At 55.2% G+C, this 47426-nt stretch carries 34 protein-coding genes and 1 pseudogene; 24 read left to right on the forward strand and 11 right to left on the reverse strand.

Annotation, left to right across the window (positions count from 1 at the left end):
- Nucleotides 1–3: 3 nt before the first annotated feature.
- Entirely contained in the window at nt 4–1350 is a 1347-nt protein-coding gene (locus F1381_RS09545; RefSeq protein WP_187355268.1) for a glycosyltransferase family protein, read from the reverse strand.
- Between the two features lie 189 nt (nt 1351–1539).
- Here F1381_RS09545 and map point away from each other — a divergent pair, with 189 nt between their 5' ends.
- The 5 genes from map (at nt 1540) to F1381_RS09570 (ending at nt 6627) form a co-directional block, all read left to right on the forward strand.
- Nucleotides 1540–2286 carry a type I methionyl aminopeptidase gene (gene map / locus F1381_RS09550; RefSeq protein WP_151734592.1) on the forward strand — a complete coding sequence of 249 codons (747 nt, stop codon included), beginning with the start codon at nt 1540–1542 and terminating at the stop codon, nt 2284–2286.
- Nucleotides 2287–2451: 165 nt separating this feature from the next.
- Complete coding sequence (locus F1381_RS09555; RefSeq protein WP_151734593.1) at nt 2452–3879, forward strand: SpoIIE family protein phosphatase; 1428 nt, start codon at nt 2452–2454, stop codon at nt 3877–3879.
- Nucleotides 3880–3897: 18 nt separating this feature from the next.
- A complete protein-coding gene (locus tag F1381_RS09560) occupies nt 3898–4299 on the forward strand; it encodes an ATP-binding protein (RefSeq protein WP_151734594.1) in 402 nt (133 codons plus the stop codon).
- A gap of 37 nt (nt 4300–4336) precedes the next feature.
- On the forward strand, nt 4337–6352 hold the full coding sequence (locus F1381_RS09565) for a methyl-accepting chemotaxis protein (protein WP_151734595.1): 2016 nt from the start codon (nt 4337–4339) through the stop codon (nt 6350–6352).
- Nucleotides 6349–6627, forward strand: coding sequence for an STAS domain-containing protein (locus F1381_RS09570; RefSeq protein ID WP_151734596.1), 279 nt, complete (start codon nt 6349–6351; stop codon nt 6625–6627). The genes F1381_RS09565 and F1381_RS09570 overlap by 4 nt, the downstream gene beginning before the upstream one ends.
- 101 nt (nt 6628–6728) lie before the next feature.
- Here F1381_RS09570 and F1381_RS09575 read toward each other — a convergent pair whose 3' ends face one another.
- From F1381_RS09575 to F1381_RS09585, 3 genes are all read right to left on the reverse strand, one after another.
- Nucleotides 6729–7133, reverse strand: coding sequence for a CBS domain-containing protein (locus F1381_RS09575; RefSeq protein ID WP_151734597.1), 405 nt, complete (start codon nt 7131–7133; stop codon nt 6729–6731).
- Between the two features lie 76 nt (nt 7134–7209).
- Entirely contained in the window at nt 7210–8463 is a 1254-nt protein-coding gene (locus tag F1381_RS09580; protein WP_151734598.1) for a serine hydrolase domain-containing protein, read from the reverse strand.
- Between the two features lie 72 nt (nt 8464–8535).
- Nucleotides 8536–9462 (reverse strand): TIM barrel protein, encoded by a 927-nt coding sequence (locus F1381_RS09585; protein ID WP_246187965.1) that lies wholly within the window; start codon nt 9460–9462, stop codon nt 8536–8538.
- A 289-nt stretch (nt 9463–9751) separates the two neighbouring features.
- On the opposite strand from F1381_RS09585, the gene F1381_RS09590 reads away from it, so the two are divergent.
- The 3 genes from F1381_RS09590 (at nt 9752) to F1381_RS09600 (ending at nt 18171) form a co-directional block, all read left to right on the forward strand.
- On the forward strand, nt 9752–10891 hold the full coding sequence (locus tag F1381_RS09590) for a small-conductance mechanosensitive channel (RefSeq protein WP_246187966.1): 1140 nt from the start codon (nt 9752–9754) through the stop codon (nt 10889–10891).
- A 13-nt stretch (nt 10892–10904) separates the two neighbouring features.
- On the forward strand, nt 10905–16325 hold the full coding sequence (locus tag F1381_RS09595) for a diguanylate cyclase (RefSeq protein ID WP_151734600.1): 5421 nt from the start codon (nt 10905–10907) through the stop codon (nt 16323–16325).
- Nucleotides 16326–16689: 364 nt separating this feature from the next.
- Nucleotides 16690–18171: an amino acid permease gene (locus F1381_RS09600; RefSeq protein WP_151734601.1), complete on the forward strand. Its 1482-nt coding sequence runs from the start codon at nt 16690–16692 to the stop codon at nt 18169–18171.
- 80 nt (nt 18172–18251) lie between these two features.
- Here F1381_RS09600 and F1381_RS09605 read toward each other — a convergent pair whose 3' ends face one another.
- Both F1381_RS09605 and F1381_RS09610 read right to left on the reverse strand, forming a co-directional pair.
- Nucleotides 18252–18869: a hypothetical protein gene (locus F1381_RS09605; RefSeq protein ID WP_151734602.1), complete on the reverse strand. Its 618-nt coding sequence runs from the start codon at nt 18867–18869 to the stop codon at nt 18252–18254.
- A 227-nt stretch (nt 18870–19096) separates the two neighbouring features.
- Entirely contained in the window at nt 19097–20134 is a 1038-nt protein-coding gene (locus F1381_RS09610) for an asparaginase (RefSeq protein WP_151734603.1), read from the reverse strand.
- Nucleotides 20135–20391: 257 nt separating this feature from the next.
- Here F1381_RS09610 and F1381_RS09615 point away from each other — a divergent pair, with 257 nt between their 5' ends.
- The 8 genes from F1381_RS09615 (at nt 20392) to F1381_RS09650 (ending at nt 30153) form a co-directional block, all read left to right on the forward strand.
- Nucleotides 20392–21498, forward strand: coding sequence for a sugar ABC transporter substrate-binding protein (locus F1381_RS09615; protein WP_151734604.1), 1107 nt, complete (start codon nt 20392–20394; stop codon nt 21496–21498).
- An 88-nt stretch (nt 21499–21586) separates the two neighbouring features.
- On the forward strand, nt 21587–23110 hold the full coding sequence (locus F1381_RS09620) for a sugar ABC transporter ATP-binding protein (protein WP_151734605.1): 1524 nt from the start codon (nt 21587–21589) through the stop codon (nt 23108–23110).
- Nucleotides 23111–23121: 11 nt separating this feature from the next.
- On the forward strand, nt 23122–24297 hold the full coding sequence (locus F1381_RS09625) for a sugar ABC transporter permease (protein ID WP_151734606.1): 1176 nt from the start codon (nt 23122–23124) through the stop codon (nt 24295–24297).
- Between the two features lie 157 nt (nt 24298–24454).
- Complete coding sequence (locus F1381_RS09630; RefSeq protein ID WP_151734607.1) at nt 24455–25987, forward strand: HAD hydrolase-like protein; 1533 nt, start codon at nt 24455–24457, stop codon at nt 25985–25987.
- 81 nt (nt 25988–26068) lie between these two features.
- Entirely contained in the window at nt 26069–26911 is an 843-nt protein-coding gene (locus F1381_RS09635; protein WP_151734608.1) for a GNAT family N-acetyltransferase, read from the forward strand.
- A gap of 136 nt (nt 26912–27047) precedes the next feature.
- Entirely contained in the window at nt 27048–28232 is a 1185-nt protein-coding gene (locus F1381_RS09640; protein WP_151734609.1) for a helix-turn-helix domain-containing protein, read from the forward strand.
- A gap of 65 nt (nt 28233–28297) precedes the next feature.
- On the forward strand, nt 28298–29338 hold the full coding sequence (locus F1381_RS09645; RefSeq protein WP_151734610.1) for an ABC transporter substrate-binding protein: 1041 nt from the start codon (nt 28298–28300) through the stop codon (nt 29336–29338).
- Nucleotides 29335–30153, forward strand: coding sequence for an alpha/beta hydrolase (locus tag F1381_RS09650; protein WP_151734611.1), 819 nt, complete (start codon nt 29335–29337; stop codon nt 30151–30153). The genes F1381_RS09645 and F1381_RS09650 overlap by 4 nt, the downstream gene beginning before the upstream one ends.
- 93 nt (nt 30154–30246) lie before the next feature.
- Here F1381_RS09650 and F1381_RS09655 read toward each other — a convergent pair whose 3' ends face one another.
- Both F1381_RS09655 and F1381_RS28185 read right to left on the reverse strand, forming a co-directional pair.
- Entirely contained in the window at nt 30247–30675 is a 429-nt protein-coding gene (locus F1381_RS09655) for a PH domain-containing protein (RefSeq protein ID WP_151734612.1), read from the reverse strand.
- A gap of 55 nt (nt 30676–30730) precedes the next feature.
- Nucleotides 30731–30874 (reverse strand): hypothetical protein, encoded by a 144-nt coding sequence (locus tag F1381_RS28185; protein ID WP_187355269.1) that lies wholly within the window; start codon nt 30872–30874, stop codon nt 30731–30733.
- A gap of 122 nt (nt 30875–30996) precedes the next feature.
- Between F1381_RS28185 and F1381_RS09660 the strand changes: the two genes are divergently transcribed.
- From F1381_RS09660 to F1381_RS28190, 4 genes are all read left to right on the forward strand, one after another.
- Nucleotides 30997–32586, forward strand: coding sequence for a methyl-accepting chemotaxis protein (locus F1381_RS09660; RefSeq protein WP_151734613.1), 1590 nt, complete (start codon nt 30997–30999; stop codon nt 32584–32586).
- Between the two features lie 24 nt (nt 32587–32610).
- The gene (locus tag F1381_RS09665) at nt 32611–33036 is read left to right on the forward strand and encodes a chemotaxis protein CheW (RefSeq protein WP_151734614.1); all 426 of its coding nucleotides are present in this window, start codon (nt 32611–32613) and stop codon (nt 33034–33036) included.
- A gap of 8 nt (nt 33037–33044) precedes the next feature.
- Complete coding sequence (locus tag F1381_RS09670; RefSeq protein ID WP_246187967.1) at nt 33045–35027, forward strand: chemotaxis protein CheA; 1983 nt, start codon at nt 33045–33047, stop codon at nt 35025–35027.
- A gap of 121 nt (nt 35028–35148) precedes the next feature.
- Nucleotides 35149–35319 (forward strand): hypothetical protein, encoded by a 171-nt coding sequence (locus F1381_RS28190; protein ID WP_187355270.1) that lies wholly within the window; start codon nt 35149–35151, stop codon nt 35317–35319.
- Between the two features lie 77 nt (nt 35320–35396).
- Here F1381_RS28190 and F1381_RS09675 read toward each other — a convergent pair whose 3' ends face one another.
- Entirely contained in the window at nt 35397–35762 is a 366-nt protein-coding gene (locus tag F1381_RS09675) for a hypothetical protein (protein ID WP_151734615.1), read from the reverse strand.
- Between the two features lie 249 nt (nt 35763–36011).
- Here F1381_RS09675 and F1381_RS09680 point away from each other — a divergent pair, with 249 nt between their 5' ends.
- Nucleotides 36012–36548 (forward strand): hypothetical protein, encoded by a 537-nt coding sequence (locus F1381_RS09680; RefSeq protein ID WP_222850428.1) that lies wholly within the window; start codon nt 36012–36014, stop codon nt 36546–36548.
- A gap of 180 nt (nt 36549–36728) precedes the next feature.
- Here F1381_RS09680 and F1381_RS28785 read toward each other — a convergent pair whose 3' ends face one another.
- Together F1381_RS28785 and F1381_RS09690 are read right to left on the reverse strand one after the other, a co-directional pair.
- Nucleotides 36729–36857 carry a hypothetical protein gene (locus tag F1381_RS28785; RefSeq protein WP_246187968.1) on the reverse strand — a complete coding sequence of 43 codons (129 nt, stop codon included), beginning with the start codon at nt 36855–36857 and terminating at the stop codon, nt 36729–36731.
- 29 nt (nt 36858–36886) lie between these two features.
- Nucleotides 36887–37282, reverse strand: coding sequence for a sigma-70 RNA polymerase sigma factor region 4 domain-containing protein (locus F1381_RS09690; protein WP_246187969.1), 396 nt, complete (start codon nt 37280–37282; stop codon nt 36887–36889).
- A gap of 320 nt (nt 37283–37602) precedes the next feature.
- Between F1381_RS09690 and F1381_RS09695 the strand changes: the two genes are divergently transcribed.
- The 3 genes and pseudogenes from F1381_RS09695 to F1381_RS09705 form a co-directional block, all read left to right on the forward strand.
- Entirely contained in the window at nt 37603–44943 is a 7341-nt protein-coding gene (locus F1381_RS09695; protein ID WP_151734618.1) for an HYR domain-containing protein, read from the forward strand.
- A 95-nt stretch (nt 44944–45038) separates the two neighbouring features.
- Nucleotides 45039–45305, forward strand: a complete 267-nt coding sequence (locus F1381_RS28195; protein WP_187355271.1) for a hemolysin XhlA — start codon at nt 45039–45041, stop codon at nt 45303–45305.
- 279 nt (nt 45306–45584) lie between these two features.
- A pseudogene (locus F1381_RS09705) lies at nt 45585–47426 on the forward strand (HNH endonuclease); the annotation flags it as partial.

Below are 47426 nucleotides of genomic sequence, written 5' to 3' on the forward strand. Positions count from 1 at the left end.
CCTTCAGGTGTTAAACACACTGCACAGGAGCTTCAGCGCCATTTGCAGATGGGAATAATCGTAAGTGCTTCTCCATAAGGCGCGGCTGGCGACTGCTCGTTTATATTCGGCGTTGGTGGAGTAGTAATGCAGCTTCTCCAGAAGTTCGCTTGCCGTATGGAAAGCGATCATATCATCACCGGGATGCATATATTCATATACGTTGGGATGTGCCTCGGCAAGCTGAAAGGTTCCGCAGGCGGCAATATCATATAAGACGGACGCAGGCTGGCCCCAATGAATGATGATCTCTGCTCCGTTGTAATATCCCTGCAGTTCGGCAGCAGCCGGCAAAGCAGTCAGCTCCGGTAAGGACTCCCAGCCGGCACCGCAGACATATCCTTTCTTGAAGCCGAAGATATGACGGATCGTTTCGTAGTATTCCTTACCGCGGGGATGGAAATCCCCAAGCAGCAAAATATCGCAGCGGAATTCTTCCTCTACAGCCATGGGACAGAAGCGGCTGCGGTCGGCGGCAAAAGGCAGACAGGTCACCTGCCGGCAGCCCAAATGACGGTAGAAGGGGATGTACTGCACATTCTGTGTAAATACATACGGAAACAGAGCTGCCAGGTGAAGGGCCGATTCGTCGATGGAGAGACCGTCGTCCATCCAGATCGCTTTGACGGCGCTGCTGCTGCGGATGATGTCCAGATCGCTGTCTGTGAAATCCCCCGCACTCCCGATAAGCAGCAGCAGGTCGGGTTGAAGCTGCTTCAGCATAGAGGAGAAGCCGCAGTAGGCCTTTATAGACGTTACTTCGTAGAGCAGCCGCCGGAACTCTTCGGCGATGCTCTGCTCCACCGTCCATAGATCATCCCTGTGCATCGGCGACACAAGCAGCAGGCGCTTCGTTTTATAGTCAACCGTTACTCTTGTCAGCGGCCGTTGATCAGCTTGCGGCGCTGCAGGCACAGGCTCAGGAGGCACGGATTCCCGGTCTGCAGGGGGCTGGGCCGGGACCTCGGGCTGCGGCAGTATCAGCGGCACCGTCTCCGGACTGCCGGCAGGCGGCGCAGCAGGCGCCAAAGACGCTGCATGCGGCCCGGTATGGATCAGAAGCGGCATGCCGGACAAATGTTCCTGCGGCAAAGCCGCAAGCGGCAGGGTCTCCGCCGACTCTAACGGCGGCAGCGGCTGCTGCGGTCTATGGGCAAGCCTGGCAGGCACAGCGGCGTTACGGAATTCGGGCGGCAGAGCATTTAATGACTTCAATGCATGAATTACCGTTTCGGCAATGAGCTTCTCGGATTTCGGATGCAGCCGGACGGTTTGAACGGCGGCACCTTTGCGCTTCTTCTTTTTTAGCATGTTAAAGTTGCCATCCCTCCTTGCCACCATCCACGGATTTATTTTATGAAACTGCGCCAAATTTGCTACTTCCGCGGATAAAGATTTGGATTTCCGGCGGTTTTCTTACATAATATATAAGAGCACTAACCACATCACCAGGAGCCATTATCTTAAAATAATGTGTTCTGTACAAAAGAGGCGAAGATCATGATTATTTTGAAGTCCACGGAAGAAATCGCAATGATGCGCGAAGCGGGTAAAATTCTCGCCGCCTGCCATCAGGAGATTGCCGGAATGCTGAAGCCGGGCATTACCACCTGGGAGATTGACCAGTTTGCCGAGAAATTCATGCTAGCCCACGGCGCTACGCCGGAGCAAAAGGGCTATCATGGTTATCCCTACGCTACCTGCGCGTCGGTAAACGATGTAATCTGCCACGGCTTTCCGAAACAAGAACCGCTGAAAGACGGCGATATTGTCACCATTGATATGGTAGTCAACCTGAACGGCTGGCTGGCCGATTCGGCCTGGTCGTACGGAATCGGCAATATCAGCGAACAGGCGTCCAATCTGCTGGAGACGACGAAGGAGTCGCTGTTTAAGGGCATTGAAATGGCGGTGGCCGGCAACCGGATCGGCGATGTCGCCCATGCGGTCCAAACCTTAGCCGAAAGCCGGGGCTTCTCGATCGTGCGTGATTTCATCGGCCACGGCATCGGCAGCGAAATGCATGAGAAGCCGGATGTTCCGCATTACGGGCCTGCGGGGAAGGGGCCGCGCATCAAAGAGGGCATGGTGTTCACCATTGAGCCGATGCTCAATACCGGAAGCTACCGGACAAAGGTCGACGCCGACGGCTGGACCGCCCGGACGATTGACGGTGGGCTGTCCGCGCAGTATGAGCATACCATCGCCATTACTTCGAACGGTCCCGTCATTTTGACAGAGCTGTAGCATCTGATTTCACATTAATGAACCCGGGCATTGCTGTTTGACGCAGCATGGCCCGGGTTTATTTTGTCTTCGCGGCGAATGTGTCGGAATTCACGGAAACTTGCAGACAAAAACAATATAATGGTATGACTTTAGGCTCAAATGAAATGAATTGAGGATTGTCCAATGGCTACTGATATCTCATGCAAGAACCTGCATCATCAGCCGACGCCTGCGCAGTGCAGGGACCATTACGGCTGCATTTATGACAACAACCACTTGATTACGCTGATGATTGACCCGCAAGACGGAGGGATCGTTGATGCTAACAAAGCGGCTTGTGAATTTTACGGTTATAATCTGCGGATGTTCCGTAAGCTCGATCTTTCGGACTTAAGCTTAGACGGACCGGAAGGGCTGCAGCATTTTCTGTCGGATGTCTTTCCCGGCGGGCAGTATACTGCGGGCAGGGTAATTACCGGCCGGCATAAGCTCTCCGGCGGGCAAATCATCGATGTGGAGATGCATACCGGAATGATTACAATGCTGGGGAAGAACTGCGTCTATACGGTCGTTCATGATGTCAGCGAGCGCGTCCGCTCGCAGCAGCGGCTTAAGGAAAGCGAGGAGCGTTACCGCGATCTGGTGGAGCTGTGCCCGGAAGCCATTCTGGTGTACAGCGCCGGAACCATCCTCTTTGCCAACCGGCAGGCGGGAAGAATGTTCGGCCGGCCGAAGGAGGAGCTGATCGGCAGGAGCATCGATGATTTTTTCACCGAAGTGCCGCTCTGCCGATCTGAATATATCAAGCTGAAGAGCAAAAACAGTATGAAGGGCGACTTCCGCCTGGAACAGCGGTATATCCGGCATGACCGCACCGCCTTCGACCTGGAAATCTCCGGCGCTCCGATTACCTTTGAGGGAAATGCCGCGCTGCAGCTGGTGTTTCGGGACATTACCGAGAGCAGGAAGGAGATGGAGCGGGCGATCATTATGCAGGAGCACCGTCATGCCGCTCCTTTCCCGATGGAGCACCGGGCGGAGCTGTCCAGGCTGTATATTCCCGCCAAATCGCTGAGCGGAGACTTCTATCTGTTCCATAAGCTGGATGAGCAGCGTGTCGTCGGCATCATCGGCGATGTCGCCGGCAAGGGGATCAGTGCCGCGCTGAGCATTTCGGCCCTGCGGGTACTCTTCCTGGACAGCCTGCAGAATACCGCCGATCCCGTACATATTCTGCAGGATTTGAATCTGAAGGCGGTGCAGCATCTGGGTGAGGATTACATTGCCGCCTGCTGTTTTGTCTTGGATTTCGGAAGCGGCCTTCTCACCGCTGCAGGCGCCGGAATCAATGAGTTTATTTATGCTCCCGCCGGAGCAGACAGCCGTACTGTGACCGTCAAGGGGGCGCCGCTGGGGATGTTCGCAGGCAGCGAATTCGAACAGACGGTGGTATCTTTCTCCCCGGGCGACCGGTTCTGCTTCTACAGTGACGGCATGGAGCTGCTATTCGGCGGACATGAGCTGGCCGGGAGCCTCAGCTGCCTGCAGGAGAGAATGGCCGGTGCAACGCTGCAGGATGATTGCACTTGGCTGAGTCTGACTATTAAATGAAGAAGCAGGGAGAGGATTATGAGGATCTTACAAAGTGAAGTGAAGTTGTACGGGGCTGAACATACTCAAAGAATAATCGACGGGATGATCGCCGAGCTTGATTTGCATGAGCATGCTTTTGACATCCGGCTGATCCTGGCGGAAGCCATAACCAATGCCCACATGCATGGCAACGGCGGCGACTCCGCGAAGCCGATTCTGGTCCGCTATGTCCTGGATGCCGGATGGCTGGAGCTTCAGGTGGAGGATTGCGGGCCGGGAATTACAGGGCTGCCCATTCCCAATGAGATCAGCGATGACGCCTTGCTGAACGACCGGGGCCGGGGGCTGTTTCTGATCCGCTGCTTCGCAGACAGGGTGGAGATGAGGGGCAATATTATGTGCATAAGCAAGAACATCAGTATCAGCCACACCGCTTAGCCGGGCTGGGCGTGTGAATGATGAAGGAGAGAATGTGTTGAAATTAAGTTTAAAGGTGAAAATGAGCGCGTTGTTGTTTCTGATTATTACAGTGCCGCTGGCAGGCTCCGGATTCGTCTCCTACAGGCTGGCTGCGGACAGTCTGCAGACTACGATTGAGGAGGAATTGCGGACGACAACAGGGCGGGCGGCAGATGCCATTACAGCCAAGCTCGAAGCTGTGGATCATTACCTGCAGATTGCCGGCAGTAATGCTGCGCTCGCTGAATACGCAGCAAATCCGGCGCTTGAGGCGGCCGAGTCGACTGCGTATCATTACCTTTCGGGCATGCAAAAGGACAATGCAGATTCCCTGGAATCGCTTATCATTGCCGGGACGGACGGCAAGGCGCTGCTCACCGGCAGTTCACGGAGCCCGGAGCTGGATTTGCAGGACCGGGAATATTTTCAGCAGGCATTGAAGGGTGAAGATGCGGTCAGCGAGGTCATCGACTCCAGGGACACAGGCTCTCAGGTTATCGCCATCGCCCATCCGCTGCGCATCGGAGAACGGGTTACCGGCGTACTTGTCGGAACGATTCCGTTCAATGTAATCTCGTTGCCGGCTGCCGGGGTGAAGGTTGCAGACAGCGGGTACGGGTATATCATTGACCGCACAGGACTCATTGTTTATCATCCGGACAGCAGCAAGATTCTCAAGGAGAACCTGGGTGAGAGCGGTAATGAGGAACTGAACGCGCTGGTGCAGCAGATGAAAGCGGGCGAGACAGCCCACGGCTTCTATACATATGAAGGCATTTATAAATTTGTTTCCTTTGAGCCCGCAGGGAACTGGGTAGTGGCGACGACGGCGAATTACAGCGATTATATGAAGCCCGCGCTGGAGATCCGCAATACTACGCTGATAACCGTAGCTGTATTTATCGCTGTGGCGATGGCTGCCGGATACTTCTTTACTACGCGGAATATCATTGGCCCGGTGCGCAAGCTGCAGAAGGCGATGGCGCTGGCCGGAGACGGCGATCTCACTGTTCATACCGATATCCGCTCAGGGGATGAGCTGCAGGTGCTGAGCGATTCTTTTAATGCGATGATCGACAAACAGGAAGCAATAATTGAGAAGGTAAGAAGCGGCTCCGGTCAACTGGCCTCCATGTCGCAGGAAATTCTGGCCGCCTCGGAGGAGATTAACGCCTCAATTGAGGAGATCAGCTCCAGTACCCAGGAAATTGCTGCAGGTGCGGACAACAACAATCATTCTGTCGTCAATGCCTCCCAAGTGCTAGTGCAGCTCTCCAGTCTGGTGCAGCTGGCCCAGAGCAAGGCAGCGGCTACCTCGCATAATGCCGGGATTACTAATTCGGCCGCCCAGGAAGGCAGAGCCAAGGTCATGAACACGGTTGAAGCGATGGATATGATCAGCAGCAGCACCCGGGCGACCGAAGAGCAGCTTGCGGCGGTCAGCGAGCTGTCCGGAAAGGTCTCGAATATTATTGGCACCATCAATGCCATTGCCGGACAGACCCATCTGCTGGCCTTGAACGCCGCCATTGAGGCCGCCCGTGCAGGCGAGCATGGCCAAGGCTTCAGCGTGGTGGCGGGCGAGGTGCGGAAGCTCTCGGATGAGACGAACCGGCAGGCCAATGAAATCGCAGAGCTGGTGCAGGATATGATCGGGCGCATCACTCAGGCCGTCAAGTCGATGTCCGGGGCTTCCGAAGCGGTCGGCGGCGGCGTGCAGATCGTCGCCGAGACCGACCGCGCCTTCCTGCATATTATCGACGCCGTGGAATCCATCCGGGGCAATGTCCGGGAGATTCTGGACATTACCCGCGATGAGGTGGCCACCAGCGACCAGATTATCAAGCTGATTGATTCCATGGGTACCATTTCCGAAATGGCAGCGGCCAATACCGAGAATGTATCCAGTGCCACCGAGGAGCAGGCTGCGACAATCAGCAACTTCGTCTCGTCCGCCGAGGAAGTTAGCACAATGGCGGCCGAACTTGAGCTGCTGGTAGAGCAATTTAAAATCAGGGGGGATCAAGAATGACTGAGCTGCGTATTGCCATACCAGAGATGTTCTCCGTAGATGAGGCGGGTATGTTCAGAGACCAGACCCGCACAACTATAGAGCAGGGGACGGTCAACCTGCTGCTTGATTTTGCCGGTTGCAGGTTTATCGACAGCACCGGACTGGGCGTCATCGTCAGCACATACAAGAAATGCGCCGAGAACGGCGGGACCATCCGGCTGACCGCGCTGCATCCGAATGTGCTTAAAGTATTCGAGCTCACGCGTCTGACGAACGTATTCGATATCATATAACATAAGCAAGGCTTCCTTTCCGCAGCCAGCTGCGGATGGAAGCCTTGTTTTTTACTTAGAGATCATAAGTCTTTGAGAGATTATTTTACCAACTGTAATCGTTAATCCGTTATATTACGCGTATAATATTCGATAATGTCTTTGCGGCGGATGATGCCGAGGAAAACTCCTGCGCGGTCGGTGACTGGGACGAAGTTCTGGTCGGCAGCGAGCGTCAGCATATCCTCCATCTGGGCGTGAATCTCCACACTCTCATTATGCACATGCCGCTGGATATCACTGACCTTAATGTCGCGCATGTTCTCAAAATGCAGCCCGGCCGTATTCTTCAGCTTCCACAGCAGATCGCCTTCGGATAAAGTGCCGACATACTTCCCTTCCTCATCAATAATCGGGATGGCCGAGTAATAATGCCGTTCCAGTTCGTCCATCGCCTCCAGCATAGAGATGGAGGAGGTAATGTAGGCAACCTGATCCTTCGGCAGAAGGAAGTAGGAAATTTCCATAGCAACGTCTCCTTTTCGGCGGGATGATGTTCATTTCACGGGTACTTCCATTAAACCACAGAATGTAATGTAAGCGCTATTCTTTGGTTTTGTCCATACCGAGAAACGTTATTTGTCCCTGACCGCTCCGCTCGAAGGAGCATTCCCAATCATACCAGGTGCTGTGGAACCGGGTTTCAGAGAGCGGATATAACGGCACAGCCTGCTCCTCATTCCAAATAAAATAGAACTGATTTCCGTCAAGCTTTACCTCTGCCCGGCAGCCGTAGCCTTCATAGGTGCCTGTCAGGTCCTTGTATATCTGTCCATCCGCCGGAACGGCCTCAGGACGGACGGGTAGCGGGACCTCCTGTCCAAGAGCCATACCCGCCAGCCTTTCCGTAAGCGGATAGACCGGTACGATGTCGTAATTGGTGAGCATGATTACAGTAAGCTGCTCACCGGGATAACGGTGCAGCTCACTGCGGCAGCCCCGGTAGGCTCCACCGTGATGGATCCGGCTGCGGCCCAAATGCTCATCGATGAACCAGCCGTAACCGTAATTCCCGAGTACCGGCGTAAATACCGTCTCCAGTGTCTCCGGGGACACCAGCTTGTCGGTGTACAGCGCCTGATCCCACTTGTACAGATCGTCTACCGTGGAGTACATGGAGCCTGCTGTGGCAATGGAGCTCATGTCCATATACTCACAAGGGATAAGCTGGTCCCAGTTAGACTGGTAGGAGGACGCCATTCCGGGAATCAGAGTGCGGTTATCGTCAAAGCCGGTATCCGCCATGTTCAGGGGCTGCAGGATATGACGGTGAATGAATTCCCGGTAGCTCATTCCGCTGAGCCTCTCGATCAGCAGGCCGAGCAGAAAATAGCCGGAGTTGTTGTAGGCAAAGGACGTGCCGGGCTGAGACGCCAGGGGCTCGCGGATGAAGAGCTCTAGCACCTCCTCCGGTGCCATTCTCTGGCGCAGCAGCCGGTTGTTGTACCGGGGCATGCTGCTGTAATTGGCCAGACCGGAGGTGTGGTTCAGCAGTTGGGCGACGGTAATCTCCTTGAGCTCCAGCTCAGGCAGGTATGAGCTGATTTCATTGGCGGTATGCAGCAGCCCTTGTTCAAACAGAAGCATGACGCCCATAGCGGTAAACGATTTGGTCACTGACCAGATGCGGAAGCGGGTACCGGCGTTATTGGGGACTTGCAGCTCTACATTGGCGCAGCCGTAAGCCCCCCGGTGCAGAATCTCTCCCTCCTTGGCAACGAGAACGTTGCCGCTGAACGGCCAGACCTTCCCGTATTCCGACAAATAGCTGTTGATTTGCTCTGAAACAGAGATCATAAATGAACAATTCCTCCACTAATAGAATAGAATGCTGCCGCGGTATCATTTGCCTTTTGCCATACCAATATACTAATAGAGAATTCCGTTTACCCATTCATAGCAGCGCAGCAGATCCTCCTCTGTCAGCAGGTCGGAACGATGCTCGAACATGATTTTTACAGTGGGGTTGCATGAACGGATAATATGTAAATACTCCTCAATGGGCGCCCAGCCGTCCCGGGGGCTCAGCTCAGGCAGCACGGGGTGGTGGCTGTTCCGCACCTCCTCCTGAACCTGCACATTGGACAGATGAATGAGATGGGCATATTTGGTATATGTATGAAGGATGGACTTGGCGTCAAAATAGGGGTCCAGCCGCTCCTGCAGATACAAGCGAGCCGTGTCCAGGCACAGATTGACCTGCGGGAATTCCTGCAGCAATTGCTCCAGAAAGTCATGCTCATAAACATAACGATTCAGCGCATCAAACTCCAGCACAGGGGTGAAGGAATACCGGCTGCTCTGGGCCGCCAGCCATTCAAACAGCCTGCGCGTTAAGTCTTCCAGCTCCTCAGAGGATATATCGCTCTCACAAATATATTCCCTGCTGTCCGCAAACCGCCAGCCGTTCCAGTTGACCCGCTCATCCAGGATAACCGGCTTGGGATAATGAAAAAGAACATACTCCGGCTTCAGCCCGGCCAGTTCTTCCAGTTCGGCCGCAACCAGCCGGTAAGCTTCCTCCCGCTCAGCCTCGTCTGTAGAGAGCAGAAGCGCATCCCGCAAGGGGGAGCGCCCCGCCCGGAAGGGGAAATGCACCCCGATGCGGAATCCGTGGCTTTGGGCCGCGTTCTTCAAAGCGAGTACGTCTTCGTCAGAGGTGAAGCTGCAGGCTTCGATACCGTGAAATCCTTCGCGGAAATCCCGGTTGAATTTGTGTTCCTCGTAGCCACCGTATTGCCCGATCATAAATTGCTGTATTTGGATCACCTGCTTTCTCAGTTCATGTCTACCCATTCGATAGAACAACAGTATATCCTGCTTTCGGCCCCTAAGACTGCCCGGCACGTTTAAGGGTGTGATGTCTTGATGTAGAACAGCATGTCCTTGACGATCAGTGCGATAAGGCGCGGATCATCTGGGTCTATTAACCTGTGAACTTTTTGTTCACGGCATGGTTCCCGTAAAATTTATAGTGACTATTTCCTCCGGCATTGGGTATTATTACATTGGAATCTTCCAAGTGTCGAATACCAGCTGAAGGGGTTTATCTATGAATAAAGGACGTAGGACATTATTTCTGATAGTGACTTTTGCATTGATTTTTCTGCTTCCTTTATTGGGAAGCCTGGCCAGGTGGAAGGGCCTTCCTCCGGGTTACGGGGATTTTCCCGCACTGAAGGTGGAGGAGGATCCTGGGTTCAGCCTGATATATTTCACGCTGGCCTGCGTAGTGGCTGTAGTCATTGCGCTGGTGCTGATATTCCCGCGCTGGTTCGGCTTTAAGAGGGGAGGGCAGCGGCAGGCTTCCGCCGCAAGCAAGACGAATCCCGGATTTCCGGTCTGGTTCTGGTGGAGCCTGCCGGTGCTGGCCGTCTGCTGGTTCCTGATGTGGGCCAGAATCGATGTGCTCGTCTCCATTGAAGCCTATACTTTTGTCCCCCTGTGGTGGTCCTTTATTCTCATGCTGGACGGGCTTGTATACCGGAGGAACGGCGGAGTGTCGATCATTTCGCGGAAACCGCATTTAATGCAGCTGCTCGCAGTCGTTTCTTGCTTCAGTTGGTTTGCCTTTGAATATCTCAATTTCTTTGTCATGGAGAATTGGTATTATCCCAACAATAAAGTGTTCTCCAATTTCGGCAACATCTTCTGGTTCTCTTTATCGTATACCACTGTCCTGCCGGCCATAGTAGAATGGTATCATCTGCTGCGGACGTTCCCGTCTGTGAGGGAGCGCTACCGCAATGGGCCGAAGCTGCAGACAGGCACAGCGTTTTTGGTTATATTTTACATAGCGGGTCTGGTCCTAGCTTTCGGCATGGGGTACTATCCTTATGTGCTCTTCTGGGTGCTGTGGGTGGCACTCGTTCCCATGCTGTCCGCAGCCATGGCGCTGGCCGGATATTGGACGCCTTTTACACCCGTTAGGAACGGTGACTGGTCCAAGGTGATCCTGATAGCCCTGGCCACACTTCTGAATGGCTTCTTCTGGGAGTTCTGGAATTTCGGCAGCGAATGGTTCCATGACTCCATACCCACCAACCCGAATTACTGGAAATACTCCGTCCCTTATTTGGACAAACTGCATATTTTTTCCGAGATGCCGCTTCTTGGTTACTATGGATATCTCTTTTTTGGCGTGAATTGCTGGATTATGTGGCTGATTGCCGCATATGTCTTTAAATTTGATCCCGATATCGAACTAGAGGAAGAACATAACTAAAGGTGGAGTGCGTATGAGTCTGTTCGGCAACTATCAGATCCTGGAGACCATAGCCGACAATGCGGCCAAATCGGTCTACAGATGCAGCGATAACGGAACGGACCGCACTGTGATTCTGAAGGTGCTGAAGGCTGAGCTGACAGGCGCGGAGACAGTCATGCGCTTCAAACAGGAGTATCGGCTGCTGCAGGAGCTTAGCGGAAAGATAGACGGTGTAATCCGGCCTGTCGGGCTTCAGGAAATGGGCGGTTACTATATCATGGTGCTTGAGGACATCGGGGGGAAATCGCTGAAGCGGATTCTGGCCGAGGACAAGCCCGATCAGCGGACGCTGCTGCGTCTGGCGGTTCAGGTGATCGATATTCTCGGCGCCATCCATGACCGGCATGTGATTCATAAGGATATTAAGCCGTCGAACATTATCTGGAACCGTGAACAGAACAAGGTGCAGATTATCGACTTCGATTTGGCGGTAAAGCTGTCCAAAGAGAAACATGATTTCCGCAACAGCGGTGTGTTTGAAGGCAGCCTGCACTACATCTCGCCGGAGCAGACGGGGCGGATGAGCCGCAGTATTGATTACCGCAGTGATTATTATTCCTACGGTGTAATGCTGTATGAAATGTTTACCGCCATGAAGCCGTTTGATGCCGGGGAAATACTGGAGCAGATCTATTCCATTATTGCCAAGGAGGCGGTTCCCCCCGATAAAGCAAGCGCGGGCCAAGTATCTCCGGCGCTGTCGGCCGTGATTATGAAGCTGATGGAGAAATCGCCGGAGGACCGTTACCGCAGTGCCTTCGGCATCAAAGCCGATCTCAAAAAATGTCTTGCAGGCAGCGCGGACTTCACTGTCGGCGCGGAGGACCGGCTGAACATCTTCCGCATTCCCCAAAAACTATACGGCCGGGAAGGCGAAATTAAGCGGCTGGAGGATGCCTTCAGACGCTGCGCCCGCGGCACCGCGGAAACCATGTTCGTCACCGGTGAAGCCGGAGCAGGCAAGACCGCTCTGGTTCATGAGCTGCACCGGTACATCAGCCGGGACAAGGGCCTTTTTGCCGAAGGAAAATTCGACCAGTATAACCGGAATATACCCTACAGTGCTGTAATTCAGGCTTTCCGCAGGCTGACGGCTGAGCTGCTGGAGAGTCCCGACACCGAATTTAAAGCATGGATCGGGCGGGCGCTGGTGCAGGCTCTGGACGGAAATGGCAGCCTGATTGCCGGTCTGATCCCGGAGTTAACCGCATTTATCGGCCCTCAGCCGGATATCGGACCGCTCCATCCGCAGGAAGAAACCAACCGCTTCTACATGACCTTCGCCCAGTTTCTGATCGGGCTGACCGGCGGTGAACGGCCACTGGTGCTGTTTCTGGACGATTTACAGTGGGCGGACTATTCCAGCCTGCAACTGATTGAGCGGCTGATGCAAGGCAACCAGCTGCGCCGGATGCTGGTGGTGCTCTCGTACCGCAGCCACGAGATTCCCGCAGGCCACCCGCTGTTCGCCATCAAGGCGCGGCTGGAGAAGAGCGGGAAGGCCGGGGAGATTCAACTCGACCCGCTGCCGCCGGCAGACGCGCAGCAGCTCATCGCCGATACCCTATATACCCATCCCGAAGAGGTTACGGAGCTGGCGCATGCCATCTATAAACGCACCAAAGGGAACTCCTTCTACATCAATGAACTGCTGAAGGAGCTGCACCGCGGAGGGTATCTCTATTTCAACGATATTCATGGTGAATGGACGTGGCGCCTCAGTCAGATTGCCGCGCTGCCCGTTAATGATAATGTCGTGGATTTTCTCATGACGAAGCTGATCCTGCTGCCTGCAGAGCAGCGGGACATTCTGACAGTCTGCGCTGCGATCGGCAACGAGTTCGATTACACGATGCTGCTCAAGCTGGCCGGAGCGCCGGTTGATGCGGTAGTGCACACCATTGCCGCGGCGGTGGAGGAAGAATTCATCCGACCTGCGGATCGCCGGTACAGCCTGTTATCGGGCATGCTGGGCGATGATGAGGCGGCGGCTCCGGAGACCGAGATCCGCTTTGCGTTCAGCCATGACCGGATTCAGCAGGCGTTCTATCAGATGCTGGATGAGCAGAAGGGGAAGCAGCTGCATCTGAAGATCGGGCGGCTGATGCTGGAGCGGCTGGGGGCGGAGGTAGCCGAGGACAAGCTTGTGGATATTGCGGCGCATATGAACAAAGCGCTGGAGCTGATCCGCGATAAGCAGGAGATGGAAGAGGTCATTACGCTCAATTTGCGGGCAGCGCGCAAGGCCAAAGCGGGTTTCGGCTACCCCGCCGCCTATGCGCTGCTGGAAGCGGCGATGGCGCATCTGCCGGAGCACGCCTGGGCGGAGCAGCCGCAGCAGACCGCAGAGATTTACCGGCTGTATGCGGAGTGCGGATACCTCACGCATCATGTGAAAGAGGCGGACCGGGCCTGTGCCGTCCTGGCCGGACAGATCCGGGAGACGCTCGCGCTGGCTGAAATCTATGAAATGCAGGCCAATTATTACATGTACCTGGGGATGATGCAGGAGTCGATTGCTGCAGGCAGGCAAGGTCTGGCGGTACTGGGCCTGAAGATTCCCGGCAAGGTGGGCATGCCCGCCGTGCTCAAGGAGCTGGTACAGGTAAAGGCCCGGCTGCGCGGCAAGAGTGTCGAGGAATTGTTTGCCGCGCCGGATATGAGTGATCCGCAGACGCAGATGATGATGCGGCTGCTCGTCAATTTTATCCCCCCAGCCTTCATTTCCGGAGAAACATCACTGTTCGGTTTAGTCGTGCTGCGGCAGATCAAGCTGACGCTGTCCTACGGCAATGCGCCGGAATCAGCGCTGGCGTTCATCGGTTATGCAATGCTGCTGTCGGGCTTCGGCGATATCAAGGGCGCTTTTGACTACGGGAGGCTCGGCATCCGCATCAACGACAAGTTCCAGAATCTGCAGTGGAAAGGCGCGGCGTATGTGCTCTATACCCTGTTCTCCCATGTCTGGACCGAGCCTTGGGACACGCTGCAGGAATGGTTTACAGCCTCGATGGAGGCAAGCCTTAAGACAGGGGATCTGCTCTATCTCGCCCATTCTTCATTCTATGTGAACCTGTGGAATCCCACATTGGATATCCCGGCCACCCTGCAGGAGAGCAGCCGGACCATCGCCATGATCGAGGATACGAAGTATAAGGAATCGCTGGCGACGGCGAAGCTGGCCCGGCAGTATTTTCTGAATCTGGCGGGGGAGCTGGCGGACAATGGCTCTTTTGACGGTGACGGCTTCAGTGAAGAGGTCTATTTGCGCGAGCTGACTGAAGCGAAATATTACTCGGGAATAGCGATTTATTATATTTATAAAATGAAGCTGCTCTTCACCTATGAACGCTCGGAGGAAGCGCTGGTATATATCGATCAGGCTTACCCGATCATCGGCACGCTCGCCGGTTCCGCGTTCATGGAAGAGTTCGCGCTGTTTACCTTCCTGAACCTGGCCTGCTGTTACCCGGACATGAATCCACTAGCCAAGGGCAGGGCGCGCCGGCGGATGCGCAAGGAATTCGGCAGAGTGCGCAAATGGGCCGGACATGCGCCGGAAACCTTCCGTCAGCATGAGTATTTGATGCGGGCGGAGTGGGCACGGATTTCCGGGCAGGACGATAAAGCGGGCCAATATTACGACCTGGCGATTGAAGCGAGCGAGAGAAGCGGATTTGTCCGGTACAAGGCGCTTGCAAGTGAGCTGGCGGCCCGTTTTTATTATCATAAGAACTTCAAGGAATTTGCAGCCTACCTGTTCAGGCAATCGGAATATTATTACTCGGTCTGGGGCGCTAAAGGCAAAATCGCGTTCATCGCCGGGCGGTATCCCGAGCTGGTCAGCAGGATCAGCACCAAGGAGTTCATGCATAGACGCTCCATATCCGATTATACCGAGAGTATTGACCTGGACTCGATTCTGCTGGCTTCCCAGGCCATCTCGAAAGAGATTGAGCTGAATAATCTGCTGGAGGCGCTGATGGAAATTGTCATCAAGAATGCCGGAGCGCAGCGGGGCTGCATTCTGATGACCTCCAAGCACGGACTGCTGGTGGAAGGCGAATATAATCCCGAGGAAGGCCGGATCAACGTCGCGGTGCGCGATTTCAACCGGTATGACCAGCTGCCGGAATCCATTCTGAAGCAGGTAGAGGAGCGCAAGGAGAGCGTCATCTATAATGATGCCTTTTCCGAGACTCCGTTCGTGAACGATCCGTATATCGTCAAGCACCGTCCGAAATCGCTCGTATGTATGCCGCTCATCAACCAGAACAAGACGATCGCTATCATTTATCTGGAAAATAACCTTCTGACCGGAGTTTTCACCCGGGAGCGGATGCGAATTATCAATCTGCTGTCGCGGGAAATGGTATTCTCGCTGGAGAATGCCAGCCTCTACTCCGAGCTGGAACGCTCGGAAGAGAAGTACCGCGAGCTGGTCGGCAATCTGCAGGATGGGATATTCATTACGCAGGACGCGAAATGCCGTTATGTCAACGAGGCGTTGGGGCAGATGCTTGGCTACAGTCCGGAAGAGATGCTGGAACAGCCGTTCGAGGCGTTCCTCGCTCCCGGCGAGCGGGAGAAGGTCAGACATTATTATATGCGGCGGATGCGCGGCAAGCAGGTGCCGGTTGAATACGAAACGCGACTGCTGAGCAAGGATGGGCGGGAGATTATCGTCATACACAAGCCCACGCTGATTACGTATATGAACCGTCCGGCAATACAAGGCACGGTCAAGGACATTACAGAACGTAAACGGGCGGAAGAGGAGCTTCTCCGGCACAAGGAGCATTTAGAGGATCTGGTCCGCGAACGCACCATTGAGCTGGAGTTCAATAACGACGAGCTGAACAAATACATCCGGCTGATTGAACAGATTTCCATTACCGACGAGCTGACGGGACTGTACAACCGCAGATATTTCAACAAGCTGTTTGAGGAGGAAGTGGAGAAGGCGGCGCGGGAGCAGCGGACCTTAACCTACTTGATGCTCGATATTGACTATTTCAAAAAATACAACGACACCTACGGCCACTATGAGGGCGACCGTGTTCTGCAGCGTGTAGGTGCCGTCCTGCAGCGGCTCGCCGACCAGGCGGACGGCTACGCGTTCCGGCTCGGCGGAGAGGAATTCGGCATCCTGATTCCCGGTTTCACCGCCCGGCAATCCCGCGAGTATGCGGAAAGCATCCGCCGCAGCGTCTCGGAGCTGCGGATTGCCCATGAGATGAGCCCGGAGCACGGCATTATCACTGTATCCATCGGCGTCGCCGCAGTGCAGGTGAACCGGATTTCGGAAGAGGATATCTACAAGCTCGGCGACGATGCGCTGTACGAATCCAAGGACAGAGGCCGAAACTGTGTAACGCTGATCGAGAAATGAATAGGTCGCTAATGCAGCCCCGGAACCATATTCCGGGGCTTTTGCGCGTGCACCGGGACAGGGGTATGTGTTCCTTACGGACTGAGCGGCCCTTATTTGGGTGAGTTTGGCCCAAATAGCATGCCTTGCGGACTGAGATAACGCTATATGCCTGACTAACAGCTGAATCCGCCGAAATAGAGGGTAATAGCGTCACCTGGGTCCGTTAACTCCCGAAAAGTGCGAGTTTACTCCAAATAACGGCTCTACAGTCCGTATACGCCTAACTGGCCGCGCGTTAGTTCAAACTGCCTCAAAGGACATCGGCTAATTTCCCCGGTATTTGCAGATACTTTCTTATAAAAGAAACCGGGGAGGATTGCAGATGCATCAGAACAAGGGCAAGCAAGGATTATCCGTGTGGCAGCTCACGATGCTCGCACTGGGCACCGTGGTAGGCGGCTCGTTTTTTCTCGGTTCTGCAGTGGCGATCCGCGCCGCAGGGCCGTCGGTGCTGCTGGCCTATATCATCGGCGGGATTCTCGTCTACTTTATTCTGTCCGCACTGTCGGAAATGACCGTAGCGAATCCGTCGCCGGGCTCCTTTCGCACCTATACCGAGCAGGCCTTCGGCAGGGGAGCTGGATTTACGGTAGGGTGGGTATACTGGACAGGCCTGGTATTGGCCATGTCCAGTGAGGCAACAGCGGCATCCATTCTGCTGCGCGGATGGTTTCCCATGCTTCCGCTTGCATTGGCGGGCACAGCCATCATTGCAGGCGTTACGCTGCTTAACCTGCTCGGCGCGGAGCGGCTCAGCAAGCTGGAAAGCGGATTGGCAGCGGTCAAACTGCTGGCGATATTCGGATTTGTCGTGATTGCGCTGGTGATATTGGCCGGAATTACCGCCGGACGGGCAGGAACGCCCGGCTTGTCCGTGCTGCGCAGCCAGCGCTGGATGCCCGGCGGTTTCAGCGGGATCGCCGGCAGCATGCTGATGGTCATGTTCACTTATGCCGGGTTTGAAGTGCTCGGATTGGCTGCCTCGGAGACGAGGAATCCCGCCGCCAGGATACCGCAGGCCATCCGGTATACGATCATCCTGCTGGTGGGTCTCTATCTGGCTGCGATGGCCGGACTGTTCCTGCTGGTTCCGGCGGGCCGCGTTGCGGAGAATGTCAGTCCGTTTGTGACAGCGCTGAGCTTGTACGGCTTGGGCTGGGCCGGCACTGCGATGAACATCGTGCTGGTGTCGGCAATTCTCTCCACCATGCTGGCCTCCGTCTTCGGCCTGGGCCGGATGCTGCGTTCATTGGCCGAAGAGGGCCATACGCCGGCCTGGATGCGCGACCGCACGGACATCCCGTACCGCGGTATTCTCGTTTCCGGCTGCGCGATGCTGGCCGGTCTCGGCCTTGGGCTGCTGCTGCCGCAAGGCGTCTACCTGTTTCTGGTCAGCTCCGGCGGATTTGCCCTGCTGTTCTCCTATGTCATGATTCTGGCCAGCCATTACCGGCTGCGCAGACGCCGGGGCGGTCCATTGGTACAAGGAGCCGGCCTGCGCGGCTTCCCCTACAGCTCATGGGCTGGCATTGCCGGCCTGCTGGCGGTGCTGGCCAGTATGCCGCTGATTCCCGGACAAGGCGGCGGCCTCGCGGCCGGGATGATGTTCGTGCTGTTATTTGCTGGCTTATACAGCCTGGGCCGGTTCCGCCGCCTGAAGGCGGAGAATGGACCTGGCAAGCGTAAGCCCGTGTGGCCTCCGGCAGTCAGAGCGCAGATGGAAGCGGCAGCAGAGCCCGGAGCACCCGGACAGTCCGACAGTTCCGGGCCATCCGGAATGTCTGCGCCCGATGATTCCAAATGAATCTGCCGGCAATGGTGAGAACAATGAAACCGGGCCAGGCAACCGCTGTACCTTGGGCAGCGTTAGCTGCAAGATTATGTTTATTGTGTTAATCCGGATGACTTCAGTGGCTGGAGTGAGCCCGCTGCCGCTTCATACTCCCCGGGAGCGAAGGGTTTGGCGGAGGTTATGGCAAAGTGCACACCGTCTTGCTCGAAATACAAGAACTCAACGGAAGACCCATCCTGCCTGATCCATTCCGCAGTAACTCCACTGGACAGCCGTACGCTCCGCGAAGGTGCAGTGCCCGCCGGTTTGAGCTCATGCTTCGACTGGCTGATTGCTCCGCGGATAAACACAATCCGTACGGTGTCGTCTTGAACCTCTATGCGGTCGAGATAGTCGTCGGTGCCCAAGCCGAGCACCGGAATATAGACCTGTTCGAGACCGGCCAATCCGGCCGCATTCAGAATTTCTGTGGTCTGCTCCTCCGTATAGGTCAGCTCAGGCAGCTCAACGTCAACGGCAGCCGGGGGCTCCGGTTCTGCAGCTGCGGCCTGCGTCGGCTCAGCAGTAGCAGCAGGCGGAGGCGTTACTTCTATAGATTCGGTTGCAGTTGCTTCCGCAGTAGCCGAAGGGGAAGGGCGCTCCGCATCCTGGCAGCCGGCCAGTAGTGCAGCAGCGAGTGTAATCACAATAAACAGTTTCTGATGCTTCATAGTATCCTCCTTGAATGACATGATGGTTGTCTATTTGCACAGCAAACCCAGTGTAATTGAAAATATTCGCAAAATAGTTACTAGAATGTAAATAAACCGCCTGAATTGTAATGAAAAGAGCTTTGTAAGGTAAAAAGGCGTATACAAACCAAGCTGTGATCTCTTTAAAGATCACGCTTGCCTGTATACGCCTGTTTGATATGCCTGCTGCGAAGTGCCTCTATCGCTTAATACTCGTTGAACATGGCTGCGATTTCATCGTACCGCGTTGTCTGTGTTAGCGCCAGCGACAGCAGAATCCGCGCTTTTTGCGGGACGAGGCTGTTGCATGGGATGGAATTGGCGGATAAGTCGATATATGCGTCCTTCAGCGTAATTCCGCTGGAGATGCGCGAGCAGCGCACGACAGGGATGTTGTTGTTCTTCAGTTCGCCGACCCTGTCAATCCACGGCTTGCTGTAGATGCCGCCGCCGGCTCCGGCGATGACGATGCCCCGCGATACAGTAGCGAGATAATCGAGAATTCCCGGGTTGGCGTCCACATGGAAATAGGCTACCGAAACCTCCGGCAGTTCATTTAGGGCAGAAACGTCAAACTGTGCATCGGTCGTATGCTTTTTGAGAGAACGGGTATAAAAGAAAGCCTGACTGTCGCGCATGTAGCCAAGGCAGCCGAAATCACGCTCATCGAAAGCGTTGGCTTTAAAGGTATTGACCTTCTGCACATCACGGCCGCTGTAAATTCCCTCCGCAAATACGACCATTACACCCTGCCCGTGCGCCTCCGGATTGGCGGCCAATGCCACCGACTGGTACAGATTCAGCGGGCCGTCCGGACTGATCGCCGTTGCCGGTCGCATCGAGCCGGTGATAATTACCGGTTTGGTGGTTTTGACCACAAGATTCAGAAAATAAGAGGTTTCATCCAGCGTATCTGTGCCGTGTGTAATGACGAAACCATGGATATCCTCACGCTGCGCCAGCGTGTTGATGAGTGTCGCCAAGGTCAGCCAGTGCTCACTCGTAATGTCGGCGCTGCAAAGATTGCTGACCTGCACGCCGGCACAATTGGCCACCCGCTCCAGATGAGGCACACTATCCAGCAGATCCTGGATCGGCAGCGCGCCGGGCTCGTAGTTCAGTGTCTTATGGGCTTCCCCGCTGCCTGCTATCGTGCCGCCGGTGGCGAGGATCACTACATTTTTGAGGCTGGGATTATAGTAAGGGGATGTGTTGAAATTCAGTTCGGGAACCGGTATAAGCATGAATGGAAGCTTCCTTTCAATATCAAATCTGCTGCTGCAAAGCTGCTGCCGGATCACTCCGGCGGGACAATCCTATTGTGCCTTAATCCTGAAACTTCATCAACTTTTTTCTTCAAAAATAAGCATTTAGCCTGTTTTTTACAGATGAGGATATTCAAGAAACAGAGGAGAATTTTCTATTCCGGGTGCCGGGGGCGGATGATAACATCAAGGTGTAAGAAAGACAGCAGCCAACATACCGGGAGGGGTTTTAGACAATGAGAAAGTTATTGAAAGCGATTCCGTTAATGCTTGTGGCCATGATGCTGGCGGTGATGGTATCTGCCTGTAACAGCGGCGGCAGCGGAAGTAAAGTGGATGTGGGCATTGTATTGCCGACCAAGGATGAACCGAGATGGGTTCAGGATGAGCAGCGCTTTACGGATGCCCTGAAGGAGACCGATTACTCTTCGGAGATTCTCTTCAGCCAAGGCTCGTCCGCCAAAGAAAAAGAGAATGTGGACGCTCTGATCGCTAAGGGCATCAAAGTACTGATCATCTGTCCGCAGGACGGCGACGCTGCCGCAGCCGCCGTGGAAGCCGCCAAGAAAGCCGATGTAACCGTAATTGCTTATGATCGCCTGATCACGAACACCGACGCAGTGGATTACTACGTTACCTTCGACAGTGTCGCCGTAGGTAAAGCCCAAGGGCAATATCTGATCGACCATGCCAAGGGCAACGGCCAGCCGCTCTATTTATACGCCGGTGCAGCTTCGGATAACAACGCCTTTCTGTTCTTTGAGGGAGCCTGGTCGGTTCTGCAGCCGAAGATCGCCGACGGCACATTCACCGTTGCCAATTCGACCGAAGCCCTGGCCCTGCAGGATAAGGCTGAGCTGAGCCGTGAAGACCAAAGCAAAATCATCAGCCAGGTCACCACCAACTGGGACCCGAACGATGCCAAGAATAAAGCGCAAACCCACCTGACGGCAGCCGTCGCTGACATGAAGGGCGATGTGGCCATTCTGGCACCGAATGACGGAACTGCCCGGTCGATCGCCGACGTCTTCGCTTCCGATTCGGCTGTAACGAGCTTTACAGTTACCGGCCAGGATGCCGAGAAGGCCTCCATTCAGTACATTATCGACGGCGACCAATCGATGACGGTATTCAAGGACGTCCGCAATCTGGTGAAGGATTCCATCGCCATGGCCGTAGCTGTGCTTGACGACAAAACGCCGGAAACCACCGGTTCCTACGACAACGGCAGTGTAGAGGTTAAAGCTAAACAAACTGAAGTGCAAGTGGTGGACAAAGACAATGTGAAGGCTGCGCTGATTGACTCCAAATACTATGAAGCCGGCGAGTTTACAGGACTGTAGGAGCGCCATAGTATAGGCCGGGATAGTGATAGAGCCTTCTATCACTATTCCGCCGTTCTACGATTTGGTTTGCGAAGGAGCTAAGAAGATGCAGAATCCGAATATTTTGGAAATGAAGGAGATCTCGAAGGAATTCACCGGCGTCAAGGCGCTGTCGAATGTCAGCTTCAAGGTCGGACAGGGCGAAATTCACTGCCTCGTCGGTGAGAACGGCGCCGGCAAGTCCACCCTGATGAAGGTGCTCAGCGGGGTGTATCCCCATGGAACCTATTCCGGCGATATTGTGTTTGAGGGTCAGGTGCAGAGCTTTACCCGGATCAGCGACAGCGTAAAGGCCGGGATTGCGATCATCTATCAGGAGCTGGCACTGTTTCCTGATTTGACGGTGTACGAGAATATTTTTGCCGGCAATGAGGTGAAGAACGGGGCGGTGGTGGACTGGAACCGGACCATTATCAAAGCCAAAGAAATGCTGCAAAAGGTGAATCTCAGCGTCAATCCGGAAATGCTGGTCAAGGACCTCGGCGTAGGCAAGCAGCAGCTGGTGGAAATCGCCAAGGCGCTCAGCAAGAACGTCAAGCTGCTCATTCTGGACGAACCGACAGCGGCACTCAATGAAGACGACAGCGAGAATCTGCTGGAGCTGCTGCGGGAGCTGAAGAAGCAGGGCATTACCAGCATCATGATCTCGCATAAGCTTAAAGAAGTGATCGCCATTGCGGATAAGGTTACTGTGCTGCGCGACGGGCGCACCATCTGCACCCTGGATGCGGAGAAGAACGAGATTTCGGAGAATGTCATCATCAAAAATATGGTCGGCCGCGAGATCGAGGACATCTACCCGAAACGCAGCGGCCAGCAGTTCGGCCCGGATGTGCTGGAGGTGCGGAACTGGACTGCCTATGATCCGCAGCTCGGACGGAACGTGGCCGAGAACCTGAGCCTCCATGTCCGCAAAGGCGAGATCGTCGGCATCGCCGGACTGATGGGCTCAGGACGGACCGAATTCGCGCTGAGCATCTTCGGCAATCCGAAGGGCTACAAGCTGCAGGGCGAGCTGAGGATGAACGGTACGAAGCGGTCTTTCAAGACGCCTAAGGATGCTATTGAAGCGGGAATCGCTTATGTTACCGAGGACCGCAAGGGCGACGGCCTGTTCCTGATCCAGGATATCAAGCAGAACATTTCAGCCGCCAATCTGAACGGAGTCTCCAGGCAGGGGCGGATTAATCTCAATGAAGAAGTCAAAATTGCGAACGAGTATAAGCGGTCGCTCAATATCAAAGCCCCCTCCGTGGAGCAGATCGTCGGCAATCTCAGCGGGGGCAACCAGCAGAAGGTGTCGCTCGGCAAATGGCTGTTCGTCGGCCCGTCGCTGCTGATTCTGGATGAGCCGACCCGCGGCATCGATGTCGGTGCGAAGTTCGAAATCTATACCATTATGAACAAGCTGATCGGCGAAGGCCTGAGCATCATTATGATTTCCTCCGAGCTGCCCGAGGTGCTGGGCATGAGCGACCGGGTGTACGTCATGGCCGAAGGGGAGATCAAGGGCGAGCTTACGGCGGCGGAAGCCGATCAGGAGAAAATCATGAAACTGGCTACACAATAGGAGGAAGACCAGTGAAACTACTTAACGAAGCAAAAACGTTGATTAAGGTCAACATTCGCGACTACGGAATGTACATCGCCCTGTTCGTCATCATGCTGACGTTCTCGATCCTCACGGACGGGCTGTTCATGTCCTCGCGGAATATCAGCAACCTGATCGACGCCACAGGCTACATCGCCGTATTGGCCGTCGGGATGACGCTGGTCATTGTAATCCGCCATATCGACTTGTCCGTCGGCTTTGCCGCAGGGTTTCTGGGGGCAATCGCCGCCATCCTTCTGACACAAGCCGGAGTTCCGGTATATCTGACCATTCCGATCATTCTCGTGATGGGCATCGTTACCGGATTATTTAACGGCGTACTGGTTGCCCATCTGGGGATTCCCGCGTTTGTCGCCTCGCTGGCGGCCATGCTGATCTTCCGCGGCGCATTGCTGCGGGTGACTGAGAAGACAGGCACGATCATTGTTAAGGACGAACATTTCAATGCGATCGGCAACGGATTTATTCCGTCACTCGGCAAGCTCGGCAATTTAAACCTGCTCTCGCTGATCATCGGCGCACTGATTATTGTGCTCTTCATCTACTTTGAAATTTCCAAGCGGAACAATAAGCTGAAATATAACTTCGAGGTCATCTCGAAGGGCATGTTTAGCGTCAAGCTGGTGTTTGTCTCGGCCATTATTGCCTATATTACCTGGATTCTGGCAGGCTATAACGGCTTCTCCTGGACAGTCGTCATTGTGATGATCGTGGTGGTTATTTATCACTTCCTGACGACCTCCACCGTGATCGGCCGGCATATCTACGCGGTCGGCAGCAATCCTGAAGCGGCCCATCTCAGCGGCATCAGCGTCAAAAAAATCACCTATTTCGTGTTCTGCTCCATGGGTCTTCTGTCCGCACTGTCCGGCATCCTGTTCACTTCCCGGCTGCAATCCGCTACTACGACGGCGGGCACCCTGTTTGAGCTAGATGCCATCGCAGCCGCTTATGTCGGCGGAGTCTCTGCTGCGGGCGGCGTCGGCAAGATTACCGGCTCCGTCATCGGCGCCGTGGTCATGGCATCGCTCTCCAGCGGCATGAATCTGCTGGGGGTCGGCATCTCCTATCAGTACATGATCCGCGGCGGCGTTCTGGCCGCAGCCGTCATCTTCGATGTCATTACCCGTAAGCAAAGAGCGTAGACCGTCTATTACGCATATAGAAATGCCGGTATGCCGGAGCGCAGACAGACTGCGCTCCGGCGTTTTGGCATGTGAGGGAATATATCTCATACTCCAGTTATTGCAAATTGTCTTATAATGGTTAAATACGTATTCAAGAAAGCAGGTGTAGTGTAAGATGTCAAGACTCCTCGCCGTCTTTGATCTGGACGGCACCTTGTTCCAGACGCAGACGGTTGATATTGCCGCGATCACGAAAGCGCTTGCGGATAACGGCTGTCCGCCGCGGAAGCCTCAGGAAATTGCCGGCTTGTTCGGTCTGCCTTTCGCAGACATTTGCCGGCATGTGCTTCCGGCTGACCGGCCGCCGGAACTGACGGAGCAATTCACAAGGGATGTTATCCGTTATGAGCTGGAGGAAATTCCCCGAAAGGGTCATTTATATCCCGGTGTAATCGAGTCGCTGCAGGAGATGCAGGCGCTGGGGATCGACCTGTGCATCTGCACGAACGGCAGTGAGCAGTATGTACAAGCTATCGCGGACAAGTTCGGGTTTCATTCTCTGTTCACCGAAGTCAGCTGGGCTGGAGACGGGATGCGGAGCAAATCGGAACGGGTCGGCGCGTTGAAGCAGAAATATGACCCGGACACCCTAATTGTTGTGGGCGACCGCAGCAGCGATATCGCTGCGGCCAGGGACAACGGGGGAATCGCAATCGGTGTCTCTTACGGATTCGGTGGAGAGGAAGTCTTTGCAGCCGATTATATTGCCGGGAGTTTTCCGGAGGTTGCGGCTATCCTGCGTAAGCTGGTTACTTCGTTATCCATGGAGAGCGTCATCCCGAACCGCTTCTTTACACTGCGGCAAGCGGCTGAAGGGGTATGGGCGGCCATTGTCGTACCGGGCAGCGGGGCGCTTGGCAATGCTGCGATTATTGATCTGGGCGATAGCGCAGCGGTCGTGGATACATTCAGTCTGCCCGAAGCGGCCCGCCACCTGAGGGCAGCAGCGGAGCTGCTGACGGGAAGAAAGGTCAAGTATGTCATCAACACCCACTATCATGGCGATCATCACTACGGCAATCAGGAGTTTGCGGACAGTCTAATTGTTACTACCGAGGAGACGCGCCAATTACTGCTGCGGGAGCGGCCGCATACGCCGGAGCTGTGGCGTAGCGGATTGCAGAAGCAGATTGCCGTCTTCGAGCGGATGAAAGAGACGACGGACGATCCGCGGGTCTGCTCCGCACTGGCCGATGAAATTGCCGATAAGCAGGAACTGCTGGCAGCTGTCCCCAATATCCGGCGTAAGACCGCAAGTCTGACCTTTACAGATGAGCTGCGCATCCATGGCGCTGCCCGCTCCCTGAAGGTATTCACCTTCGGCGGCGGCCATACGGCAAGCGATGCGATGGTGTACATAGAAGATGTGAAAGTACTGGTGTGCGGCGATTTGATTCTGAACCGGGCGCATCCGGCGATGCAGACCGGTTATCCGGAAGCGTGGCTAGGTATTCTGGCGCGCATCGGCGCCGAGGTGGATTTCGAACGGCTGATTCCCGGGCACGGGGAGCTTGGCGGCAGACACAATCTGCTTGAAATCATAAGCTATCTGAAAGATATACTGCAATACGCCAAGCGCGCCGCACAGTCGGGAAAGGACGCTGAAGCCTGGCTGAGCCATGGTGTTCCGGCCCCGTACGATAACTAGCTCATGTCCCATATCTTTGAATGGAATTTCCGCTGGCTGTTCCTGCGCTTCAGCAGCCAGGAGAAGGAGGAATATTAAACGATGATTGAACTGGACAGCAAGGAATACGGTAAGGTTATGCCGCTGCTCGAAGGAATCGAGATCAATACCCTGTTTGCGGAGGCGGTGCTGGCCCGGAAGGTCGCCGGTAAGGTATACACAGACAGCGAGTTAGTTCCCCAGACATATTATGTGGTCCATCCTTACGGCATGTCGCTGCTGTTCGGCGCTGCGGGGAATGAGGCGTTTAACCGGCGGCTCTATGATTATCTCAGCAATCTCTCCGGTGCACGGGAGCAGGCGGAGTGGCTGCAGACCGATCCGGCCGGGGACTGGAGCGCCGTAATTGACTCCATGTTGTCCGGCATTAACCGCAGTGCGGCGGAGGCTGCGGCCGTCACAGGAGTGCCGGTACCCCGGACCATTGAGCGGAATACCAGAGTCAACTTCCGTTTCAACCGCGAGCTGTATCAGGAGGCCAAGCGGCATTATCGGCAGCCGGACGGAGAGGTTGTTCCGGCCGGCCAGCAGGAATTCCGCATGCAGGCAGGCAGCGTGATTCCTCGCTATTTCTGGCGGGATGCAGACCATTTTGCCTCCGAGGGCGCCGGGTTCTCACTGCTGGCAGGCGGTGAAACCGCATCTACCGCGTTCTCATCGTGCCGAACAGAGCGGCAGCTGGAGATCGGTATTGAGACGGGGGAAGCCTACCGGGGAAAGGGATATGCTCTTGCCGTGTGTTCAGCACTCATAGATTATTGTCTGGCTCATGAGCTGGAGCCGGTATGGGCTTGCCGCCTGGAGAACAGGGGCTCCTACAAATTGGCGCAGAGGCTGGGCTTCGTCCCCACATTGACGCTGCCTTATTATCATCTTCGGGTGTAATGGTCTGTATCTATAAGTTCATTGATGAAGGAACGCTGCAGAGCGTTCTTTTTTTATTGAAACCTCATCAGATAATGATTATCATTATCACTATAATGCCTATCAACTACAATTATTAAGTTAAGGGGGCGAGCCTATGGTTCAGCGGCAACAGGCAGGTGAGGATGAACCGCCTAAGAGCGGGCGGCTCTCCATTCAGGATATCCGTGACTATATAGTCCGGAATTATGACCAGCCGCTTCCCATCCGGGAACTGGCGGAGATGGCCGGGCTGAGCCCGAATTATTTCGGCGAGCTGTTTAAGAAGAATTACGGGCTGAGCCCGCTGGATTATCTGACGGAGGTGCGGCTGAGCAAGGCTAAGCAATATTTGCAGGAATCCGGCTATTTGCTGCGGGAAATCGCGCATAAGGTAGGGTACAGCGATGAGTTCTATTTCAGCCGGAAATTCAAGAAGGCGTTCGGCATACCGCCCTCGGCATTCAGCGGACGGCAGAAGCGGCGGCTTGCCGCCGCTTCTGCAGCTATGACGGGCCAGCTGCTGGCTCTGGGCGTCATTCCCGTGGCTGCGCCGATGGATGCGAAGTGGACTTCGTTCTACTATAACCAATACTACTCCCGGATCGAGGTTCACCTGCGGGCCGATCAACTGGACCACGCTGCCGAGTGTGACAAGCTGATCCGTGCGCGCGCGGATGCGGTTATCGGCCATGAGAAGCTGCCGGCAGAATGGCGGGAAGCATTGCAGCAGAATGCAGTATCTCTGTTCATCCCCGGGGAGCAGGACCGCTGGGATGTTCAATTGCGGGAAATCGCCGGTTTTATCGGCAGAGAGGCGGAGGCCGAGCGCTGGATTGCCGATTATACCGGCCGGGCGCGGCGGGCGGGGGCCCAGACGGAAGCAGCGGGCGGCAGGGTGCGGACGCTGGTACTGCGGCTCTGCGGTAATGAGCTATATGCTTATTGCAACAGGGGGATCCGTGATGTGCTGTATGGTGCGCTTGGGCTGCCATCAGCCTATGCTAGCCGGGAGGGACTGTACAATGAGCGAATCTCACTGCAGGAGGTGGAGCAGCTTAATCCGCAGCGCCTGCTGCTGCTGATCTGTCCCGATGCGGCTACAAGGCTGGAATGGCTGGCCCTGCAGCACAGGGAGAGCTGGCGCAGTCTGACGGCTGTGCAGGCCGGAGCGGTGGAGGCGCTGCCGTCGGATCCATGGTTTGAATATTCGGCCACTGCAATGGACCGGATGCTGGAAGAGGCGCGGCTGATCTTTACGGGGAATTGTCCAAGCCGCCAGCAGGGTGCAGTCCATGGCTAAACCCGCCGGCCATCCGCTATAATCTCCAGTAATGAGAATGATTATCATTAAGGGGGATATATTTTATGAACAAAGTCCTTGGCCGGCGGGCATGGCAGTTGAAAGCCATGCCGCTATACACCATTCTGCTGGCGGCACTGCTCCTGTCAGGCTGTGGTAATGAAGCAGCAGGCAATGCCGGCGGCAACGGAGGAACCGAAGCCGCAGCTGCACCGGCTGCTACACAAGCTGCGCCGCCGGCATCGCCGGAGGCTACTGAAGCGGCTGCAGCGGCATATCCGCTGGTGGTGACAGATGAACTGGGCCATGAAGTCAACCTGGAAGCTCCGCCGGAGCGGGTATTCGCGCCTTATATGGAAGATTCGCTGGTCGTGCTGGGCGTGAAACCGGTCGGGCAGTGGGCAAATAACGGGCAAGGCCAGGAGTATTTGCAGGACCGGCTAGCCGGTGTGCCGCTTGTCGATTTCACCAGCGGTCTGCCTTCACCGGAAGTGGTCATGGCGATGGAGCCGGATCTGATTATCCTGCATAACCAGTTCTATGCGGAGAACGGTGTTTATGAGCAGTATTCACAAATTGCCCCCACCTATGTGTTCAAGCAGGCGGCGGGCGATCTGGATCACTCGGTGACGGTTCTCGGCGAACTGCTGGGCAAGCAGGAGGCCGCTGTGCAGGGGCTGGCGGATTACCGCAGCAAGGCTGAGTCGGCGAAGGCGGAGCTTGCCCCGCTTATGGAAGGCAAGAAGGCGCTTATCATCCGCTTTAATTCGCGGGGAATGTTCCTGATGGGCGGGGTGTACGGCGGATTCGTGCTGGCTGAGGAGCTGGGCATTGCCAAGAGTGAATTGGTCGCCGCTGAGAACAGCCTGGACTTGTCGCTGGAATTGCTGCCGCAGATTGATGCGGACTATCTATTTCTGGCCAATGATTCGATGAACAGCGGAGAGGCCTTCTATAAAGAATTGACGGAGAGCGCCCTTTGGAAGAGCGTTCCCGCCGTGAAAGCAGGACAAGTATACAACGTAGATGACCGGTATTGGCTGGGCGGCGGCCTGGTAGCCTACGGTAAAGTCATAGACGATGTATTGGAGATTCTGGCGCCATGAGCACATTGGTAAACAACAGTTATCCGCATGCCGGCTGCGAGGAGCATATTCTATTCGCCCGGACCAGCGGGCTGGAATACCGGATTCTTGTTTCCCGTCCCGGCGGGGACGCCCCGCCGGCAGGCTATCCGGTCATCTATGCGGCAGACGGCCACGCGCTGTTCCATACGCTGGCCGAGTCCGCCCGGCTGCAGACGCGCAAGCCGCACGGTTACGATCCCGCCGTGATCGTCGGTATCGGTTATCCGTCGGGCGAGCCGTTCGATATGATCCGCCGCTGCTATGATTTCACCATTCCGGCCGATGTTACGTCGCTCCCTAAGCGGCCGGACGGCAGCCAGTGGCCGGAGCACGGGGGAGCGGACAGGTTCCTGGATGTGCTGGAGAAGGAGATCATGCCGCTGATCGGCGGGATGTTTCCGGTTGACCCCAAGCGGCAGTCACTGTTTGGGCATTCGCTCGGCGGCCTGCTGGTTCTGCACACACTCTTTACCCGCCCGGCGCTCTTCTCGCACTTTGCCGCCGGCAGCCCCTCGGTTTGGTGGGGCGATTATGCGGTGCTGGAAGAGCTGAAGCATTTTACCGGAGCATTCCCGCAGCTTGGTCTGTCGCCGAAGCCGAAGCTGTTGATTACGGTCGGAGCGGAAGAACTGGAGCATATGGTGGCCGATGCTGAGCTGCTGCCGGAACGCCTGGCCCCGCTTGCATCTGCCGGGCTTGAAGTCAAGCTCGCCAAGTTCCCGGAAGAAGGACATGTCAGCGTGCTTCCGGCGGCGCTCAGCCGGCTGCTGCGTTTCGCTCTGGAACAGCCCTGAGCTCAGTCCCCCTGTTCATATGAAATACCCCCGCTCCGCTGCAGATGGAGACGGGGGTATTTGGCGCTGCTGATCCTTATGGGAACCGCGTCATTAGCCGTTCAGACGTTTCAGGTTATCGCCGGCAATAGTGATAAGTGCGGTATAAAGCGGCCCTACATTAAATTTTTTGCTGAATTCGAATTTGTAGGCAGCGGTTTGAATGTTGTTCGCTTTGTAATAAGGCGAGGCGATGTAGTGAAGCGTAAGCTCGCAATCGTCAAAGCCGGTGCCGCCTGTCTCCATGGTCACTTCGTAAATCGAATTTAAATGAATGGAAGCGACGCGGGTCTTCTTTCCGGTAACCCCTTGATGGTCAATCAGGATCAATCGGTCATCTGTAAGAATAAACGTGTCGCGGATAAGCTTGAACCCCATGCGGATTTGCTCGTCGTTCATCAGATAGCCCCCGTATTGGGCCGTCAATTCGGGAACGGACATCTCCGAGTAGTTACCAAGCAATCCGCCAAACAAGTTAGCCATATAATTCCCTCCTGTAGGTTTCGCTCCGGTGAACTGAAAATTCACCTGCTTGCCACTACAAATTCTCCGCCGCTTGCGCTACTCCTGCCAAATAAGAGACACCAACCACAATTTTTAATTCTAACACGGCAAAATGCAATCGGTTTCCCGGTTGTACATTCGCAGCTTGCATTTTCACGAAAAATATATCAATTTCCAAATTTTGAACTATTCAAAAATCGACGAAAAATGTCGAAATATATCTCAGCCCGCGTGAAGTTGGGGGACGCCCCGGAAACACAGGCGGAGCTACAGTATTGTATCTCAGGGGGAGTATACATCATGAAGTGGTATGGAAATTTGAAGACAGCAACAAAAATTATCTCCGCATTTCTGGCGGTGGCCGTTCTCCTCGCGGGTTTCGGCATTTATTCGATGATGACACTGCAGGAAATGAACGACAATATGGATGAAATGTATGACAACAATCTGATTTCGGTCCGGGAGTTGTCTGCAGCGCAGATTAACTACCAGAAGATGAATGCTTCTTTGCGCGATATCAGCACCGCTTCGAGCAGCGCCGCGGTCACCCGATATATGGAGGAAAGCGCCGCTTCCCGGGAGTTGTTCGACCAGAAAGTGGACACTTACCGCCCGCTCGCGACATCAGAGCGGGAACAGACACTTTTGCAAAATCTGGATACGCAATTCAAGACCTATTTACAATTGTTCGATCAGGCCATTGCTGTGGTGCAATCAGGCGGTACACTCGGAACCGGCAACTTTGATTCTGCCAGTATTAGAGAGACTGGACTTCAGGTTTCTCAAACCCTCAGTGAATTGATCGACACGAACTCCGATCTGGCGGAACAGACGAATAATAATGCAAAGAAAACGTACGAACTGTCGCTAATTGTAACGGTTTGCGTAGTGGTATTGGCGGTCATCGTTAGCCTTCTAATCGGCTATTCCATTGCCCGTTCCATTTCGCGGCCGCTTCAAAAGATGGCCAGTCTGGCTGCAGAAGTGGCTGGTGGCAATCTGACGCAGAAAACGGATATCTCCGGCACCAATGAGGTCGGACAACTGGCAGCTTCGCTGAACCGGATGGTAGACAATTTGAGCACACTGGTTAACGGCATTACCATGAACTCGCAAAGCGTGGCCGCCTCCTCGGAAGAAATCTCGGCCAGCACACAGGAAATTTCCAGTACTAGCACCAACCAGTCGGCATCGGCGGCCAGCATTACCGAATTGTTCCGTGAGCTGTCTCTCGCTATCAATTCAGTGGCGGCCAGCGCCGAGGAAGCGGCCGAGTTGTCCAACGATACGGTGCGGACGGCACGCGAAGGCGGCGGCGTGGTGGAAGCCTCGCTGAAGGGAATGCAGGCAGTCAATGTGAAGATGGCCCAGCTCGAAGACGACTCCCGCAAAATCGGCGATATTATCGAGGTGATCGACGATATCGCCGAGCAGACGAACCTGCTTGCGCTCAATGCCGCCATTGAGGCTGCCCGCGCCGGAGAACAGGGACGGGGCTTCGCCGTCGTTGCCGATGAGGTCCGCAAGCTGGCAGAGCGCAGCGGCGAGGCGACCAAAGAGATTACCGGCATCATCAAGGCGATGCAGGACAACACCAAGCTGAGCGTCCGGGCTGTAGCGGAAAGCGTCGAGCAGTCCGCCATGACCAGCCACGCGTTCGAGCAAATTATTTCGATGGTGAACCACTCCGCGCTGAAGGTGAATGAAATAGCTGCTGCCTGCGAGGAAGAGTCCGCCCAAGCGGCCGAAGTGATGAACTCGGTCGAGGCGATTTCCGCTTCCAGCGAAGAGTCTGCGGCTGCAGCAGAAGAGACAGCTGCGGCCTGCCAGTCACTGGCCCAGCTTTCCGAAGAGCTCGCTCATTCTGCGGCTGCCTTTAAGACCCATTAATTCTACAGACGGAAGGTGCAGAGCATGGCTTCGCCGCAAAAAGATCAATATATAGAACTTTCAGTAGGCGCCGAAATATGTGCCATTCCCATCGGGGAAATCCATGAAATCATCAAGATGCTTAGCATCACGGATATTCCTTTATGCCGCAGTGAGGTCAAGGGAGTCATTAATTTGCGCGGCAAGGTGGTATGTGTGCTTAGCCTGCGTTATATGCTGGGTATGTCCGATGAACCGTATACACGGGAGAGCCGGATTATCGTAGTGCGGTACCGCGACGAGTTTGTCGGCCTGATTGTCGACAAGGTGAATAAGGTTACGACCTACGCGGAGCTCCACCCGCCTGCCGGGATGAATATCCGCGGCCGGGACGGGATATTCCAGGGAATCGGTCAGGACGGGGACCGGATCGTAGGTATATTGAAGCTCGAGGAATTACTGGGCGGCTAGGGGAGGAAGTGAGCGAGAGGATGGAATTGTCGGCCTACCGTGAGATTTTTATAGAAGAGTTAAACGATCAGATGGAGCGGATGGACCAGGCACTGCTGGCGCTGGAGCGGGGGGCGGCGCCGGAAGTGGTTCAGACGCTCTTCCGGGCGGCCCATACCATCAAGGGCTCGGCGGCAACGATGGGCTTCCGCGAAATGAGTGATCTTACCCATGAAGTGGAATTTGTGCTCGAATGGATTCGTGAGAAGAAGCCGGAGGTCACGGTTCCGCTGATCGATGTCCTGTTTAGGGCGCTGGACGCGATGAAAACGCTCCGCACCCAATATGTCAGCGGCTCCGCTTACGATGACTGCAGTTCTGTAGTGGCGGCGCTGCAAATCATAGTCCGCAGGCCTGAGCGTCTGCCGGTCCGGCTGCCGGAGCTTAGCGCTGCGGAAAGCCTGCGGGCCGAGGCCGCCGTCGCTTCCGGCCAGCGGCTGCTGGCTGTGCTCGTAAGGCTGAAGGAAGACTGCCTGATGAAAGCGGCACGCTATTTCATGCTGCAGCAGCGGCTTGAGGATTTATGCGGCGGTACGGTGCTTGCTTCTTCATTGGCCGCAGCAGCACCGGACGGCGACGAAGAAGCGCGGTACGGCAGCTTTGCCTTTGTCATTGCGGCTTCCAGGGCTGCGGATGGGCTGCAGGCCCAGTTGGCCGGCGACTCCGATGTGGAGAACGCTGAAGTTGTACCGTTCCCGCTGCAGACGGCCGGGAAAGCGGAATATCCGGATCCGGGGTCCGCCGGACCGGCTGCCGGGGAACAGCCTAAAGGCAACTCCGGACAGCCGACCGTCCGTGTCCATGTCGAGCGGCTCGACCAGCTGATGAATCTCGTGGGAGAGTTGCTGATTGATCAGACCTCCCTGGCGGATCTTCACACAAACGGCCAGCGCAGTGATCCGGCAGGGATCCTGCAGAAGATCGGCAGCGTCTCCGACCATATGGGCCGGGTGATCAAGGAGCTGCAGGAGGGCGTCATGAAGACGCGGATGCTGCCCATCGACCAGTTATTCAGCCGCTTCCCGCGTCTGGTGAGAGATCTGGCCCACAAGCTCGGGAAGGAAATCGAGCTGGTGCTCGAAGGCCGGGAAACCGAACTGGACCGGATGATTATCGAGGAGCTGGGCGATCCGCTGATCCATTTGATCCGCAACAGCGCGGATCATGGAATAGAGAGTCCGGAGGTCCGGCTGGAGGGCGGAAAGCCGGTGGCTGGCCGCATAACCCTGAGCTCTTATCATGAAGAGAATCATGTGGTGATAACGTTACAGGATGACGGGCAGGGCATCCACGCCGATAGAATCAAAGCCTCTGCGACAGCAAAGGGGCTGATCTCGGAAGAGCAGGCGGCGTTGTTGCCACCGGAGGAAGCCGTCCGGCTTATTTTTGAGCCGGGCTTCTCGACGGCTGCCCAGGTGAGTGAGGTGTCTGGCCGCGGAGTCGGCATGGATATCGTCCGCAGCCAGATCGGCAGGCTGAACGGAATCATCGATATTCAGACAGAACCGGGACAGGGGACTACCTTTACAATCCGGCTGCCGCTGACGCTGGCTATTATTAAAGGCCTGTTGGTGAAGGTGTCGGGGCGGGTAATGATTCTGCCGATGTACAGTATTGCGGAGATTGTACGGATTGTGCCGGGAGATATTCAGACCGTGCAGGGCGAGCAGCTCATTATTAACCACGGACGGATTGTACCGTTCTCCTGGCTGCACGGAAAGCTGAATTATCAGCATACCGGACGCATAACCAGAACCATTCCGGTTGTTATCATCCGTTCGGTGGACAAGATGGCCGCAATTGCCGTGGATGAAATCATAGGCAATCAGGAAGTGGTCATTAAGAATCTGGGCAGCTATCTGGGAACGATGAGGCATTTATCCGGAGCGACCATTCTTGGCAATGGGCAGGTGGCGATGATTCTGGATGCTTCCTTTCTCGTGAGCGGTTAACCATTCTTGGCGCTCTCTCTTCCCTTACAGGGACGGGGAGCGCTATTTCTTTTTACCGAGTATGGAATCTAGCGCACTGGAGATAAATAGTGGATAACAAGCACGGAAGGAGGTAGCTTACGTGGAGATATCCTTGAGCTCGGACGAAGTGATTTCCCGGATCAAGCAGCTGCATTCGGGTGGCGGCCTGAATAAGAAATCGGTTAAAAAAAGCGACCCGGAGCTGATGCGCAGCGCCTTGTATTATTTCCCCAGCTGGGAGCATGCCGTAAGAAATGCCGGGCTGCTGTAAGAAAACGCAGCAAAAAACCGGGAGGGCTGAGATTGCTGCAGCCTTCCCGGTTTGTTTTTTGTGCCGAAATCCGCTTCTTATTGTTCCCGGTCTTCCCTGGGCAGAAGCTTCTGCTGCTCAATAGCCTTCTGGTTTAAAGATAATGCGTCCATATATGCGTTGATCTTGAGCTGAAGCTTCCGCAAAATCTCCAGCTGGATTTCGTTGATCCGCGTTTCATCGCAAAAAGCCGAGCACGACAGGAAGCCGTCGGCATAAGATTTGGTCTCTTCGACAATCGTGTTCAGTTTCTCTTTATAGATGCGTTTGACCGGCCCGCTTTCGGGCTTGATTTCATAGTACCGGTTAGTCTCCAGGAGCAGTTTCCAGTGGGTAACCGACAGGTCGAATTCATCCTTTTCAATTGCCGCAGAAACTTTTACAATTTTGATATGACTGTTCATGGTGATCTCCCTCTCCTGTAAACCCGTAACGTTAGGGGGATTGATTAATTCTTGGACTAAGAGATTATATCATGCAAACGAATCAATTAACACTGAAATATATGGTAAAGTAAGTCTATAGAACTAGGTATATATACTTGTTTTTCATAGTTTTTTTGATAAGTCAATGATATGGGTAACACAAATGTGAAAATTCCAATGATTTTGTAAGTTCAGGAGTTTGCAGTGAACGGGAAAGGAGAGCCAATGATGAGCGGTCCGGCAGTGTATTTGTACCATTATTATGAGCGGAGCAGAGGTCCGTTCCGGAATTTATCGGAGCTTGAACCGGAGGAGGCGTCCCGGGTGCTGGAGAGCATCAGGCAAAGCGGGGATGTTATGGCGGCACAGCGGACGGAAGGATATATGGAACGGAGACGGGAGCTTGAAGCCATGGCCCGCAGCCTGTTCTTGGCCAAAGGCGGCAAGCCGCAGCGGACGGTACCCCATTATATGGTGCTCGGACCCTGTGAGTGGCTCAGCAGCTGGTATAAAGAGCCGGCTTTTGTCCGGATGCATATCTCCGACTTTCCTCCGGATACGCTGTCTTTTACTTATGGAGACATGTTTCCTACGTTCAGCCCAAGGGTGCAGGATCAGCGTGAATACCGCGGCCAACTGTATACATATACGGAAATTTTACAGCTCATCGCTAAATATGGCCTTCCGCAGGAGTGGAACAAGGACGGGACCGGGGGACCGGAACGCTACATAGAGGTACAGGTTTGGGCGGACGGAAGGATCTGACGGAAGGGTCGATGAAATAACAGGCCTGTGATAAATATGAAAGGCATCCCGATTGCCATTAAGACGGTGGGGGATGCCTGTTTCATTAGTTATTGTTGTGGTTAATAAAATAACGGTCTACGAGGCAATGCAATAAATCTATAAATGCAACTTTTACATGTGTATTCTTTGTTCGGGCTTCTATAAGTTCTGATAGACGATATTGATTAGTTCGGTTTTTAAAGTCTGGATGGCTTCCTCTCTGGGAAGCATAATGAACTTGGACAAGTATTCGATTTCCCCCGAGAACAGCATGATAATATCCTCCATGGAATTCATATCCCCGTTCTGCGCTTTTTTTACAGTTTCAGTGAAGTGTCCAGTTGTTCCTTCAATATGTCCAATCCCTTGCGTTTCCATTTGCTTACCCCCTGTTGAGTCATGTTTAACTCGCGAGCGACCTCTTTCTCGGCCAGGCCATCAATAATGGTCCGTTTGATAATGTAACGGCATTTCTCCCACGGGATTTTCTGCAGCATTTCATCTACGAACATTTCCGATATAACCATGCTCTCAAAGCTTGCGTCATACACCTGATTGTCATAAATGGGCCGGCTTTCCCGGAGCTGTTGAATACGGGTCTTGTACTGTATTCTCCAGGCTGAGCGTTTTAAAAGTTTTCTGCAGGTCTCCACTAGTTCCTCATCACAGGTCATCATTTCAAATCCCCCATGTTCCCAAATTCTTTTGCCCAACACTTCCCTAATATTTGTCTTCTCATATAACAAGGAAGAAATTCCATAGTTTACACAACCAATACAGACATAAATTGACACCTTTGATATGAAACTTCTTAAAGTTGTAAAGATAATACTTTGGATTCCATATATTATGTGAAAAATGCCTAGCTATTGTCGAATACAGGTCCGGCGGAGCCGGGGGGAATTCAAAAATTTCGGTTAACCGGCAGATTTAGTTGTATAATCCTGCGTTTTCTTCCCTTTTTGAGTGAAGGAAGAGCCGGCGGCCCCTCATTCATGCTGCCGGCAACACTAAAAAAGTTAGGGGATGCATAATGAAACAGTCGAAGAAGACAACGGAACAGCTGAGGCAAAAAAGACCTGGTTTACTCGTCAAATGGCTCTGTTTACTGGTGTTAGTTATGGTAATCGCTCCCGGGGTTGTGCTAGGCTCCGAGAATCCTGGAACGGCGGGGCTGCTTGATCAGAACGTAAGCGCAGTGGCAGATGCCGTCTATGAGCCGGAGTTGGGGGCAGAAGCGGCGAGAGGAACGGTCAGCGGCTCCGTTTACGCTGATCCTGATTTCGAATCCGTCTATGAATCCGTATACGGTTCGGTTTACGGCGATGACACATTGGGTGTCGTGCTTCATCATGGCCCGCTCCTGCTGGGCAAGAATGCTATGAGCGCCGCTGTGAGTGCGGTGGAAGGAGCCCTGAAGGCGGAATCGCCGGTTCTGCAGCAGATCAAGCTGGACCAGGCCTCAACGGTCATTCCCGGCGGCCGCGGCTTCATGCTGCCGCAGCGGGTAAGCGTTAGAGACCTTGCAGGTAACCCGCTGTCCGGCATTCCCGTTACCTTCCAGGTTACGGAAGACAGCACGGTGACTGCGGTCATGCGGGGACTGAACAGCAGCGGTATTACCGTGCTGACCGACGCCAACGGCTATGCCTCTGCGGCGAATACTTATGCCACTTACGCCGGCGAGGGCTTCCAGCTCTACTCCAGAACGACAGGGGTGATCCGGACGCTGGACGTTACAGCCAGTGTTACCGGCTTGCCTCCGGTGACCTTCAAGGTAGAGGTGGGAACGGTCGGCTCGAACCTGCTGGATACGACGCCGCCGACTATCAGCGCGAGTGCGGTCACTGACAATAACGAGCCCTATATTGCAGGGACCTGGACGAATCGTACCGTAAAGGTACACTACACAGCGGCCGACACATTGTCGGCCATCAGATCGCTGACTTCGGACCAGACATTCACTGCCGAAGGTGCGGGCCAGACCGCAACCGGCAAAGCGGTGGACAGTGCAGCGGCAAGCGATAATGATCCCAAGCATGTTTCGACCATTATGTTTGGCCCGATCCATATCGATAAAAGCGCACCCGTCACGGCGGCTTCACTGTCAAACGGCCAGACGGAAGGCTGGAACCGCGAGAAGGTAACGCTGCACTTCTTGTCGGAGGATCACCTCTCAGGGGTGGATTCCATCTACTATAAGCTCGGTGATCAAGAGGCGGTCAAGGTTGCCGGGAATACGGCCGAAACGCAGCTTGATACGGAAGGCAAAATCACCGTAAGCTATTGGGCGGTTGATAAGACCGGAAATGCGGAAGCTGCACGTACGCTGACTGTGCAGATCGATAAGACCGGACCGGTCATGTCAGGGCTGCTCAGCCCCGAGCCGAATGCGGCCGGCTGGAACAGCGGAAATGTGACGGTCCTGCTCCGGGCGACGGACGGAAGCTCCGGCGTGAAAGAGCTCCATTACATTCTTGGCTCAAGCGCAGAGAAGGTCATTCAGGGAGCAGAGACATCGTTCGAAGTTACTGCGGAGGGCATAATCCCGCTAACCTATTGGGCGGTGGATGCAGCCGGCAACGAGACGCCGGCCAAACGGACGGAGATCAAGATCGACAAGACGATTCCGGTGCTTACGGTTCCGCAGGACATTACCGTAGAGGCTACGGCAGTCCGTACGCCTGTTGCGGCCGGTCAAGCGACGGTACAGGATGTGTCGGTTCCGGACGTCGTGATTACGAACGATGCCCCAGCCGATTATCCGATCGGCGTAACCACCGTCAAATGGACGGCTGTCGATCCGGTTGGCCTCAAGTCCTCACAGGTACAGAAAATAACGGTAAAGGATACGACCAAGCCTGTGCTTACCGTGCAGGGCGATGTGGTGGTGGAAGCTGCGGCTGAGCTGACGCCGGTTGTGTTAAGCGGCGCTTCGGCGACCGATATTTTCCCGGTCATTGTGCAGAACAATGCGCCGAAGACTTTTCCTGTAGGCACGACCGAAGTGATCTGGACGGCTACGGATGCTAATGGCAATGAGATTACAGCGAAGCAAAACGTAATCATTGCCGACCGGACAAAACCGCAGCTGAACGCACCGGCCGATATTACCACTGAAGCAACAGCCAGACGGACTGCGGTGGATATTGGAAAGGCGGCGGCCAGTGATATTTTCAAGGTAACGGTAACGAATAATGCACCTGCGGACTATCCGGTCGGAACCACTAAGGTGGTTTGGAGAGCGGAGGATGCAAACGGAAATGTCACGCTGGCGGAGCAGATCGTTACAATTACCGATACCACCAAACCTGAGCTGACCATCCCGCAGGACATTACTATGGAAGCGACAGCAAAACGGATGCAGCTGGATATCGGCAAGGGCTCGGCTAAGGATATCTTCGAGGTTCTCTTGTCGAACAATGCGCTGGCGGATTATCCGGTCGGCACGACCGAGGTGGTCTGGACGGCCAAGGATGAGAACGGCAATGTGACGCAGAAAGTGCAAAAGATTACGGTTACAGACAAGACCGCTCCGGTACTTGCCGTGCCGGATAATAAAACCGTAGAAGCTACAGGTATTGAGACACCTGTGGATTTAGGCGCAGCGCAGGCTACCGATATCTTCAAGGTTACGGTAACCCATAACGCGCCGAAGGCTTTTGGCGTAGGGAATACGACAGTCACCTGGACGGCCACGGATGAACATGGCAATACATCAACCGGCAAACAGGAAATCCGTGTGGTGGACACGACGGCCCCGCTGGTTACCCTGCCCGGAGATAAAACGGTGGAAGCAACCGGAGTCCGCACTCCCGTTGAGCTCGGCAAGCCGGTTATTTCGGAAATTTTCCCGGTAACCGTGGAGAATGATGCGCCGGCGGATTATCCGCTCGGGGAGACGGTGGTACATTGGACGATCACAGATGCGAACGGCAATACGACCAAGGGTATGCAAAAGGTTCTGGTTGTCGATACAACGAGCCCGCTGCTTGAAGCGCCGGGAGATGTAACCGTGGAAGCGACAGCCGTGCGCTCGATTGTGGCGCTTGGGCAGGCGCAGGCATCGGATCTGTTCGAAGTCAAGATTACAAACGATGCTCCGCAGGATTTCCCGGTAGGACTTACCGAAGTGAAGTGGATGGCGAAGGATGCCAGCGGCAATGTGGCCATCGATCTCCAGAAGGTCACCGTGACCGATACGACAGATCCTAAGCTTGAGGTGCCTGCGGCGGCCCAGGCAGAAGCGACCGGTGACCGGACCAGGGTGGAGATCGGGCAGGCTACGGCCACAGATATCTTCCCGGTGAAGGTAACCAGCGATGCCCCTGCGGATTATCCGGTCGGCATTACAATGGTTACCTGGACCGCAACGGACGCCAATGGCAGAATGGCAACTGGCAAGCAGGAAGTGAAAGTTATCGACAGCACTGCTCCGGTGCTGCAGGTGCCTGGTGATATCCGCAAGGAGGCAACGGCGGTAAATACGCCAATCGACATCGGTAAAGCGACAGCCACCGACCTTTTCCCGGTGACCATCACCAGCAATGCCCCGGCGGCGTATACGCTCGGCAACACCTTTGTCACCTGGAAGGCGGTGGATAAGCACGGAAATATCACTACCGGCACGCAAACGATAACAGTAGTAGATACGACCGGGCCGGTCATTGCGCCTCCGGCGGAATTGAAGCTGGAAGCCAGTGCAAAGGAAACTCCGGTTGACCTGCAGGCTCCGGCGGTGACGGATATATTCCGCATCGCGGAGATCAGCAGCAATGCCCCGGCGGCTTATCCGCTCGGGACCACACCGGTAACCTGGAAGGTTAAGGATGAGAACGGCAACCTCTCCTCTGTGGTACAGAAGGTTACGATCATGGATACCACCCGGCCTGAGCTTAAGGTACCCGGAGATATTTCGGTGGAAGCTACGGCAGTAAGAACACCTGTGGCCATTGGGCAAGCAGAAGGGACGGATATCTTTGCCGTAACCGTTACCTCGGATGCACCTGCCGATTATCCGCTCGGCACAACAGAAGTCACCTGGACAGCCAAGGATTCAAGCGGCAATGCAACAACCGCTGTGCAGAAAATTACGGTACTGGATACAACGTTGCCGGAATTAGAGGTGCCTGCCGATCTTGCGGTTGAGGCAACGGCGGTGCGGACGCCGGTGGACATCGGGAAGGCAAAGGGAAGCGATATTTTTCCGGTAACCCTCACCTCAAACGCGCCTGCAGATTATCCGCTGGGGACAACCGAAGTGCTCTGGACCATTAAGGATACCAGCGGCAATACGAAGACGGCGGTGCAGAAAATTAAGGTGACGGATACAACGAAGCCAGTGCTGGCCCCACCTGCTGATCTGACGGTGGAAGCGGCGGCCATCAAGACGCCGGTGAAATTGAAGGTTCCGGTTCCGCAGGATATCTTCCCGGTAGTTATCGGCACTGATGCGCCGGAATATATCGATATTGAACCGCTGTTTGGCGGAGAAGAAGTTACTGCACTGTTTCCTGTAGGAAAGACTCTGGTACATTGGACGGCCACGGATTCCAGCGGCAATCAAGTGATGGTTGTTCAGTATATTACAGTGGTAGATACGGTTAAGCCTGAACTGAAGGCACCCGGCGACATCACGGTCGAGGCCTCGGCGGTGCGGACAGTTGTAAATATCGGCCAGGCGGAAGCGGCAGATATCTTCCCTGTAACCGTTACAACGGATGCGCCGGCGGACTATCCGCTGGGTACAACAGAAGTTACCTGGACAGCCACGGATGCGAACGGCAACGAAAAGACAGCCAAGCAACGGGTAACGGTGGTCGATACGACCAAGCCCGGCATCCAAATCCCTGAAGACATTCATGCTGAAGCGTCGGCAGTGCGGACTCCGGTTGAGACTGGTGTGGCAAAAGGAACAGATATCTTCCCGGTGACCGTCACCTCCAATGCGCCTGCGGATTATCCCCTGGGTACGACCGAAGTGCTCTGGACCATAAAGGATACCAGCGGAAACGAAACCACGGCGGTGCAGAAGGTTACGGTGGAGGACTCTACCAAGCCGGCGATGTCATTCAAGGGCTCTCTGGCCGTCGAGCTGGAAGCGACAGGCTTAGAGACCCCCGTGGATCTGGAAGTGCCGGTTGTTGCTGACATCTTCCCGGTTATCCTTACGGCAAATGCTCCCGGATTCGATCCGCAGAGTCCAATTACAGCGGAAGGCCATATTACAGCCCGTTTTGCATTAGGCACAACCAAAGTCATCTGGACGGCTGTGGATACCAGCGGCAACGAAATTACGGGTATTGTGACCGTGAACATCAAGGATACGACGAAGCCGGTGTTAAAAGTGCCTGCAGATATCCTGCTGGAAGCTACGGCGTTGAAGACACCAGTTGACATCGGTACAGCCACAGCGACGGATATTTATCCGGTGACGGTGAGCTCGGATTCACCGGAAGCTTATGAGCTGGGCACGACGACAGTCCTGTGGACGGCGAAGGATGCCAACGGCAATACGATAACCGGTGAGCAGAAGATTACTGTAGTAGATACGACCAAGCCGGTGATGAAGCTGCCGGAAGACAAGACGGTGGAAGCTACTGCCTTGAAGACACCGGTGGCAATTGGTACAGCCACAGCGACGGATATTTATCCGGTAACCGTGAGCTCGAATGCCCCGGAAGCCTATGAGCTGGGCACGACGACAGTCCTGTGGACGGCGAAGGATGCCAACGGCAACCTCATTACCGGTGAGCAGAAGATTACAGTAGTAGATACGACGAAGCCGAAGTTGACGCTGCCGGAAGACAAGACGGTGGAAGCTACAGCCTTGAAGACACCAGTCGAGATTGGTTCGGCCACAGCGACGGATATCTATCCGGTGACGGTGAGTTCGAATGCCCCGGAAGCGTATGAGCTGGGCACAACGACGGTCCTGTGGACCGCGACGGATGCGAACGGCAACCTCATTACCGGTGAGCAGAAGATTACAGTAGTAGATACGACGAAGCCGAAGTTGACGCTGCCGGAAGACAAGACGGTGGAAGCTACGGCGTTGAAGACACCAGTCGAGATTGGTTCGGCCACATCGACGGATATCTATCCGGTGATGGTGAGCTCGAATGCCCCGGAAGCGTATGAGCTGGGCACAACGACGGTCCTGTGGACCGCGACGGATGCCAACGGCAATACGATTACCGGCGAGCAGAAGATTACAGTAGTAGATACGACCAAGCCGGTGCTGAAGCTGCCGGAAGACAAGACGGTGGAAGCTACTGCCTTGAAGACACCGGTGGCAATTGGTACAGCCACAGCGACGGATATTTATCCGGTAACCGTGAGCTCGAATGCCCCGGAAGCCTATGAGCTGGGCACGACGACAGTCCTGTGGACCGCGAAGGATGCCAATGGCAATATCATTACTGGTGAACAAAAGATTACGGTAACCGACAAGACGAAGCCGGTGCTGAAGCTGCCGGAGGACAAGACGGTGGAAGCTACGGCCTTGAAGACGCCGGTGGTGATTGGTACAGCCACTGCGACGGATATCTATCCGGTAACCGTGACCTCCAATGCCCCGGCGGTCTACGAGCTCGGCACCACCACGGTCCTGTGGACCGCAACGGATGCCAACGGCAACATGATCACTGGTGAACAGAAAATTACGGTAGTAGATAAGACGAAGCCGGTGCTCAAGATCCCTGCGGATATCTCTGTCATAGCTACGGGCGTCAAGACGCCGGTGAATATCGGGCAGGCAAGCGCCACGGATATTTTCGGATTCAAGATCACGAATAATGCTCCGGCTGACGGCTTCCCGGTCGGTAAAACGCCGGTTATCTGGACCGTTACGGATGTGAACGGCAATACCGCGACGGCAGTGCAATATGTCACCGTCACCCAAATGATCAAGGTGCAATCATACAACAGTACCCGATCGGCAACCTCTAACGTTATTGGACCGCGGATCTCCATCGAGAATTCGGGAAGCAGCGATATCCAGCTCTCGAATGTGAAGATCCGGTATTACTACACGATTGACGGAGAGAGAAGCCAGGGCTATCTGTTTGACTACGCCCGTGTGTCCGGTTCCTCCAGCTCCCGCAGCGTTCTGTCGCATGTGTCAGGCAGTTTCCAGAAGACTGCAGGCAAGACGGGCAGCGATTATTATCTGGAGATCAGCTTCGGCAGCGGGGCAGGAACGCTAAAGGCGGGGGAAAAGCTCCAGATTCAAAGCACCTTCTGGAAGACCGGTCTGTCATCTTATACGCAAACGAACGATTATTCCTTCAACGCTACAGCTACAGATTACACGGATACCAATAAAATAACCATATACGCCTCCGGAAATCTGGTAGCAGGCATTGAACCTTAAACGTAACAGCATCATATCCGGGCGTCCGGCCTGTCTATACCGGGCCGGCGTCCGGAGCTTCATCTATACCAGCTCCACTTCCGGGGGTACTTTAAATGGCAGACGACATGAATGAGATACTGCAGCGGCTAACCCGCGTCGAGACCAAGCTAGATATTATGAACACCGCACGGGACATTGCCCTTGAAGCCATGCAGAGCAGCAAATCCGCACATCTGCGGATGGATGAGATGCGGGATGAGCTGTCCAGGCTGAAGGTCCGTCAGGGAGAGAACCAGCGCTGGCTGACCGGTACGGTCATCAGCAGCGCCGGACTGTTCATTGCGGCAGCCGGATTGCTGTTGAAAATGCTGGCCGGGTAGCCCGCCTTTTGCTTAAAATCTGGTGAAGACCATTTTATAGCTGGAATGCAATGCCGCCCTTGGGGCGGCTTTTTTGACATGGAAGCAAGTATATATCAGGCCCCTGCAAGGTGCCTGCGTGATCATCATACTAAGCCCTATTTTATGGGGCTATTTTGTGTTGCTCCGAAACGTTGGTCCGGCAATAAATCTGTGCCAATCTTCCTTCCCCGGCTGTGAACCCCCCCTCTTATTTTACTTAATCAGTAGAATCCATTTTTGGCAAAAGGGGGATGTAATTTGCAGACCAACGCTAGTGTGGGCAAGGAGAAGGATAAGGCTCCCGCCCGGCAGATTCTATATCAGAAGCCGCTGGAGCCGGTGAAGCCGGCGGCTGTACGCGGGCCGGACCCGGTGGAGGTGCTGCGCCGGGCCCGGCGCAATCCGGGGTCATTGACGAAGGAAGAGATGGCCCTGCTGCAGCGGGCTATTGGGCGGCGGGCAGCCGCAGAAGTGCTGGGACAGCTGTCCGCTGACCGGACGAAGGAGCAGCAGGGGAATCGGGCAGAGCCGCCAGGCAAAGCGCCGGATAACGAGCAGGGGCGTGGCCAGGCCGTTCTCGCGCAGGTGCCGGAGGAGAAGGAAGAGATGCCTGCCCGGGTGCAAGAGGAGAAGGAAACGATGCCTGCCCGGGTGCAGCAAACTCAGGCGGCTATAAAACAGCCGGCTTCCGGAGCAGCAGCGGGAGAATCTAAGCTTGCCGAAGACCGCGATAAGCAGCTGGCTGCTGCCAAGGCCCCTGCCAAAGGGATGGTGAAGACCAGCCCGCAGGGACAGGCGGCCAGGCAGGAGAAGCCGCAAGCGAAGGCGGAAGCTGAGGGTGAACGCCAGGCGCAGGCCGAAGCTGAAGATGAACGTCAAGCGGAGGCGGCTGAGCCTGCAGGCGATAAGGCCAAGCCAAAGGAAGGCCAGGAGGAGCCCGCGGCAGAAGCGGGCAAGCGTGTATCCGGCGGGGAACAAGGCGAAGCCAGGCCGGCCAAAGCCAAGCCGAAGGAAGAGACGGCCGGCGGTGAGAAGGAGGCGGTTGCCGCCAAGGAGCCGTCGCTCGGCGATCTGCTTGGCGGAATGGCCGGGGAGAAAGAAGCATCGGCCAAGGCAAGGAAGGTAAACATCCGGGCCGAAGACCCGGGACAGATTCTGGAGCAGCTGTCCAAGGTGCCGCCGACCCAGATGGGCGAAGCCTATGCGCAAGCTTCCCAGGCTTCGGGCGAGGCGATGTCGAAGCAGGCGCGTAAGGCGCAGCAGGGTCTGCCCGCCGTTCCTGTGCCGACCGGGCTGAAGGGCCGGGCCTTGAAGGCCCGGAAGAAAAAGGCGGCGCCGGTGCATAAAGCCGCAGCAGGCTTCAAGAGCGAACGCTCCGGCGGTTCGGCTGCGGCGGGCTTGTCATCCGGCATGAATATCCGCTCCGGCGGCTCCGGGGACAACCCCGAGGCCATTCTGGGCGAGATCCGCGCGGCCTCCGGGCAGCGGGCAGCCATCCGCATGGACGGGGAGGCCGATCCTAACCAGCTGGCCGGATTTAACCAGGAGGCTGGGCAGGAGGTGGCTGCCGCGAAGCAGGCTGAGCAGCAGCAGATCGGTGTTCCGTTCGGGGAGGAAGACATTTATCCCGAACCGGACGGCGGGCGCCTGAAGTCCGCCAAGGCGCTGAAGGGAAGCGCTGCTCCGTCAGGCAAAGCGGTTCCTGCGCTGGAGCTGCCGGGCGGTATGGCGGCGAATATGAACAAGGCGCTGGCCCCGGAAATGAACAAGCGGTTTGGCGAGAAGCAGGCCGAATACGGTGCCGAGAAACAGAAGTATGACGACAAGGTCCAGCTCTCCAAGACCGAAAGCGATACGCAAATCCGCCAGGCCGAGCAGGAGGCCGAGGATCAGCAGATCAAGGAGCAGTCCGGCGCCAAAGCGGAGATCAACAAGCTGCGGGGTGAATGGCGGAGCGAGCTGGATGCAGCCGAAGGAGATTATAAGCAGCAAGCCGGGGCGGCGGTTCAGCAGAAGAAAGGCGAGATCGAGCAGGTCCGCACGGAGAAGGAACGCGAAGCGCAGAAGAAGCAGTCAGAGGCGGAGCAAGAAGCGACAGTA

Origin of the sequence: Paenibacillus tengchongensis, assembly GCF_008973665.1 — a bacterium.
Lineage (GTDB): Bacteria > Bacillota > Bacilli > Paenibacillales > Paenibacillaceae > Paenibacillus_AQ > Paenibacillus_AQ tengchongensis.

Bases quoted from the DNA above. Each gene is read 5' to 3' on its own strand.
- F1381_RS09585 (WP_246187965.1), bottom strand. From the start codon at position 9,462: ATGGGTAGACATGAACTGAGAAAGCAGGTGATCCAAATACAGCAATTT.
- F1381_RS09680 (WP_222850428.1), top strand. From the start codon at position 36,012: ATGAGCGGTCCGGCAGTGTATTTGTACCATTATTATGAGCGGAGCAGA.
- F1381_RS09675 (WP_151734615.1), bottom strand. From the start codon at position 35,762: ATGAACAGTCATATCAAAATTGTAAAAGTTTCTGCGGCAATTGAAAAG.
- F1381_RS09600 (WP_151734601.1), top strand. From the start codon at position 16,690: ATGCATCAGAACAAGGGCAAGCAAGGATTATCCGTGTGGCAGCTCACG.
- F1381_RS09560 (WP_151734594.1), top strand. From the start codon at position 3,898: ATGAGGATCTTACAAAGTGAAGTGAAGTTGTACGGGGCTGAACATACT.
- F1381_RS09635 (WP_151734608.1), top strand. From the start codon at position 26,069: ATGATTGAACTGGACAGCAAGGAATACGGTAAGGTTATGCCGCTGCTC.
- F1381_RS09650 (WP_151734611.1), top strand. From the start codon at position 29,335: ATGAGCACATTGGTAAACAACAGTTATCCGCATGCCGGCTGCGAGGAG.
- F1381_RS09555 (WP_151734593.1), top strand. From the start codon at position 2,452: ATGGCTACTGATATCTCATGCAAGAACCTGCATCATCAGCCGACGCCT.
- F1381_RS28785 (WP_246187968.1), bottom strand. From the start codon at position 36,857: ATGGAGGATATTATCATGCTGTTCTCGGGGGAAATCGAATACTTGTCC.
- F1381_RS09605 (WP_151734602.1), bottom strand. From the start codon at position 18,869: ATGAAGCATCAGAAACTGTTTATTGTGATTACACTCGCTGCTGCACTA.
- F1381_RS09640 (WP_151734609.1), top strand. From the start codon at position 27,048: ATGGTTCAGCGGCAACAGGCAGGTGAGGATGAACCGCCTAAGAGCGGG.
- F1381_RS09545 (WP_187355268.1), bottom strand. From the start codon at position 1,350: ATGCTAAAAAAGAAGAAGCGCAAAGGTGCCGCCGTTCAAACCGTCCGG.
- F1381_RS09575 (WP_151734597.1), bottom strand. From the start codon at position 7,133: ATGGAAATTTCCTACTTCCTTCTGCCGAAGGATCAGGTTGCCTACATT.
- F1381_RS09645 (WP_151734610.1), top strand. From the start codon at position 28,298: ATGAACAAAGTCCTTGGCCGGCGGGCATGGCAGTTGAAAGCCATGCCG.
- F1381_RS09570 (WP_151734596.1), top strand. From the start codon at position 6,349: ATGACTGAGCTGCGTATTGCCATACCAGAGATGTTCTCCGTAGATGAG.
- F1381_RS09665 (WP_151734614.1), top strand. From the start codon at position 32,611: ATGGCTTCGCCGCAAAAAGATCAATATATAGAACTTTCAGTAGGCGCC.
- F1381_RS09580 (WP_151734598.1), bottom strand. From the start codon at position 8,463: ATGATCTCTGTTTCAGAGCAAATCAACAGCTATTTGTCGGAATACGGG.
- F1381_RS09660 (WP_151734613.1), top strand. From the start codon at position 30,997: ATGAAGTGGTATGGAAATTTGAAGACAGCAACAAAAATTATCTCCGCA.
- map (WP_151734592.1), top strand. From the start codon at position 1,540: ATGATTATTTTGAAGTCCACGGAAGAAATCGCAATGATGCGCGAAGCG.
- F1381_RS09595 (WP_151734600.1), top strand. From the start codon at position 10,905: ATGAGTCTGTTCGGCAACTATCAGATCCTGGAGACCATAGCCGACAAT.
- F1381_RS09695 (WP_151734618.1), top strand. From the start codon at position 37,603: ATGAAACAGTCGAAGAAGACAACGGAACAGCTGAGGCAAAAAAGACCT.
- F1381_RS09655 (WP_151734612.1), bottom strand. From the start codon at position 30,675: ATGGCTAACTTGTTTGGCGGATTGCTTGGTAACTACTCGGAGATGTCC.
- F1381_RS09620 (WP_151734605.1), top strand. From the start codon at position 21,587: ATGCAGAATCCGAATATTTTGGAAATGAAGGAGATCTCGAAGGAATTC.
- F1381_RS09630 (WP_151734607.1), top strand. From the start codon at position 24,455: ATGTCAAGACTCCTCGCCGTCTTTGATCTGGACGGCACCTTGTTCCAG.
- F1381_RS09615 (WP_151734604.1), top strand. From the start codon at position 20,392: ATGAGAAAGTTATTGAAAGCGATTCCGTTAATGCTTGTGGCCATGATG.
- F1381_RS09610 (WP_151734603.1), bottom strand. From the start codon at position 20,134: ATGCTTATACCGGTTCCCGAACTGAATTTCAACACATCCCCTTACTAT.
- F1381_RS28195 (WP_187355271.1), top strand. From the start codon at position 45,039: ATGGCAGACGACATGAATGAGATACTGCAGCGGCTAACCCGCGTCGAG.